This is a genomic window from Bacillus sp. F19 (assembly GCA_023823795.1).
Classification (GTDB): domain Bacteria; phylum Bacillota; class Bacilli; order Bacillales; family Bacillaceae; genus Bacillus_P.
The window spans coordinates 3747685-3805355 of the sequence record CP085710.1; the positions used below are offsets into that span (position 1 = coordinate 3747685).

Sequence of the window (57671 nt, forward strand, 5' to 3'; positions counted from 1 at the left end):
ATACCTGAATTTTGCTGTGCAGACAACTTCTCCTTCTGGCAGTTTGTCTGAAACCCAGCTGATGTTTGTAGCTGTAATCGAATCCGAATAGAGCAGCTCATTGTCAAAGCCCTGATCCACGTATAACACATTCTTTTCAAGGTCCTTCCCTACCACAAACCAAGGATCGCCGCTTCCGCCAATGCCCAGTCCATGACGCTGTCCGATGGTGTAATACATCAGGCCATCGTGCTTGCCTTTTACTTCTCCTGATAGAGTCTGCATTAAACCAGGCTGTGCAGGTAGGTAGCCGCTTAAAAATTCTTTAAAATTCCGCTCTCCGATAAAGCATATGCCCGTACTGTCTTTTTTCGCTGCGGTCGAAAGATTTGCTTCTTTTGCAAGCTCGCGTACTTTTGACTTCGGAATATTTCCAATTGGGAACATGACTTTTGATAATTGCTCTTGGGTCAGCTGATTGAGGAAATAAGTTTGATCTTTATTTTCATCAGCGCCTCTGAGCATTTTGTATTCCCCGTCGCGGTACTCAACTTGTGCATAGTGCCCTGTAGCGAGGTAATCTGCGCCAAGAGATATTGCATGCTCTAAAAATGCTTTAAACTTAATTTCTTTATTGCACATCACATCAGGATTCGGGGTTCTCCCTGCTTTATATTCATCTAAAAAATAAGTGAACACTTTGTCCCAATATTGTTTTTCAAAGTTTACTGCATAATAGGGGATTCCGATTTGATTGCAGACCTGAATCACATCATCATAGTCTTCAGTAGCCGTACAGACTCCGTTCTCATCCGTATCATCCCAGTTTTTCATAAAGATGCCGATCACATCATAGCCCTGCTGTTTTAAAAGAAGTGCCGCAACAGAAGAATCTACCCCTCCTGACATTCCAACAACAACGCGTGTGTCTTTAGGTGCTTTTTTTTGCATCTTTTTCACCTCCAGTGTCCATCATTCTAAGCTGTTAAACGTTTTACAATTCGTGCGGTTTCCAAAGCCGCCTTCTCAACTTGCTCCATTGTATTTCCAAGACCAAAACTAAAGCGGATAGAAGCTTTTGTACGTTCAGCATCCTTCCCGTACATGGCAGTCAGAACATGTGAAGGCTCAATTGAACCTGCCGTGCATGCTGATCCGCTCGATACAGCAATCCCTGCTATATCCATGTTCACAAGGATCGACTCCACATTTGTACCGGGAAAATAAAGATTCAGAACATGCGGAAGGCTGCTTTCCACCTCTCCATTAATTTCAAATGGAACATCTTCAGTCTTTAAAATATCAATTATTTTATCTTTAAACTCTTTGTAAAGTACAGTTTTTTGTTCTCTTGTTTCAAGCGCAAGCTGAACCGCGGATTTCAGCCCGGCAATGCCGGGTACATTTTCCGTTCCTGCACGCCGTTTCAGCTCTTGTTCTCCGCCGTGAGAATGCTGTTTAAGTGAGATTCCTTCTTTAACATATAGAAAACCTGTCCCTTTTGGTCCATTAATCTTATGGCCAGAAGCAGAGAGCAAATCTATATAGCTCTCTTTAACATTCAAATCAAGTATTCCGAATGCCTGTACAGCATCTGTATGGAAAAAAGCCTGATGATCCTTCAGAGCCTTGCTGATCTCCTCAATCGGCTGAATCGAACCAGTTTCATTGTTCCCATACATGATCGTGACCAATATTGTTTCAGACGTCAATTCTCTTTTCAGATCTTCAATTGAAACAGCTCCATTTTGATCAACCGGTAAATAGGTGACCTGAAATCCCTGTTTCTCCAAATGCTTGCATGTATTTAAAACAGCATGATGCTCAATCTGCGACGTAATGATATGCCTGCCTTTATGCTGATTTGCAAGAGCAGAGCCGATTATGGCTAAATTATCAGCCTCTGTTCCTCCGCTCGTAAAAATAATTTCCTTCGGTTTTGCATGAAGACTTCGGGAAATAACCGCTCTCGCCTCATCCAGCAGTCTTCTGCTTTCTCTTCCGAATGAATGAATGCTTGAGGGATTTCCGAATACATCCTGCATATGAGGAAGCATTTGGTTAATCACTTCCGGATGCATGGGGGATGTAGCGGCATGGTCCAAATAAATTCGCTCCATTTTACTCCCTCCTTTTTAAATATAAAACATATAAGATTCCTGCTCGCCATCTGTGTAGTTTGCTAAATCTTCAAGAGTTGTATTATCCAGTACATCTTTCACTGCATCGCGTATGCGAATCCATAAATGGCGCTTAGCAGGCTCTTCATCTTCCAGTACTTCTACAGGGCTGATCGGTCCTTCAAGAACTCTGATAATATCACCTGCAGTAATGGCATCAGGTTCATTTCCGAGAACATATCCTCCGTATGCTCCGCGAATACTCTTGACTAAACCGGCATTACGGAGCGGTGCAATTAATTGCTCTAAATAGTGTTCAGATAAATCATGCGTCTGAGCGATGCTTTTTAAGGAGGTTGGCCCTTCCCCGTGTTTCTTTGCAAGCTCTATCATAATTGTAAGACCATAACGGCCTTTAGTTGAAATTTTCATAAATACACCCCTATAATTCTAGCTAACTTGGTGAACACGCGGTTCTTTTCTAACTGTCTTTTCAAGCAGTGCATTCGTTGTCTTCTGACATTGCGGAAGGGTAAATCCAATGACGTACCCAATAGATAGTGTGCAGACGATTGTTCCGATAAAGACCGGTCCGCCAAGGATCCAGCCGAAAAAAAGAACAATCAATTCAATGGCTCCGCGTATCCTTGACACCTTTATGCCGGTCTTTTCAACCAAAGCAAGCATTAAAGTATCACGAGGACCAGCACCGCATCCTGCAGAAATATACAAGCCAATTCCATATCCCATCACAATAATTCCAAGCAAAAGCATCAGTGCTTTACCGGCATAGCCGGATGGGGTCTGTATAAAAGGCAAAAGCAAGTATAAATCTATAAACAAACCTACAGTCAGCATATTGACAAACGCACCTGCCTGAGCCAGCTTTCTTGTGAAGATTGATGACAATAGAAGAATGGTTCCTCCTACAATAATTGCCCAAGATCCAATCGTTAAACCAAGCTGGTAATATAAACCTATATGAAGCACATCCCACGGAGATGTGCCAAGTTCTGCTTTTATTGTAAGGACAATGCCTAAAGACATGATGAGCAGGCCTATGAAATAAATGCTCCACCTAATACTCAGCTCTTGATTCTTTTTACTGCGGAAAGCGCCCATCATTCTTCACTCCGCCTTTCGTCGGAAATCTGAAACAATCTATTTTTCCGCTGTTAATAATTGCTATTTCATAAATGAACCTATGCCATTATAGCATATTATCATTCATCAGAGCATTCAAATTGACTTATCGTTTTACTATAAGGTATATATATCAATTCTTATGACTAAGCGGGAAAGTCATGATAAGCTTAGTTAAAATAAGATTAGTGCTTCGCCCTAGGGAGGGATAACATGAAACCTCTGGCATTTCGAATGAGACCAGAAAACATTGATGAAATCATCGGGCAGGAACATTTAGTCGGCAAAGGAAAAATGATTGAGCGGATGGTAAAAGCAAAACATTTGAGCTCAATGATTTTGTACGGCCCTCCCGGAATTGGAAAAACATCCATCGCAACAGCAATTGCAGGAAGCACAAATACAGCTTTCCGAAAGCTTAATGCGGTTGTGAATAATAAAAAAGATATGGAGATTGTTGCAGAAGAAGCGAAAATGTCCGGCAAGGTCATTTTAATTCTTGATGAGGTCCATCGTCTTGATAAAGCAAAACAGGATTTTCTTCTTCCTTATTTGGAGGACGGAAAAATTATTTTAATTGGAGCAACAACAAGCAACCCCTATCATGCGATCAATCCTGCTATCAGAAGCAGATGCCAGATTTTTGAATTAAAGCCACTTGAAGCTGCTGATATAAAAACAGCACTTGAAAGAGCTTTAAAGGATGAAAAGAAAGGACTTGGCAAATACCGAGCCGTTATTTCCGAGGAAGCTCTCATGCATTTTGCTTCAAGCTGTGCAGGTGACGTCAGGTCTGCTCTGAATGCCCTGGAGCTTGCGGTCATCTCAACAGATCCCGATGAAAATGGCAAAATACACGTATCACTTGATACAGCAGAAGAATGTCTGCAAAAAAAGAGCTTTGTCCATGATAAAGACGGGGATGCTCACTATGACGTCCTTTCTGCGTTTCAAAAATCAATCCGCGGTTCTGACGTGAATGCAGCTCTTCATTATCTTGGCAGACTGATAGAAGCTGGGGATCTAATAAGCATCAACCGCAGGCTGTTAGTCATCGCATATGAAGACATTGGTCTTGCAAGTCCCCAGGCTGGAGCAAGAACATTGGCCGCCATTGAAGCGACCGAAAGACTCGGATTGCCGGAAGCGCGAATCCCGCTTGCAAATGCAGTCATTGAGCTTTGCTTATCACCAAAATCCAATAGCGCGTACAAAGCACTGGATGCCGCGATAGCAGATATTCGTTCCGGGAAAAGCGGTGAAATTCCGGCTCACCTGAAAGATGCCCATTACAAGGGAGCAGAAAAGCTTGGGAGAGGCATTGACTATCAATATCCCCATGACTTCGAGAATGGCTGGGTAAAGCAGCAATATTTACCGAATTCACTTAAAAAGAAAAAGTACTATGACCCTAAACAAACAGGGAAATTCGAACTTTCCCTTTCACAAATTTATGAAAAGCTGATGAAGCAGCAATAAAGAAAAGCGGAATCACCCGTTTAGCTCCGACAGACAGATAAGGCTCAGACTGGAAAGTCCGGGTTTGACTTTTCAGGCTGAGACGTTCTGGCCGAGGAGTTGGGTGATGGAGCTGGACAATCGAAAAGCGGAATCACCCTGTTTAGCTCCGACAGACAGATAAGGCTCAGACTGGAAAGTCCGGGTTTGACTTTTCAGGCTGAGACGTTCTGGCCGAGGAGTTGGGTGATGGAGCTGGACAATGTGTTAAGCAGAAATACCTGGTTAGCTCCGACAGACAGTTAAGAATTCCCTCAGGAAAGTCCGGGTTTGACTTTCCTGAGGGAATTTGTTCTGGCAGAGTTACTAGGAGTTTGAGCTGGACAATAAGAAAAGCGGCATGATTTCACATCATGCCGCTTTTTTTATTGTTCAGTCGTTTACACGTGTAATTTTAATATCTTTTAAAAGCTCCATAATAGCATGTCCGCCCATGATTAAACCTGCTACAGAAGGTACCCACGCATTAGATGATGGCGGCATTTTCGCTTTGCGGATCTGCGCTGCATCATTGCCTACCTTCAGACGTACATCTTCGCGAATGACAATCGGGCTTTCATCAGAGAAAACAACCTGAATACCTTTTCTGATTCCTTCTTTGCGAAGTCGGGTTCTGACCACTTTGGCAATCGGATCTGTATGTGTTTTGGAAATATCTGCAATTTGAAATCTTGTCGGATCTGTCTTATTCGCTGCACCCATGCTTGAAATAATCGGAATGCCCCTATTTAAGCATTCTTTCATTAGATGAATTTTATATGAGATCGTATCAGATGCGTCAATAACATAATCAAGGCCATAGCTGAAAAATTCCTCATATGTTTCTTCCGTGTAAAACATTTTCAGTGCAATACAATCGCATTCCGGGTTAATTTCTTTAATGCGGTCTCTCATCAAATCAGCTTTTGGCTTGCCTACTGTTGATACGAGTGCATGAATTTGGCGGTTTACATTTGTGATATCCACATCATCTTTATCTACAAGCAAAATCCGTCCTACACCAGAACGAGCAAGCGCTTCCGCAGAGAAAGAACCTACTCCTCCAATTCCAAGGACTGCGACTGTGCTGTTTTTCAAAATTTCAATGCCTTCTTTGCCTATCGCAAGTTCATTGCGGGAAAATTGATTCAGCAAAACTCTCAACTCCATTTATTTAATTCATGACTGTATTTTTCCTGAAAATGAATATATCATACTTTTCATGAAAAAGTGCTGCTCCCTATTTAATCAGAATTTCCTTCAAATAAAAACCTGCATAAGCAGAAAGCTTATGCAGGCTGAATTCTCGTTCGTCAAGTAGTCCCAATTGTGCCGTCGCTGCTATCTTGGTTTTGAACCCGCTCACAGCAGGTGGGTGTCCTGTTTCATGTATGACAAGTCCTCTGATCGAATGATGAGGCATTTACATAACGATGAAAACGTGAACTCCCGGATCAAGTAATGTTGGATCAAAACTAAGTGTACGACGTACACATCAGGACTTCTTTTTATCTTGTAAAAAGATTACCACAACAAGGTGCGGTTTTCAAGTAAATCATACTGGGCATTATTCACTCTTTTTCAGGTTTAATGCAAGATGAAGATCCGTTAATTGTGCTGTGCTGACCTCACTTGGAGCATGTGTTAGAAGGTCGCTTGCACTTGCTGTTTTAGGGAATGCAATCGTATCGCGCAAGTTTGTTCTGCCTGCCAAAAGCATGACTAAACGGTCAAGTCCAAGGGCAATTCCGCCATGAGGAGGGGTGCCGTATTCGAAAGCTTCTAACAGGAAGCCAAACTGTTCCACCGCTTCTTCCTCAGAGAAACCAAGCAGCTTAAACATTTTTTGCTGTATCTCTTTTTCGAAAATACGAATGGATCCCCCGCCTAGCTCGTATCCATTTAAAACAAGGTCATAGGCCTGAGCTTTCATGCCGCCAGGGTTCGTTTCAAACAGCTCAAGATCCTCGCGTGCAGGCATTGTAAATGGATGATGCGCTGCAAAGTAGCGTCCCGCTTCTTCGTCATATTCAACTAGAGGCCAGTCAATTACCCAAAGGAAATTGAATTTGCTTTCGTCGATTAACCCTAATTCTTTTCCAAGTTTTAGACGTAAAGCACCAAGTGCATCTGCCACTACTTGCTTTTTGTCTGCAACAAACAGTAATAAGTCGCCTGGTTCTGCTTCACTCAATGTTTTTAAGCTTGCCTGTTCTTCAGAAGGGAAGAATTTAGATATAGGGCCTTTTAGCTCCTGTTCCTCTACTTTCAGCCAAGCAAGACCTTTTGCACCATATTGAGAAACAAACTCGGTTAATGCATCAATATCTTTTCTTGAATAAGAAGCAGCTGCTCCTTTAACATTAATCACTTTTACTTCTCCGCCATTTTGCACAGCACCGCTGAACACTTTAAAGCCGCTGTCTTTCACAAGTTCGGAAACATTGACGAGCTCTAGTCCGAATCGTGTATCAGGCTTATCAGAACCATAGCGGCTCATTGCTTCGTCAAACGTCATGCGTGGAAGAGGAAGAGTTAAATCCACACCTTTTGTTTCTTTCATAATACGCGTCATCATTTCTTCCATTAATGACATGATCTCATCTTGGCTCATAAATGACATTTCAATATCCACCTGGGTAAATTCAGGTTGACGGTCAGCCCGCAGATCCTCGTCTCTAAAGCAGCGTGCAATTTGGTAATAACGGTCAAAGCCCGATACCATAAGCAGCTGTTTGAAAATTTGCGGAGATTGAGGAAGCGCATAGAATTCGCCTTCATGCACACGGCTCGGCACTAAATAGTCACGCGCTCCCTCCGGAGTGCTTTTCGTTAAAATAGGGGTTTCTACATCTAAAAATCCTTTTTCATCAAGGAAATTGCGGATGGATTTTGAAACGTTGTGGCGCATTTTGAATGTATCAAGTAAAATAGGTCTTCTTAAGTCTAAATAACGGTATTTTAAACGCACATCTTCTGAAACTTCTTCAGATCGATCTTCAATCAGGAAAGGCGGATTCTTGGCAGCATTGATAATTGTTACATTCTCTGCCTTCACTTCGATTTTCCCAGTCGCAAGAATTGGGTTTACGGTTCCCTCTGTACGTCCGACAACTGTGCCTTCAATATCCAATACATATTCACTGCGGATTTTTTCTGCAGTTTTCAGCGCATCCTCAGAAACCTCGGGATTGATCACAACTTGAACAATTCCTGTTCTGTCTCTTAGATCGATGAAAATGAGCCCGCCAAGGTCGCGGCGTTTTTGCACCCACCCTTTTAATACTACTTTTTCTCCAATTGCTGCTTCTGTTACTTCACCGCAATAATATGTTCGTCCAAACATGTGTATCTCTCTCCTTTTGTCTATGCTTTTATATAGGCTGTAAGCTCATCTAATGCCACTTCTACTTGGCTTCCTGTATCCATGTTTTTTACAGATATAATGTTCTTTTCAATCTCATCGTCACCCAATACAGCGACAAATTTAGCCTTAAAGCGATCAGCTGCCTTAAATTGAGCTTTCATTTTTTTGTCCTCGTAATCTTTTTCTGCAGTCAAGCCTGCTTTTCTGAGTTCATATACGAGTGATACAGAACGGTCTTTCGCTTTATCCCCAAGTGCTACGACGAAGCAATCGATTGATTGTTCAATTGGAAGCTCCACGTTTTCCGCATCGAGTGCAGCAAGAAATCTTTCGATGCTGAGACCAAATCCGATCCCTGGTGTTTCAGGGCCGCCAACGTCTTCCACAAGGCCATTGTATCTTCCGCCGCCGCAAAGTGTTGTGATCGCCCCGAATCCTTCTGCGTCGCTCATGATCTCAAATGCCGTGTGATTATAGTAATCTAATCCTCGCACTAGGTTAGGATCTACTGTAAACTCAATATTTAAATCCGTTAAGTATTGCTGAACTTTATTGAAATAAACTCTTGACTCGTCGTTTAGGTAATCCATGATCGAAGGAGCTGTTGCCATAAGCTCATGATTCCGGTCTACTTTGCAATCAAGGATCCGAAGCGGATTTTGCTGTAATCGTTTCTGGCAATCCGAGCAAAATTCACCGATTCTTGGTTCAAAATGAGCAATTAATGCTTCCCGGTGAGCTTTTCTGCTGTCTGCATCGCCAAGACTATTGATAATCAGCTTCAGCTTCTTTAATCCAACAGTGCTATAAAGCTCCATTGCAAGAGATATGACTTCTGCATCTATTGCAGGATTGTTGCTTCCAAGCGCCTCAACCCCAAACTGAACGAATTGGCGAAAGCGTCCTGTCTGCGGGCGCTCATAACGGAACATTGGTCCGATATAGTAAAGCTTTGTCGGCTGTGCCGGTTGAGCGTACAATTTCTTTTCCACAAATGCACGAACTGTTGAAGCCGTTCCTTCAGGTCGAAGGGTCAAGCTTCTTCCTTTGCGGTCCTGGAAGGTATACATTTCTTTTTGAACGATATCTGTTGATTCACCTACTCCTCTTTGAAAAAGCTCAGTGTGTTCAAAGATTGGTGTGCGGATTTCTTTATATTGATATAATCTGCAAATTTCACGTGCTGTGTTTTCGATATATTGCCAGCGTTCAACATCTCCAGGAAGGATATCCTGTGTGCCTCTCGGAATTTGAAATGACATGTTTTACTCCTCCAATTTACATAAACCTTCATAATTTTTGAAAATAAAAAAACTCCCGTCCCTACATAAAAATGTAGGGACGAGAGTTAGATCCCGTGGTGCCACCCTAGTTGAAGCAAAAAATGCTCCCACTCAGACAGTTAACGCCTGTCACGTCCTCCTCCTATTAAATACAGCCAGCATCGTTCAGAGGGAAACCTAAGGAGTGTTCTCTTCATCAAGTCATCATGTGAAAAGCTTTCAGCCACGGCTTTTCCTCTCTTATCATGTGTCATCTTGACTACTCTTCTCCATCAATGGTTCAAAATTATGTAGTTCTTGCTAAGATTTATATACTATCATACGAATGTTTCTGGCATTGTGTCAAGAGCGATTTAATCGTTTTTTTAATTTCTTCACTTCTCTCAGACTTAAACCATATTCACTTGCAAGCTCAAACAAATTAGAATGCTGTTCTTTTTCCGCAAATTCAAGAAAATTAACTCCAAATACATCATTATTGTTATAATGGGTTGTCTCGCCTTTATCACTGTGCCTCATGCTCATTGCTCCTTTTTAACTGTCTATCCTGTAGCATTTCCTTTTTCCTGAAAAAATATATCAAATGTCACAAGGGATAGCCGATATAAAAAGCGAATGTACTAAAAGTTATCTATGAAAAAGGAGGATCGGTCATTGTTTCGTAAACTACTCTTTTCCATCATTTGCATACTGCTTATTATAAGCCAGCTTCAAATGATGCCAATGCCTGCATCAGCTGAATCAAAAAAAGCAGTCATCGCAGTTGATGGATTAAACATCAGAAACGGCCCTGGATTAAGCTATTCTGTCATCGCCAGTGTAAAAAAAGGGGCTGTGTACAGCATCACAGACCAGAAAAAAGATTGGTATCAAATTCAATTATCGGGTAATAACAAGGGCTGGGTAGCCTCATGGCTTGTAACCCTTCAGCACTCTTCTCAAGCTCCAAAAACAAGCTCAGGCACTTCAGACACGGTCAAATCAAATGCAGAAGACTTGAGAATGCGCAGCGGTCCTGGAACAAGCTTTCAGGTAACAGGCACATTTGACAAGGGACAAACGGCATCATTTGTCCAGCAAAACTCAAATTGGGTTGAGATCTCTTATAATGGAAAAAGAGGCTGGGTTTCCAGCCAGTTTGTTTTCTTTCTAAAGAAAGAACAAGCCAAAGCACCTGCTTCCTCAGGCTCAAAGAGCGGCAAGGTCATTGCCACTTCACTGAATGTGCGCAACAAGCCTTCAACATCTGCCGACACCATTGGAAGCTTGAAAAAGAATGCTTCTGTTTCGATCACAAAGACACAGGATAAATGGCACAAAATTCAATTTAACGGCCAAAAGGGCTGGGTACATAGTGATTTTATTTCCACTGGTTCCGTTCAATCGCCTGTGAGTGGCGGCAAAAAAGGAAAAGTAACAGCAAGCTCACTTAATGTACGCAGCAGCGGCAGCTTAAACGGCTCTGTAGTCGGTTCCATCTCAAAAAATGCGGAAGTGACTATTCTTGAAACTAAAAACAGCTGGAATCATATTCAATACTCGGGAAATAAAAAAGGCTGGGTTTCCAGTTCCTATATTTCAATTTTCAACGGGCAAGGAACTACTGGCAAGGAAAAACCAAGTCAATCTAAAGTCAGTATTTTGCAAGATGGTACCAATATTCGAATAGGACCATCTACAAATCAAAGTATTCTGAGACGAGCTAATGCAGGTGAGCAATTTTCTGTTATCAGCAAAGAAGGAGATTGGTTTAAAATCCAGCTCTCCGGCAATATCTCAGGGTATGTGGCAGGATGGGTGGTATCACAATCAGGTGAAGGAAGTTCTGTTACAAGGCCTGGCGGAGATGTTACCTCATACTTAAAAAATAAAACCGTTGTTTTAGATCCTGGCCATGGCGGAAGTGATAGCGGGGCAATCGGCACCAGAGGAACCCTTGAGAAGAACCTGACGATGTCTACTGCCAAGCTCGTCTTCGATAAACTGAAAGCTTCTGGGGCAGACGTGCATCTGACGCGCAGCTCTGACAGCTACATCAGCTTAAGCTCACGGGTAAGCACGTCCCACTACAGAAATGCAGATGCTTTTATAAGTCTCCATTTTGACAGCATTGATAATAGAAGCGTCAATGGAATGACGACTTATTATTACAGCGGATCTAAAGATAAGCCGCTGGCATCACCTGTACATTCTGAATTAATGAAACAAACGAAGTTAAAAGACCGCGGAACGAAATTTGGAGATTATCATGTTATCCGTGAAAATAATCAGCCTGCCATTCTCCTGGAACTAGGGTATGTCAGCAACAGCACCGAAGAATTGACAGTCCGTTCAAGTGCGTATCAGGAAAGAGTTGCACAAGGGGTTTATTATGGACTGGCACAGTATTTTAAATAAGCATTCAAAAACACTCAGGCTCTGGCCTGAGTGTTTTTTACATGCGGTTTGGTTGTGAACTTGCCCGGTAAGGATGTTGAAGCACTTTTTTCTGGGTGGAGACGATTTTTCCATACACTCGCTTTGACTCACTTTTTTCAGGCTGGTGACGATTTTTCTGTTCCATACACTCGCTTTGACTCACTTTTTTCAGGCTGGAGACGTTTTTTCTGTTCCATACACCCGCTTTGACTCACTTTTTTCAGGCTAGAGACGATTTTTCTGTTCCATACACCCGCTTTGACTCACTTTTTTCTGGATGGTGACGATTTTTCTGTTCCATACACCCGCTTTGACTCACTTTTTTCTGGATGGTGACGATTTTTCTGTTCCATACACCCGCTTTGACTCACTTTTTTCTGGATGGAGACGATTTTTCTGTTCCATACACCCGCTTTGGCGCACTTTATCCTTGGCATAGCGATTGAAATCATATCAACTTAACAAAAAAAACACACCCCAATATCCATCGAAATGGTCTTTAGGCATTTTTATTAAAAATACCGCTTTTTGACATCATGCAATATCGTTCCTCATTTTTCCACAATACAATATTTTCATAAACAAAAGGAAAAACCGCAGGGAACTGTGCCCGGCGGTCTTCTTAATTCGCTTGCGATTCGAGAATCAATGTAACAGGACCGACATTTGTGAACGATACATCCATCATTGCGCCAAACTCTCCTGTTTGTACTGTAATCCCTTTTTCACGAAGCTTTGCATTGAAATAATCATATAAAGGCTGTGCTTGATCAGGTTTAGCAGCTGCCATGAAATTTGGTCTTCTTCCTTTTCTGCAATCTCCGTAGAGAGTAAATTGCGAAATGGATAAGGCTTGTCCCCCCACATCAATCAGGGAAAGATTCATTTTTTGCTCTTCGTCTTCAAAAACTCTCAGATTGGCAATTTTATCTGCAAGATAATCAGCATCTTGTTCAGAATCCTCATGGGTGACCCCCACTAAAAGCATAAATCCTTCAGAAATTTTGCCGACCGTTTCGTTATTTACTTTTACTTCTGCATGTTTGGCACGCTGTACAACTATTTTCAAGACAGAAAAACCCTTTCTAATTCATAATTCTTCTTACAGAATAAATATCAGAAATTTGCTTAATTCGCTCCACTACTTTGTGAAGATGACTTATGTTGGAAATGGCAATCGCCATGTTTATCGTAGCTACTTTGTTGCGGTCAGATTTGCCTGCAACAGACGAAATGTTTGTCTTTGTTTCGTTGACAGCCTGAAGAACCTCATTAAGAAGGCCTCTGCGGTCATAGCCGAGAATCTCGATTTCAACGTTGTACTCTTTGCGGCCATCAAGCTGTGTTTCCCATTCAACAGGAATAAGACGGGCCTGTGCTTCATCCGTATGCACATTAGGGCAATCGTCCCGATGAACAGAAACTCCGCGTCCTTTTGTGATAAAACCGACAATTTCATCACCTGGTACAGGATTGCAGCATTTTGATAAACGGATCAGCAGATTGTCAATCCCTTTAACACGGACCCCGCTGTCACGTTTTTTAGATGAATAAGGACGCACTTCAGAAATTACTTCTGAAATATCTTTCTCTTGTTCCATATCACGTTTTTTGCGCCATTTTTCAGTTAACCGATTTGCAACCTGGGCTGCCGTGATGCCGTTATAGCCTACAGCAGCATACATGTCCTCATCGTTTGAGAAATTGAATTTTTCAGCTACACGCTTTAAATTATCATTCGTTAAGACTTCTTTTAATTCAAAGTCAAGATTTTTAATTTCTTTCTCAACCATTTCTTTGCCTTTGTCTACATTTTCCTCACGGCGCTGCTTTTTGAAGAATTGGCGGATTTTATTTTTCGCCTGAGACGTTTGGGCAAGCTTTAGCCAATCCTGACTAGGTCCATAGGAATGTTTGGAAGTCATGATTTCAATAATGTCGCCTGTTTTTAATTTATAGTCCAGAGTGACGATTTTGCCGTTTACTTTTGCACCGATCGTCTTGTTGCCGATCTCTGAATGGATGCGGTAGGCAAAGTCAATCGGAACAGAGCCTGATGGCATTTCAATCACATCGCCTTTAGGCGTAAAAATAAATACCATATCTGAAAACAGGTCGATTTTTAATGATTCCATAAACTCTTCAGCATTGGTTGTTTCATTCTGGAACTCCAGAATTTCACGGAACCATGTTAATTTTTGTTCAAGAGTTGATTGCTCTTCGGCCTCTTTGCCTTCTTTGTATGCCCAGTGAGCAGCAATCCCGTATTCTGCAATCGTGTGCATATCCTTTGTGCGGATCTGAACTTCAAGAGGATCGCCTTTTGGGCCGATCACTGTTGTATGCAGGGATTGATACATATTAGGTTTTGGCATGGCTATATAATCTTTGAATCTGCCCGGCATCGGCTTCCAGCATGTGTGAATAATGCCGAGAACGGCATAGCAGTCTTTAATGCTGTTTACGATAATCCGAACGGCCAACAAATCATAAATTTCATTAAACTGCTTGTTCTGAAGTGCCATTTTCCGGTAGATGCTGTAAATATGTTTTGGACGGCCTGAGAAATCGGCTTTTATATTTACTTCATGAACACGGTTTTTCACTTCATCAATGACTTCTTCTAAATAAAGCTCGCGTTCTGCACGCTTTTTCTTCATTAAATTTACGATGCGGTAATACTGCTGCGGATTCAAATAGCGCAGAGCTGTATCCTCAAGCTCCCACTTTATTTTTGAAATCCCCAACCGGTGTGCAAGCGGCGCGAAAATTTCAAGGGTTTCATTAGAGATTCTCCGCTGCTTTTCTTGCGGCAAATGCTTAAGTGTGCGCATATTGTGAAGACGGTCAGCAAGTTTAATTAAGATCACACGAATGTCCTGTGCCATTGCGACAAACATTTTACGATGATTTTCAGCCTGTTGTTCTTCGTGAGATTTATATTTAATTTTTCCTAGCTTTGTAACTCCGTCCACTAGCATGGCGACTTCATCATTAAATGTTTGTTTCAAGTCATCAAGTGTCACGTCCGTATCTTCTACGACGTCATGTAAAAATCCACCCGCGATAGTCGACGGATCCATGTCCAAATCAACTAAAATCCCTGCGACCTGTATAGGATGAATAATATATGGTTCACCCGATTTTCGGTATTGTTCACGATGCGCCTCTTCTGAAAAATCATAGGCTTTCTGAATGAAAAGCAAGTCTTCATCCGTTAAATATTGTTTTGCCTTCTCTATGACCTGCTCAGCAGTCAGTACTTGTTCATTAGCCATGGAATCACCTTTACAATGAAAACTTTATTGTACCTATTATCATTAAAAACACAGAAGATGTAAAGAGATATACAGTCTTTTCTATGCCCAATTAATGGCTGGTACCTGCCTTAATATAGAAAAAGCACCCATTCCCGAGTGCTTTTCACTATGCGATTAAAACTTCATCAGTGTCAAAATATCGTAATCATCCAATTTGCTGCGTCCGTCAAGGTAGCTTAATTCGATTAAGAAAGCGATGCCGGCTACGACTCCGCCAAGCTCTTCTACCAATTTGATTGTTGCTTCAATCGTTCCGCCTGTAGCAAGCAAATCATCTGTGATTAACACGCGCTGACCTGGTTTGATGGCATCTTTATGCATTGTAAGCACATCTTTGCCATACTCAAGTCCATACTCTACGCGTACAACCTCGCGAGGAAGCTTGCCTTCTTTGCGGACTGGCGCAAAGCCTACTCCTAGTGAATAAGCTACAGGACAGCCGATGATAAATCCGCGGGCTTCCGGTCCTACAATTATATCAACGTTTTGTTTGCGCGCATATTCAACAATTTGATCTGTTGCATAGCGGTAAGCTTCACCGTTGTCCATTAGAGTTGTAATATCTTTAAACTGAATACCAGGCTTCGGATAATCCGGAACCACTGTTACATATTTCTTTAAATCCATATTAAGTTTGTCCTCCTCATGCATTGACAAGCGTTGACGATATTTTCATTCTATCATCAAACCATGTTTTTAAATCCTGGTATGACGAATATAGTAGCGTATTTTCTAGCTCTAATTGCTGAAGCTTAGAAGCATACGCAATAGATTCGGCTAGATCTCTTTTTGGCGGATGATGATTGACAGAAATAATGCCATTCTCTATTGTAGCAAATTCCAGGTCAAAAAACACCTGTGACATGAAATCTATTGTTTCTTTTGACCAGCCTTTATGCCGGGCTAGCGCTTCTGCATGTTTTTTTAAGTCAAATGACCCTTTTTGTTTCAAAAATCCATAATACCATTTGAAGTGTTCTCTTGTCGGTATTGTGGCAAAAAAATGTTCCGTATGCTGATGGAAAATAGCATAGATCCGGTCCGGGCGCGCTCCTTCAAAAAGAGCATTCAGATGTTCGATAGAAGATGGCGTGTCAATGAATGTGACATATTTATCTTTTAAATCCAAGTCGCCCGCATCTTGGCCGCTTTCCAAAAATAGAATATTGAGATCCGAGCCTTCAAGCAAAGAGAGGGTTTCTTTTTGGAAAACTATATGGACATTTTTTTCATCATTTATTTTTTCAATTGCTTTTTGAAGATTGCGGGTTCCTCTTGCATCAAAAAGCTGCCACTCATTGACAGCGAGATCCTGGATCATGAATTGCGGCTTTCGGAAGTTATTCCATTCATTAATAGATAATTCACCAACCATTGACACTTTTGCAAGTGGAGCCATATGATCATGAAGATGCCCGAATCCAAATCCAATACAATCGAGCTGCTGATGATTTTGTTCAACCGCCAATTTCAAATGTGTTTGATCTGACCCTATCTTCCTCATCGATCCTAATTGAACGGAGTCAAGCAGGAAGAGAGGCTTTGGGTTGCTCATGCCAAACGGAGCGAGCAGCCCAATTTCTTCGATAGAGTCCGTAGTGATTTCGGAAAGAGTACATTCCGCATCAATTGTTTTGATGGGTATGAAATCTTTGTCAGTCAGCTTCTCAGCCGCAAGAGCATTCAAGCGCTGTCTCAATTGATCAACATCATCAATATCAAGTGTCATTCCAGCTGCCATTGGATGACCTCCGAAATGCGGCAGAATGTCCCGGCACGTTGACAAATTAGCAAATAAATCAAAACCCGCAATGCTTCTTGCAGATCCTTTAGCCATTCCCTTGCCGTGGTCAATACTTAAAATAATCGTAGGTCTATAATATTTCTCTACCATTCTCGAAGCTACAATTCCGACAACGCCTGGGTTCCAACCTTCCTTTGCCAGAACAAGAACCGGATTTTCTTCAATTGGATACAATGATTCTACTTGTTCGATTGCTTCTTCCGTAATTTGAGAGACGATTTTCTGTCTTTCTTTATTGAGGAGGTCAATGTCTTTTGCAAGACTTTGAGCCTCATCATCATCTTCTGACATAAGGAGATGAACAGCCGGATCAGCCGATTCCAGCCTCCCTACGGCATTTATCCGCGGCCCGATGGCAAATCCGATCGTCTCTTCATTTACATCTTTTCCGTCAGCTCCTGCTGCTTTAAGGAGCGCTTTTAACCCTTTTCGTTTTGTTCGTTTTAATTGCTGTATGCCAAGGCGTGCAATCAGGCGATTCTCGCCTTGAAGCGGAACAAGGTCCGCGATGGTTCCTATTGCGGCAATTTCAAGCAAATTCTCCGGTGCTTTGCCAAGCAGTGCATGGGCAAGCTTAAAAGCTACGCCAACACCTGCTAACTCTTTGAAAGGATATTGGCAATCAGGCTGCTTTGGATGGATAATCGCAAAAGCATCTGGAAGAACCGGTCCTGGTTCATGATGATCGGTTATAATCAGATCAACGCCCAGCTCTTTTGCAAGAGCCGCTTCATTCACAGCCGAGATCCCTGTATCAACCGTAATGATTAAAGAAAAACCTTCATCATGAGCATGGCGGAAAGCCATCTCATTTGGACCATAGCCTTCAGTAAAGCGATTAGGTATATAAAAATCAGCATTAGCTCCGAGTGAGTTAAGCGTTTCTAGCAGAACCGTCGTAGAACTCACTCCATCTGCATCATAATCTCCAAAAATCAATATCTTTTCTTGATTCGCCATGGCATCGTTTATACGCTTAACAGCTTGTTCCATTCCAAGGAGCATGAATGGATCAAAAAAACCGTGCTTTTCAATATTCAGGAATTGGTCTGCCTGCTCAGCAGTCTCAATTCCGCGGTTTAATAACAAGGAAGCAATCAGAGGAGTAACATTCATCGTATTTATCAATTCATCAGCTTTATCTGAATGGTGTTTAGAAACATTCCATCTAGTCTTCGCTTTCAGCAAAAAAATCACCCCTTAACCTCACTATTATACTAGAGTGGGTAAGGGGTGACAAACTGGAAATCTGGAAATTATAATTCCTCTGATGTCTGGCCGATTTGCTTTGCTCCGTGCGCACTGCTTGTTGTTTTATGAACAAGCGGATCTTTTTTAAGTGCTTCGTTTTCATTTATAAGCTCTGCCTTTTCCTTTTCCAGAACTTTCACTTTGCGCTGAAGAGCGTAAATTCTTGTCAGTCCTGCAGAAGCAATCATAAGTCCTCCAAGCAGAACAGAACCCAGAACAATCAGAATAAGCGGCCATTGGGCTTTACCGAATAAATAATCAACTTCAACCGGATCCACATTTATGACAGCAAAAACCGCAACAATAAGTGCAAAAAGAATCGCAAAAATAAAACTCCATTGTCTCTTCATATTCTTTCCCCCTTCTGAAAACCTCTCTCCTTTATACCCTTTTTTAAAATTCATTCAAACAAATATAAGTAAAGGGATGTTCCTTGGCCTAATATTATCTTATCCAGTTACGGCCAAAATTAAAAGACCGCGATTGCTCGCGGTTTCTCTTTTTATACGACTGGTTCGTCATTTTCCTGAACTTTTTTCATCGTGCTTTTCTTCTTAATCTCTTTCCATTTCCAGATCATCCATAGCTGTGCTGCTATAAATAATGAGGAGTAAGTGCCGGAAATTAATCCGATAAGCAGTGCTATTGAGAAATTCCGAATCGACTCGCTTCCTAAAATCAGCAAAGCAATAACACAGAATACGACTGTCAATACAGTATTTACTGATCGCGTGAATGTCTGCTGCAAGCTTCTGTTTACAATGTTTTTTAAGTCATCATACGTTTTGACTTTTGTCTTTTTATATAATTCACGAATTCTGTCAAAAGTTACGATCGTATCATTGATTGAATATCCCACAATTGTCAGAACCGCCGCTATGAACGTAACATCTACTTCAAGGCGTGTAATACTGAAAACGGCTATAATAAAGAATGCGTCATAGAGCAAGGCAATCACTGAAGCTATAGCCATTTTATATTCAAACCTCAAGGATACATAGATAATAATTCCAAGTGAAGCAATTAGAACACCATACATCGCGTTTCTTGCCAATTCTTTCCCGACTGTAGGCGAAACCGTGCTGACACTTGGTTCTTTTCCATATTTTTCACTGAAATACTCTTTGACTTCAGCAATCTCATCTTTATCAAGTACTCCGATAAATCTGGCTACTGCGGTTTGATTTTGGTTGCCGGATAAAACGATATCCTTTGGCTCAAGATCAAGATTCGCAAGTTCTGATTCTACTTCTTCAGCTGTAAGAGTCTTTTCCGCTCCAATTTCGATGCGGGTTCCGCTTGAAAAATCAATGCCAAGATTCAATCGGAACACAAGAAGGAGAATCACCCCGGCAAAAAGCAATATTCCTGAAGCAGCAAAGAATTTTTTCCGGTGCTTAACAAAGTCAACTTTATCAAATTTTGTAGGTGCATCAACATCTTCTGTTGATTTGCTTAAATCAATGATGTCTTTCTTGTTAACTCCAAAATATCCTGGCTTTTTATCAAGCCATCTGCTTTCCACCAATAATCCAAGCAGGATTCTGCTTAAAAAAACAGATGTTAAAAAGCTCACAAGGATGCTTAATACAAGACTGGTTGCAAATCCTTTGACCGCACTTGTTCCGAAGAAAAAGAGCACTCCGCCGGCAAGCATCGTTGTGATATTCGCATCGAAAATAGTAGCAAAAGAACGGCGGTTTCCAGCTCTGTACGCTGATCTTATGGACTTGCCAAGCTTGATTTCCTCTTTAATTCTCTCATATGTAATAATATTAGCATCAACAGCCATCCCGACTCCCAAAATCAGGGCTGCAATCCCCGGGAGTGTTAAAACAGCATTCATCCAATCAAAAACTTGAAGGACAAGATAAAGGTATGCACTTAAAGTTACGATTGCAATGAACCCCGGCAATCGATAGAAGTAGAGCATAAATAAGAAAATAAAGCTGATCCCGATAACTCCCGCAAGAACCGTTTTCTGCAGCGCTTCTTCACCAAACTGCGCTCCTACCGAAGTAGAATAGGTTTCATCGAGTTTAACAGGAAGTGATCCAGCATTTAGAAGATTGGCAAGATCTTTTGCTTCTTCAACTGTAAACTGGCCTGTAATCGTTACATCGGTTGTATTAAAAACTTCTCCGACGTTTGGATTTGATAAAAATTTTGGTGATTCTTTTGTAACTTCTTCTTTATATGAGTCACCTTTTTCGTAATCAAGCCAAATAACAAGCTGATTTTCGGGTTGCATCGCCACGATTTGCTCTGTTACGTTTTTAAACTTTGCAGCATCCTTAAGTTTAACTGCCACGATAGGTTCTTGTGTATCTGGATCAAAGGTCTGTTTTGATGCGCCTTCCACAAGATCCGAGCCATTCATCATGACTTTATCATTTACATCCCGAAATGTGAGCTCTGCCTGAGTGGAGAGGATTTCCCTTGCCTGGCTTTGGTCCTTGACTCCTGCAAGCTGAACTCTGATTCTGTTTTCTCCTTCGATTTGGATGTTTGGTTCACTGACACCAAGCACATTCGCTCTCTTTTGAAGAGCATTCACTGTACTTACCATTGCATTGCGGTCGATCTTATCGCCTTCATTTGCAGGCTTTACATCATATAGGATTTCAAAGCCGCCCTGAAGATCAAGTCCAAGCAAAATATTATCTGCAGTTTTGCTTCCAAATGCTCCAATCAAACTGCCTACGCAAAGGACGAGTAAGAAAAAAACGATAATGCGTCCTTTTTTCACCATATTGTTTCCTCCTTAGAAAAAAACCATTCAATATGTATTAACTTTCATTGATTCCGAGTTTTTTGCCTTCTTCACTTTCAAACCAGCTGCCCGCCTTATAAGATTCAATCGTTGCGAATGTCATGAATTCATTAGGTTTGATGGCCATAATATCAGCAACCATTTCATACACCATCAGCTCATTTTTTTTCTTCCATTTTTTATTTCTTAGGAAATTCCAAAGCTCTGCTTCTGTGACCTCGCCATAATCGAGGATTTTAAATTCCTCTGCTTTGCTGACTAGCGCCGGCTTTACGTGATGGCGATATTTTTCAATTTCGTCTTTCTCCAACATGACACGCTCCTTCACCTGATCATTTGCGGGATAATTTATCTTGAATAAGCCTTTGATTGAACATACTTGTCATGCTTGGCCAATCATAGCGCATATAGTAATTGTATATGATTACAAGCTATTTGAGAAGGCAGGGAAAGCCATGTCCAAGCAAACATTTTTACAGGGAACATTAATATTGATAGCTGCCGGTCTGATTACCAGGGTTCTGGGGTTTATAAACCGAATCGTTGTGGCGCGCTTTATAGGGGAAGAAGGCGTTGGATTATACATGATGGCGATGCCTACACTGGTCCTTATTATTACGATTACCCAGTTCGGGCTGCCTGTTGCAATATCAAAATTAGTTGCGGAAGCCGAAGCCGAAGGAAATCAGCGGAAGATCAAAAAAATCCTGATCGTCTCTCTTGCGATTACAGGGTCACTTAGTCTTTTATTCACTCCGGCAATCATTCTCCTTGCTCCCTACTTGTCAAACTCATTGCTGACAGACCCAAGAACCCTGTATCCGCTGCTTGCGATTACTCCAGTCGTTCCCATTATCGCGATTTCATCTGTTCTCAGAGGCTATTTTCAAGGCAAGCAAAACATGAGGCCCGCTGCGATATCCCAGGTGCTTGAACAAATTGTCCGGATATCTTTAATTGCTGTTTTTACAAAAACGTTCCTTCCGTATGGGATTGAATACGCTGCAGCAGGGGCCATGGCATCAGCCGTCATCGGAGAACTGATTTCCCTGCTTTACTTATTCTCGATGTTTAAGATGAAAAAGAAATTCAAAATCAGAAGAAAGTTCTTCAAATCATTGCATGACGGAAAAGATACGTTTCAAAACTTAATGAGCATTGCACTCCCAACAACAGGAAGCCGCATGATCGGTTCCATTGCCTGGTTTTTTGAACCGATTGTTGTCGCACAAAGCTTGGCCATTGCAGGATTTACAGCAGCGATGGCTACAAAACAGTACGGTGAATTAACAGGGTACGCCCTTCCGCTGCTTATGCTGCCGTCATTTATTACATACTCCTTATCTACCGCACTTGTCCCGGCAATCAGCGAAGCCATGGCTCAAAAAAAGCTGCACCTTGTTCAGCACAGACTTCAGCAGGCATTCAGACTGTCTTTAGTGACAGGCGGTTTCGCCGTAGTTATTTTATATATCTATGCCAATCCGATGATGACGGTCATGTACGGCAGCAGCCACGCTGCGATCTTTGTCCAGGTCATGGCCCCATTTTTCATCTTTTACTATTTCCAGGGTCCCCTTCAGGCAGTTTTGCAGGCACTTAACCTTGCAAAAGCAGCAATGATCAATAGTTTTGTCGGCTCAGCCATTAAAACAGCCCTGATTTTCCTATTAGCAACCCGCCCTTCACTCGGTATTATGGGAGCTGCCCTTGCCATTGTAGCAGGAATTATGCTTGTCACGCTGCTTCATTTAGCAACCGTTATGAAGGTGGTCTCCCTGACCATTCGGATTGGAGAATATGCCAAGTGCTTTTTGACAATGATTCTTTCAGGAATAGCGGGTTATTATTTCTATCAAATGCTCTCTCTAAGCATGGGTATTAATTTAATTATTTCTGTCACCTTTACTTTCACGATTTATTGCATCCTTCTGGTCGTCTTCCGCTTAGTTTTTAAGGAAGAATTGAAAAGAATTCCTTATATAGGAAACACACTTTCTAAGCTGGCACCGCGGCGTTAATGTTTATTTTTCATCTATCAGGTCGATAAAAAATGCCCCCTTATTATGTGTGCACAAGGAAATATTCTTTAAATCTATGTAGCCAAGTTCTCTAAGCTGCTGCCTTAGCCACAAGTTTGTCTTGCCGATTCTGAATAAATTTTCCTCTTGAATCAATCCGTCGATTATTAATGGCAGCTGCAGTTCCTGACTTTCATTGTCATGTTCTTTTTTTATAACAGATAACTTCCCTGATGGTTCAAGGATGGCAAAATCCACTTCGCTGATATCGTTAATATCCTTTTCCCTCAGCTGGATGAGAAGATCATCAAAATTATAGCGCTGAGTTTTCATGGCATGTTCATTAATTTTGCCTCTATCTATGATGATTGTCGGCTTTCCGTCCAACAGTTTTCTTACTTTATGATTTTTTAGCGACAGATAGGCAAGGCCAATCTGGATGACAAGCAGCAGAAACATGGGAATGACTGTATGTATCAATGGGTCCTCCGTATTTTCAATGGCCATAACTCCCATTTCTGCGATCATTAAAAAGACAACAAGATCCAGAATACTTAATTCGCCAATTTCCCGTTTTCCCATCAGTCTGAAGATAATAACGATCATTGTATATAAAAAAATCGTCCGTGCCATTATGATTATAGCCTCTTCCACCATATTGCCCCCCTTGCTTACCAGTTACGTTTATTTTGAACGGATAAATCATTTTCATGTAGTGTAAATAGATTCTATTTTCATTTGATGTGAATAGGATGGTAATAAGACGAGCAAAAACAAGCTGACTGGAATAAGGGGGAGATTGCAATCGAAACGCGAAGATGGAGTAAAGCCATTCTTTACGGATTATCCAGTATTTTAATGGCAGCACTTGTAACAAGCTTACTTTTTTCATTGCTGCTCAAATTTACTGGGTTAACGGAAGATTCTATTAAATGGTTTATACTGGGACTCTCATTTTTAGCCGTTTTCATTGGCGGATTTATTGCCGGAGGAAAAGGAAAAGAGCGCGGATGGCTGATCGGAGGCACAACAGCAATCCTCTATACATTAATTATTTTTTTATTTCAATTTTTAGGCTACGGGAAAACATTTACAATGGAGCAGACCATGTATCATGGGGGCTTCCTTGCCATAGCTATGCTAGGCGGGGTAATGGGAGTGAACTTGTCCGGCTCGTCCAAATAGCATCTTGAGACGTTCGTTCTATTAAATAAAAACTAAAAAGAAGCGCAATAATAGCGCTTCTTTTTGTTTGTGCCTTATGTAATTAGGCCTTCTCCATCGTGATGCCTTTTTGCTCAACAACGTCGCGAACAGCGCGGCGGTCAAATGTCAGGCGTGAGCCATCACCAGCTTTGATGATTACTTTTTCTTCATCGATTGAATCAACGATGCCATGCATACCGCCAATCGTTACGACTTTGTCGCCTTTTGACAGACTTTCCTGCATAACACGCACTTTCTTCTGCTGTTTCTGCTGAGGACGGATCAATAAAAAGTAAAAGATCGCAAACATTAAGATTAACGGTCCAACCGTAGTCAATAATTCCATATTTTTCACCCCTTTCAAATCTTAAAAGTTTTTAGCATTCGGCTTGTTAAAACCATATTGTTCAAAGAATTCATCTCTGAAGTCGCCTAATCGGTCTTCACGGATTGCCTGTCTGACCTGCTCCATTAATTTTAACAGAAAATGAAGGTTATGGTAAGAAGTTAATCGAATGCCGAATGTCTCGTCACACTTCATTAAATGACGGATATAAGCGCGGCTGTAATTGCGGCAAGTGTAGCAGTCGCAATTCTCATCAATCGGACCGAAGTCACGGGCATATTTAGCATTTTTCACAACTAAACGGCCGCTGCTTGTCATTAATGTTCCATTTCGCGCAATTCTCGTTGGAAGCACGCAGTCAAACATATCTATCCCTCTAACTGCTCCGTCAATCAATGAATCTGGAGAGCCAACACCCATCAGGTAACGCGGTTTATTGGACGGAAGCAAAGGCGTTGTCGATTCAAGCACACGGTTCATTATGTCTTTTGGTTCTCCAACGGAAAGGCCCCCGACAGCATAGCCCGGGAAATCCAATGAAACTAAATCTCTTGCACTTTGCTTTCTTAATTCCTCATATTCTCCGCCCTGTACAATCCCGAATAATCCCTGATCGTGAGGACGCTCATGCGCATTCAAGCAGCGCTCTGCCCATCTGCTTGTCCGTTCTACAGACTTTTTCATATAGTCATATTCAGCCGGAAACGGAGGGCATTCATCAAAGGCCATCATAATATCAGAACCGAGCGCATTTTGAATCTGCATCGCCTTTTCCGGCGAAAGAAACAGCTTGTCGCCGTTCAGATGATTTCTGAAATGAACGCCTTCTTCTTCTATTTTCCGGAATTCACTTAAACTGAAGACCTGGAAGCCGCCGGAATCTGTTAAAATGGCACGGTCCCAGTTCATAAATTTATGAAGCCCGCCAGCTTCCTTTACAATCTCATGGCCAGGTCGCAGCCATAAATGATACGTATTGCTCAAGATGATGCCAGCGCCCATCTGCACGAGCTCTTCCGGCGACATTGTCTTTACAGTAGCCAATGTTCCAACCGGCATAAACACTGGCGTTTCAAATGACCCATGAGGGGTATGAACACGGCCGAGTCTTGCACCGGTTTGTTTACATGTTTTAATTAATTCATAACGTATTGGTGATGATGACACCTTTTTTCCTCCTTCAAGGCTGTTTTTCTTCAGATGATAAGCATGGCATCTCCAAAGCTGAAAAATCGGTATTTTTCCTTGACTGCCGTTTCATAGGCATTCATTATATGTTCTCTTGTTGCTAACGCACTGACCAGCATAATCAAAGATGATTTTGGCAAGTGGAAGTTTGTGACCATACCGTCAATCGCACGGAATTCATAGCCAGGATAGATAAAAATATTTGTCCATCCGCTGTCTTCAATGAATTTCCCTTCATTTTTCGAAGCTATTGTCTCAAGAGTGCGTGTTGAAGTTGTCCCAACCGATATAATCCTCCCGCCTTCAGCGCGCACTTGATTTAGCAGCTGAGCTGTTCCTGTACTCATTTGATAAAATTCAGCATGCATTTCATGTTCTTCTACTACATCAGCGTTTACAGGCCGGAATGTTCCCAAACCAACGTGAAGAGTGATAAACGCAATATGAACCCCTTTTTCTTTCAATTGATCTAAGATCTGCTCCGTAAAATGAAGTCCTGCCGTTGGGGCTGCAGCTGATCCTCTCTCTCTTGAGAAGACCGTCTGGTACCGCTCCTGATCATCCAGCTGCTCTTTGATATACGGAGGCAGCGGCATTTTACCCAAAGCATCTAAAGCCTCATAAAAAATCCCTTCATATTTGAACTCAAGCAATCTCCCGCCGTGTTCAGACTCGCCAGTGCACACAGCATGCAGAACGCCGTCTCCAAATACTAGTTCAGTGCCAATTTTCACACGTTTTGCCGGTTTCGCCAGAACTTCCCAGACATCGCCTTGCTCTTGCTTCAGCAAAAGCAGTTCAATTTTTGCCCCCGTGTCTTTTTTCTCCCCAATTAAACGGGCAGGCAGCACACGGGTATTATTAAGAACAAGACAGTCTCCCTTATGGAAATAATCAATGATTGTTCTGAATTGTTCATGGTGAATGGAGCCTGTTTCTTTATCAAGGACCATCAGCTTAGAAGCATCGCGTTCTATAAGCGGCACTTGTGCAATTAGTTCCTCTGGCAAGTTAAAATCAAATAAATCTACTTTCATTGTTTTTCACCTTTTCTATTATTTGAACCGTCCGAAAACATTAAACAAGATAGTCAGTAAGATACTGATCACAATGGATGTAACAATCGGAAAATAAAAAGTCGTACTTCCTTTTTTGAATACAAAATCCCCAGGCAGCCTTCCAATGAGCTGCATAAATAATCCCGCGAAAAAAAGAACGGCACCCATCATCATCAGCATTTTGGGAAATTGGGTCATTTTTCAGGAGCCTCCATTTGAAAGTGATGGTAAACTGCTTCCGTTACCATTCTACCCCTTGGAGTGCGTTGTATAAAACCGATTTGTAAAAGATATGGTTCATATACGTCTTCAATCGTATGGGATTCTTCTCCGATTGTAGCTGAAATCGTATCAATTCCAACTGGTCCGCCCTTATACTTTTCAATTATTCCCATTAAAAGCTTGTGATCAATATGATCGAGGCCCAGTCTGTCGACCTGAAGTTTTTCCAATGCATCCTTAGCAAGCTTTCCCGATACAATTGACTCGCCGCGCACCTGGGAAAAGTCCCTTACCCGTCTTAGTAATCTGTTGGCAATTCGCGGAGTTCCCCTCGATCTTCTTGCAAGCTCGAGCGAAGCTTCTTTTTCCATGCCAATTCCTAAAATGTCTCCGGTCCGTTCAACAATAAGAGACAGCTGCTGTTCATTATAATATTCAAGTCTGCTGAGAACTCCAAACCGATCTCTAAGCGGAGCCGTGAGCAAGCCGACACGAGTTGTGGCTCCGATAAGTGTAAACGGAGGCAAATCCAGACGGACAGACCGTGCCGAAGGGCCCTTTCCAATCACAATATCGAGACAGAAATCTTCCATCGCCGGATACAGTACTTCTTCAATAGAGCGCTGAAGACGATGTATTTCATCGATAAATAACACATCCCCAGGCTCAAGAGCTGTTAAAATCGCAGCGAGGTCACCTGGCCTTTCAATAGCTGGTCCTGATGTTGTGCGGATATTTACGCCCATTTCGTTTGCAATAATTGTTGCAAGCGTTGTTTTCCCAAGGCCCGGAGGACCATATAAAAGGACGTGATCCAGTGTTTCGCTTCTAAGTTTAGCCGCTTCAATAAAGACTTCCAGGTTTTCTTTTACTTTATCCTGGCCGATATATTGAGATAAAGTCTGAGGTCTTAAGCTTAGCTCGATTGCACCCTCATCTAAGTCCGCTTTACTTGATACAAGACGTTCATCCATGTCTTTTCACCTTACTTTAATAGCTTTTGCAAAGCTTTTTTCACATACTGATCTGTCGTTAAATCTTCTTCCATCAGTGATGGAACGACCTTATTTATTTCTCTTTCAGCATATCCGAGCACCTTCAGAGCTTCAAGCGCTTCGTTCAGCGCTTTTGAGGCAGTTTCTTTTTGTTCGTGCTCTTCATGGGTAAACAAGTCCGGAGCAAGCTCCCCTGCTACATCGGCAAGTTTCCCTTTTAGATCAAGAATTATCTGTCTGGCAGTCTTCTTTCCTACACCGGGAAACTTAATAAGGAACTTCTCGTCCTCATTTTCAATCGCACCGACTACTTGCGAAGGGTTTCCTGAAGCAAGTATGGCGAGAGCTCCTTTTGGCCCGATTCCTGTCACGTTCAGGAGCTTCATAAATAAAGCTTTTTCTTCTCTCGTATGAAAACCATATAAAGCGAGGATATCTTCTCTGACTAGCTGATATGTAAAAATCGTCACTTCTGAAGAGCGATTGCGCTGATAGCTGAATGGATTTGGAGTGTGCACCTGATAACCGATTCCGCCATGGTCAATGACAATATATTCCGGAGTAATAAAATCAATATATCCTTTAATAAATTCAATCAAAACGTTATTCACCTCTTTACAACTGTACCTCATTGTATCATAATTTTTTCTTTTGCCTGTAGTAATAATCATTTAAAAACAGAAAAAGCCAGCGCTTTTGCACTAGCTTTCTTTATTTCACATCTGCGGGTGAAGAATATGCTTTATATGACTGAATAACCTCTAAGTATTGATCCTTTGATTGTATGCGGATTCCCTGCCTTAATTCATCATGCTTTCGTGTTTCAAGTTTTCTGACATCAATCTGAAAGAATGACTGAATAATTTCCGAAGCATCGTCCGGCCTTCCATTAAAAATAGAAAAGACACCTTCCGATGAAATGCCGAAATACCCGTTTGCTTTTAGTAAAGGGGAGATATCATCCATTTCCTTTTGAAAAATAATCTGATTATCGTCTTGATCAATTAATTGCCAACCTTCATATTTTGCCCAGAAATCTTCCATTGCCAAGATGGTTTCTGTTCTCACTTCTTCACTGATTTCCCCATCCAAATAGATTCGTTCGAGCACCACTGTAACGGTCAGCGGACCGCTTACCTCATAGACTTCATTTTTCTTTTCCGCCACATTCTCTGATGCACTGGATTCATCCTGATGGAAAGAAGGAATGATGAAAAACAATGTGACTATGACGCAGGCAAAGGCACCAATCAGTAAACGATGAGACGACATCATCACATACACCCCATATCATGAGCTATTTACCATATAGGTAATTATTCGTCATTTCTAGTTTGACCAAAAATAGAAATTTTAACCTTTGATGATTTTTTTCTTTTGATTATGCAGTAATTGGGAAAAACATAAAAAAGGGGCATCTTTACAGATAACCCCCTTCATTATTTATCTGGCCTGTTGAAATGGTTCTCTCATCACATTGCCCATATCATCGAAAAGGTCTCTGATATCGGTATCAATTGTTTTTTTCGGCTGGCCGTTCTCAATATTGTCATTAATTGTTCTGACGCGAGTAAAGGTTCCTTCATCTGTGACAACCTGAACTTCTTTTCCCTTTGCAGCTGAACGCACAGCATTTAAAACGGCATTTTTAACATTTTTGTCGTTTTTATCATCTGTGTCAATCGCCACAAGCACCTGATCTCCATTTACAACAGTGCGGACATCATCCACTTCTTTTACATCTGCAGCTTTTTCAGAAACATTTTTAGCAATTTCTTCTTCTTTGTCGCTGTAATAATTTACTTGTTTCACTTGGCCATGATAGTCCTCATCTGTTCTGCTGAAACGGTTATCTTTTTCAAGCATGCCGTCTTCATTAGAAAGCGGGACGGTTGGATTATCCATTCTTCCATTATGAAAAGCATCATCGCGATCATTTACTTTTGTGAAGTAATTATCATTCATGTCGCCTTCCATCATTTCTGTCATTGGTCCATCGTTATCCGCGTTATCCACGCCATCGTTATCGTTGCGGTGCTCATCTGAATAATAACCAATTGGTCTTGTGGAATCATCATATCTTGTGTCAAGTGCGCCTTCATTATTGTTGCACCCTGCAAGTCCAGTTGCAGCTATAGCAATTGCAGCAAATGCAGTAACTTTATGCCTCAATATTAAAACCCCCCTGATTTTTCTAACGCGAGCAAATCCCGCTCTTGTATAGGTTGCTCGTTCAAACAAGCATTAATCTGTTAGTTAACGGTAAGTTCTTAAAAAAATGGAGGGGATTTTGCATTTGAGCTGAACTCGTTTTAATCGTTCATTTTATTACTTGTATATTGGGGCAAAATAAGATTGTAGCGAATAAAAGCATTTTATTTGAAAGTGTTCAATTTATTAGCGATTATTTCAGTTTTTATAGCGGTTTAATGATATGTATTAGCGAATCGATTTTATTTATCCGTTATTCTTATTAATAAGCTGAAATGGACTTTTTTAGCGGAAATCAGTACTTGCTAGCCGTCATACTGCACATTCAATTTTTGGGGGCATCCCTTGCATCAAAGGGGGAAATTTATTCCTAACTAAAAAAAGAGACGAACTATATTTCTCGTCTCTTACATTTATATTAATCGTCGTCTTCATCATCAAATCTCGGCATCCCAAATTGGCTGTCCTGACCGAACTGGCCGCCCTGGCCAAACTGTCTAGGCATTCCTCCGAACTGGCTGCCCTGGCCAAACTGTCCAGGCATTCCGCCAAACTGGCCACCCCGGCCAAACTGTTCAGGCATTCCGCCATATTGGCCGCCCTGACCAAACTGCCCCGGCATTCCGCCATATTGGCCTTGACCAAACTGCCCCGGCATTCCGCCATAGCCTTGGTGTCCGCCAAACCCTTGGCCCGGACCTCCGCATCCGCAATCTTCTTTATCCATAGCAGGGCTGACTGCCGGCGGCTGATTGTTCATTCCCTGATCCCATGCACCAGCTACACCATGCGGCATGTTTGGACCTCCGCTGAATGCTCCCTGTACTTGCGGCTGAAAGCCATAACCCGGCATCGGCGGAAAGCCATAACCCGGCATCGGCGGAAAGCCGTAACCAGGCATCGGCGGAAAGCCGTAACCAGGCATCGGCGGTGACACTGGGTAACAGCCCGGCGGATATCCTCCTGGACCGCCATATCCTGGACCTCCAAATCCAGGGCCCCCATATCCTGGACCTCCAAATCCTTGCTGCCCATATGGCATATGCATTTGCTGCTGTGGCATATATGCTCCCATTACGTCGTCATCGTCATAGTCATCATCATCATCAAAAGGCTGATAAGGCTGCTGCGGCATTCCTCCAAATGGAGCCTGCTGATAAGGCATGCCATATGGCTGCATTTGCGGGCCTCCGAATCCTGGGCCCCCAAATCCTGGACCTCCGAACCCTGGGCCGAATCCAGTGCCTGGCATGACTGGTGAAACAGGGTAACAATCATCTGCGCCCTGACCTGGACCTTCAGGTGCCTGATCCTGCGCACCGGCTACAGCACCCTGGTACTGATTCGGAGCCCAGCTCTGGCCACCGGGAAATCCTTGTGGTCCTTGACCGCCTTCATAAGCCCCCATCACTCCTTGCTGCGGCATGCTCGGCTTGTATTCCATATCTTTTGTAGCCTCCTCTTTCTTAGCAGGTGAAACTGATTTTGGCTTTTCAGCCGGTTTTTGAGCTGGCTTTTCAGCCGGCTTCATCATCTCCGGCAGAACATTAGATGGCTTTGGCGGAAGCTGCGGCTGTGGAGCCTGCGGCATCATCGCCATATTCAGCATATAGTAGTTATTAATATCAAGCTCTGGATATGCTGGCTGTTTAATTTCCGGCACAGGCGGAACATATGGCACCGATGGCTTTTCTTTCGGCATTTCCTTCGGTTTTGTTTCTGTGACTTCCATCACTTGTTTAGGTTTTTCTTTTGCAAAAGGATGCTCAGATTTCGGCATTTCCTTTTTCCCTGAAAAGCTACCCTTTGTTTCATTTTTAACAGGAACTCCGCTGCTTGGAACTTTTATTTTCATACCAGGCATGATTAAGTCAGGGTTGCTTAGCTGAGAGTTCATTTTTTTCAATTCTTCAAAATCTACCCCATATTTTTTGGCAATTTTCCAAAGCGTATCGCCTTTTTGAACAATGTGGATTTTCAACCTTTCCCCCTCCTATGCTTGAAACTTTATCGCATATGATCAGCAGGCAATTATGCCATTCTTCTTCATCACAACTTATGCTTAAGAAGACAAATATATGTTTCACGTACAATAAAAAAACTGACAAACTTAAGATGATGGCAGCTTGTGACTGCACTTATTTCATCTTATTTTGCCAGTTCCAATTTATACGTGTGCAAGCATGCGCTCTAAAGCGAGGACTGCATGCTCTGTTGTTTTTGGATCAACTTTTATTTGATTGATAATCTTTCCTTCTTCAAGTCCTTCGAGCGACCATAATAAATGCGGAAGATCAATTCTGTTCATCGTTAAACATGGACACATGAATGGATTTAGCGATACAATTTCTTTGTCCGGATGCTGATCTATGATCCGTTTTACAAGGTTCATTTCCGTTCCGATTGCCCATTTGCTTCCTGCAGGAGCTGCTTCAATCGTGTCGATTATATATTTTGTAGATCCTGCCAGATCACTTGCAGCTGCAACTTCTCTGCTGCATTCCGGATGGACGATGATTTTCATATCAGGCTTGGAATGGCGTAAATCATCTATATTTTTCACTGTGAATTTTTCATGAACGGAACAATGGCCTTTCCATAAGATCACGATAACATCCTCTGGATTTCCATCATATTCAAGCTCGTTTGTCATTGGATTCCAAATCGCCATTTTATCAAGAGGAACACCTAAATTAAAAGCCGTATTTCTGCCTAAATGCTGATCAGGCAAAAATAAGATTCGCTGTTTCTGTTCAAAGGACCAGCGCAGCATCTTTTCTGCATTTGAGGAAGTGACGGTTGCACCGCCATTTTTTCCGACAAATGCTTTAATGGCCGCTGTAGAATTTACATAAGTCAAAGGCAGAATTGTATCCCCATACATTGCCTGAAGCTTTGTCCATGCCCGCTCAGTCTGCTCTATATCCGCCATGTCAGCCATTGAGCAGCCTGCTCTCATATCCGGCAGCAGCACATTTTGACCTTCACTCGTGAGCATGTCTGCTGTTTCGGCCATAAAATGCACTCCGCAAAAAACAATGTATTCTGCCTCTTTATTTTCTGCCGCTGCCTGTGCAAGCTGCAGGGAATCCCCGGTTATATCAGCAAACTGAATAACCTCATCTTTTTGATAATGATGGCCAGGTATCAGCAAACGGCGGCCAAGCTTTTCTTTTATCTGTTTTACCCTTCCAATCATTTCCTCTTCTGAAAGTTCTTTATAATGATGCGGCATTTTTTCATTTGTCTCAAATTGAAGCATATCCAATACGTTCACTGTAACTTCCTCCTTATTCTGCATTCATGCTGAGATCAAGAGATTTGGCGGAATGAGTAAGCATTCCAAGTGAAATAAAATTCACTCCGGTGTCACCGTATTCAGCCAGATTTTGAAGCGTAATTCCTCCCGAAGCTTCTGTAATAATTGACGGCGGTGTAAGACTTGCATAGGCTTTAACTTCTTCTGGTGTCCTGTTATCAAACATGATAATGTCCGCCTTTGCTTCTATTGCCTCAAGCAGCTGCTCTTCAGATTCAATTTCAACTTCCACTTTTATCATGTGCCCTGCATGAGCCCTGACCTTTTTCACAGCTTCAAAAATAGACCCGCTGCTTGCAATATGGTTATCTTTAAGCATGATTCCATCATACAAGCCAAATCTATGATTGTATCCGCCGCCGCACCGTACGGCATATTTTTCGATCATTCTCAAGCCAGGTGTCGTTTTCCTTGTATCACAAATCTTCGTATGAACAGAATTCAGGCTTTTTACTGCCTGATTCGTCAGTGTAGCTATTCCGCTCATTCTCTGAAGCAAGTTTAAAATGACTCTTTCTCCAGTAAGCAGGGAAGCGATTGGACCTTCAATGACAGCTGCATGTTCGCCCTTTTTTATCTGTTCACCATCACGTTTCAGCAATCTGACTGCAACGCTTTGATCCAGAATTTCATACCCGGTTTTAATTACATCGGCACCCGCAAAAATTCCATCTTCCTTAGCTGTAATAGTGGCTTTTCCCTGCTGAGATTTTGTAAAAATATACGAGCTCGTAGCGTCATGATCACCAATATCTTCAATAAAGAAAGCTTCTAATTGGTTTTTCAGTTTAAGTAAATTCAATTTCCATCACCTCTGAATCATTCTTTAATCCTGTATTGTATTTAGAAAGAAGAATTTGTTTTTTTAGCCATAATCGATCATCTTTATAGGGATGATCTGTTCTAAAGTGACCTCCCCTGCTTTCTGTTCTCTGCAGTGCGGAAGTCACTATAAGCCAGCCGGCTGTCAGCATATTCATTTTTTCATATTCTATATTTGTGAATTTATTCACATTGATATCCTCAAAAGAGATTGGCCATAAGAATTTTTCAAACCAGCATTTCGCAATTAAAAGTCCTTCTTCAGAACGCTCAATGGCAGCATAGTTTGTCATCATCCATTTTATCTCCTCTTCGGAAGGGAAAATAACATCCTGTTTTCTGCTGGTTCTGATTTTTACTATTTCAGTTTTTTCAATTGCATTTTGAGAAAATTTTAAGATATGCACACCTAGACGGCTGCCAAACACAAGACCCTCAAGCAGCGAATTGCTTGCCAGCCTGTTTGCACCGTGAACTCCTGTACAAGCAGCCTCTCCTACAGCATATAACTGGCTGACCGAGGTTTTTCCATCCACATCTGTTTTAATGCCGCCCATTAGAAAATGCATTCCCGGGGCTACAGGGATTAAGCCTTCATCTATACTGACACCATATTTTTTACACATAGCTGAAATAGTTGGAAAGCGGCTTTCAAAGTCTGGAATGGACGAGATATTAAGGAAAATGCGATGTCCTTTTTTCATCTGTGAAAAAATAGTTCTTGCAACGATATCCCTTGGAGCAAGATCTCCAAATGCATGAACACCTTCCATGAACCGGATTCCATTCTCATTTTGAAGAAAAGCTCCTTCTCCTCTTACAGCTTCAGATATAAGCCCTACACATTGGCCATTAATCAGAAGCATTGTCGGGTGAAATTGAGTAAATTCCATATCGGTGAGGACAGCACCTGCTCGAAATGCCATTGCAAGTCCGTCACCTGTTATGACGCTTGAATTGGAAGTATGTTTGTAGAGACTGCCGCAGCCGCCGGTAGCGAGAATGGTATGTCCGGCAAAATGCTGCTGAATGTCACCTTTTGCATTCCGAGTAAACACTCCTTTGCAAACTCCGCCGCTGATGATGAGATCAAGCGCCATTTCATCTTCAATAATTTCTATGTTTTTACTTAGCTGCGATAATAAAAAATGTACAACTGCTTTTCCTGTGGCATCTCCGCCTGCATGAAGGATTCTGCTGAATCTGTGTGCACCCTCCTGGCCAAGCAATAATTTCCCGTTTGAATCTTTGTCAAATTGAAAGCCGCCCTTTATAAGGGTGAGTACTTCCTTTGTCCCTTGTCTTACAAGAAGTTCAGAAGCAAAAAGATCATTATGATGTGATCCCGCCGTCATCGTATCTTCGTAATGACCCTGCCAGCTGTCATATTTATCCACAGCTGCTGCAATTCCCCCTTGGGCAAGCATTGAATTGCTCTCGTATTTACTTGATTTTGTCAGAATGGTTACTTTTTTAGAAGATTGAAGCTGAAAGGCTGCAGACAGCGCTGCAATTCCGCTTCCAATAATTAATACATCCGTTCGAGGCACAAAATAACCCCCTATTCTTTACAAGTGTCTTGACACTTATATTTACACAAATCTAAAATAATGACAAGAGATTTTTTAACCCAGAGAGGAGATTAAATTTTGATTTATCTAGATTATGCAGCTACAGCACCAATAAGCGATGAAGCACTTCTTGTATTTGCCGAGGCATCAAAAAAAGCGTTCGCAAACAGCAATAGCCTGCATGATGAAGGAGATGCCGCCAGAACGATCTTAGAAGCTTGCCGCAGGAAGATTGCAATGCTGATTGGCGGTGCTGCTTCCGGGATTTGCTTTACGGGTGGAGGCAGTGAATCCAATGTGCTTGCCATTGAAACACTCCTTAAAAATGCAGGAAAACATAAAAATCATATTATTGCCTCTGCCCTAGAGCATTCTTCTATCTATAATTATTTAAAAATCCTTGAGCAAACAGGATTTGAGGTAACATTTTTATTGCCGGACAAACATGGTAAACTACATGTAGAAGCAATAAGAGATGCCGTTAGAGAAAAAACCGCGCTTGTTTCAATTCAACACGCAAATTCTGAAATAGGCTGCATTCAAAATTTAGAAGAAATCGGTCATTTTTTACATGATAAGCCGGTTTATTTTCACAGTGACTGTGTTCAATCGTTTGGAAAGATCCCCATCAAAGCGGATGAATGGAAAGCGGATGCCATTTCACTTTCCAGCCATAAGGTGTATGGACCAAAAGGTGTCGGCTGTCTCTATTTAAATCCGCGCGAACATTTTAATCCTGTTATACCCGGAGGCACACATGAAAACGGCTTTAGAGCAGGCACAGTGAATGTGCCGGGAATTGCCGCATTTACATCTGCTGCCGCAACCGCTTGTTCTGTCATGCACACAGAATTCAGAAGACTGGAATCATTGAAGGAAAGTTTTTTTGCCATGCTCAGCCACTATAGTGAACACGTTCACATTATTAATAAAGATTTAGATGATCAGCTGCCGTCTATTATCGGCCTGATTATTCGGGGCATCGAGGGGCAATATATGCTGCTGGAGAGTAATCGCAGAGGTGTAGCCATTTCCACAGGTACAGCCTGTCAAATTGGCATGCAGATTCCTTCTAAGGCACTGACGGCTGTCGGGCTGACTAATGATGAAGCCCTGCAGTACATTCGCATTTCAACCGGAAAACATACAAAAGGCGAAGATCTTGATAAAATGGCTGGCATCATTGGAAAAGCAATCAGCGAGAAATATATGGACATGACGGAGGGTCATTATGAACGAAGGTAAAATCCCTGGAATGAAAAGAAGAGAATTAATCCTGAATTGGCTGAAAGAAACGAACGTGCCTATGAAAGGGAGCGAAATGGCCAAAAAAACAAATGTCAGCAGGCAAGTTATTGTTCAGGATATTTCTTTGTTAAAAGCACAAAATGAACCGATTCTTGCAACAAGCCAGGGCTATGTGTATATGAGACAGGAAAATGATGACCTGCCTGCATTTAAGCGCATCATCGCCAGCAGCCATAAACCGGAAGCAACGGCTGAAGAACTGAATATCATTGTTGATTACGGTGTAACGGTCAAAGATGTCATTATTGAACATCCTGTCTACGGGGAATTGACAGCATCCATCATGGTGAGCAATCGCAAGGAAGTGCGGGACTTTATCGAAAAAATTGAGGATACAAAGGCAGCCTATTTATCACAGCTGACAGAAGGATTGCACTTGCATACATTAGTAGCGGACCGTGAGGAAAAATTAGAAGAAGTGTGTACTGCTTTGAAGGCAGCAGGATTTCTTGTTAGTGAAGAAGATTGAAAAAACTAAGACCGGCTGGCATATGCGAGCCGGTTATTTTTTTATATTATATAAGCGCTGTAAGTTCCGAGAGTCCGAACACCGCAGCCCAAGGCTTCAAGCTCTGCCATTGCCCCGGGAATAAGGACTTCATCCATTTTCATATCAATGTCAATGATAAAAAAGTAGTTTCCAAGACCCGTTTTCATTGGTCTAGATTCAATTTTTGATAGATTCAGCTTTCTCCACGAAAAAGCAGATAGAACCTGGTGAAGAGCCCCCGACTGATCTGAAGGCAATGTAATCATTAGAGTTGTCCGGTCTGTTATCTTATTTGTTTTAGTCTTGATATATGTATGCTGGTTCGGATGCAGCACCGCAAACCGAGTATGATTATGGGTATAATCATGGATATTTTTGCGGACAATTTTGAGATTATATTCTTTTGCTGCTAATTCATTTGCGACAACCGCCATATTTTCCTCTGGATGCTCCTGAATGTATTTTGCAGCTGCACCTGTAGATGTCGCGTACTCATACTTCGCTTTAGGCAGCTGATGATGAAGAAATTTATGACATTGTGCAATCGCATGGGAATGAGAATAGACTCTCTCTGCATCTTCCCACGATTCTTCCCTGGATGGGTGGACCATCAAGTGCTGCTGAATAGGCGCCACAATTTCCCCAATGATGGAAAGCGGCTGTTCATGAACGAGGTAATCAATGGTTAAATTAACAGAACCCTCTAACGCATTTTCGAGCGGGACAACAGCTGCGTCAATTTTCCCCTCAGCTACTGCATCCATGCACTGCGGAATGGTCAGATATGGAACATGCTCTGCATGATCTTCGAAAAATTTTGTAACAGCAAGATGTGTAAATGTTGCCGCCGGACCTAAATAACCAATTTTATATGTCATTAGAAATCCTCTCCCCTATGCTCCAGATCCTAATATCTCTACTTTCTCTACAAATTCAAGCCGTTTCAGCTTTGCCATGACGCTGTTAATATCTTCTTTCATTCCATTAGTATTTAATGACAGCGTTACATTTGCCCGCCCCTGCAGCGGAATCGTTTGATGAATGGTCAGTACATTGCACCCAGCTGTTGCAACAACAGCAAGCAGCTGTGATAATGTGCCTGATCTGTCTTCAAGGTGAAAAAAAAGCGTGATAATGCGCTCGTTTACCATTGTGTGAAACGGGAAAACGGCATCACGGTATTTATAATAAGCGCTTCTGCTCATATCTACACGCTGAACAGCTTCAGCAACAGAATCCGCTTTTTTCCGTTCAATCAGTTTTTTAACCTCAAGCGTTTTTCTCATCGCCTCAGGCAGAACGTCTTCCCGCACTAAAAAAAAGGTTTCTTCCTTCATGACATTCTCCTTTTCTCAAATCTGCCTGTGAAAAAAGAAGAGCGGATTAAGGCTCTTCTTCTTTAGGCTATTCAATAAATTCAAATTCGAACTCAAGCAATCGTACAATATCGCCGTCTTTTGCCCCTCTTTGACGAAGCGCTTCGTCGACACCCATTCCGCGCAGCTGTCTTGAGAAGCGTCTGATTGACTCTTCGCGCAGGAAGTTTGTCATCTTGAAGAGATACTCCACTTTCTCTCCTGATACGACAAATGTTCCGTCACTGTCACGGGTAATTTCAAATTCTGCTGCTTCTTTATCGAATTTATAAAGAACACGGTGATCGGAAAGATCCTCTTCCTCATAAAGCGGGAATTCAGGTGTCTTTTCAATTGTGTTCATGATTTCAAATAAAAGTTCGCGAACGCCCTCACGGGTAATAGCAGAGACAGGGAAGATTGGAAGATCATCCTCAAGCTTTTCTTTAAAAGCTGCAAGGTTTTCTTCTGATTCCGGCATGTCCATTTTATTTGCAACAATGATTTGCGGTCTTTCTGTGAGACGCAGATTGTATTCTTTAAGCTCAGCATTGATAGTCAGATAATCTTCATATGGATCACGGCCCTCGCCGCTTGACATATCAATCACATGAACGATGACGCGTGTTCTTTCGATATGGCGCAGGAATTGATGACCAAGTCCCACTCCTTCATGTGCACCTTCAATTAACCCAGGCAGATCCGCCATAACGAAGCTGCGGCCATCTCCGGTTTCAACAACACCAAGGTTCGGTACAAGCGTTGTAAAATGGTATTCGGCAATTTTCGGTTTTGCCGAGCTTACTACAGACAGCAGCGTTGATTTTCCAACACTGGGGAAACCGACTAAGCCAACATCTGCAAGAAGCTTAAGCTCCATGATAATGTTTCGTTCCTGTCCTGGTTCTCCATTCTCAGAAAGCTCAGGAGCAGGATTTGAAGGTGTGGCAAAACGGCTGTTCCCGCGTCCTCCGCGTCCGCCTTTTGCAATAACAGCCTGCTGTCCATGCTCAGTCAGGTCAGCAATAACCGTTCTTGTTTCTTCTTCCATAACCACTGTACCCGGCGGAACTTTAACAATCATCGGCGTTGCATTTCTGCCATGCTGATTTTTCGACATGCCGTGCTGTCCTCGGTCTGCTTTGAAATGACGCTGATAGCGGAAATCCATCAATGTGCGCAGGCCTTCTTCAACTTCAAAAATAACGTCAGCGCCTTTACCGCCATCGCCGCCTGCAGGACCGCCCTTTGGTACATATTTCTCGCGGCGGAACGCAACAAGCCCGTTTCCTCCGTCGCCGCCTTTTACATATATTTTCACCTGATCTATAAACATGGTAATCCTCCGCTCCAAGCCAATTATGCGACACCGACCGCAACGGTCAGTTCATCCAGGGAAAGTTCATAATGCATTACTGACACTTGATTTTTTTCATTTGATTTTAACCAATTTAATAACAAAGCTTTCTCTGTTATTATGCCATTAAAATCAAAAAAGAATCGAACTTGTCCCTGATTGGCTTCTGTTTCTATTGTGATGCTCAAATGATTCTCTGTACACCTGTCAACGGAATCGTCAAGTATCCGAAAGAACTGCTTACACCACTCGGTAACCTTCAGATCGTATTCCGACAAGTCATAAATGGCCCCAAGGACTTCATACTCCAGAGAATAGTGATGCCTTTTCCAGTTGAACGTCATTAAGAGGCTTGCAAATGACAGCATTTTTAAATTGCAAAGCTTTGATTCGCTTTGTGCTTCAATGACGATTTCTTCAATAATCTGCTGTACGCGATCGTGTCTATTTAATGATAAGTTTCCTTTGATTAATTGCAGTTTATTCATCCAATCGTGACGTGAATGACTTAACACATCGACAATATTCCACTCTTCATTTGTTTTTTTCATGTCGGCACTCCTACTCCCTTTTTCTCTATTCTTTTCTTTAGGAGCTTCAAGACTTGGAAACTGAATGTCGTACTAAATTATAACAAACTATCCGGGGGAAAATAAGTGCAATTTGAAAAAAGCAAGAGGAAATCAATGATATGGGGAGGTTTTCCTGAGAATAATGACTGTTTTCACCAAGATTGCTGCTTTGCGTATTTGAATCAGTCCGCGTTATTTCGTTAACATCCCCGCTCTAAATAATTGGTGATTTAACATTTGGGGCTAAAAACAGCGCTTAAAAATAAAGAAAAACTCTAACCAGAGGCTAGAGTTTTCCTAAAAGAAATTATGCTTCTTGTGCTACAGGATATACGCTAACTTTTTTACGGTCACGTCCGAAACGCTCGAAACGTACAACTCCGTCCACTTTCGCGAAAAGAGTGTCGTCACCGCCGCGGCCAACGTTTTCACCTGGGTAAATTTTCGTTCCGCGTTGACGGAAAAGGATAGAACCACCGCTTACGAATTCGCCATCCGCACTTTTAGCACCAAGGCGCTTTGAGATTGAATCACGACCGTTCTTAGTAGAACCTACTCCTTTTTTAGAAGCGAAGAACTGAAGATCTAAACTTAAAAACATTCTAGTCCACCTCCTGCTGATTGTTATTTATCGTTATTTTTATGAAATGTCCATAGTTCAATTCTATTGACTGCAGCGATATGAGCATCCCTTCAAGCAGCAGCTGAGCCTGTTCGCCCGCTTTTTGCCCGAGTTCATGGGGCAGCTGAAACGAAAGAAATCCTCCGTCTCCTCCCTGCTCGACAATCGGCGTTATTCCTGTTAACTTATGTATCGCATTAACAGCGCCAAATGTGACAGCAGATGCTCCGGCACAGACAATATCCTTTCCATGTACATCGAAATCGGCATGTCCAGATAATGTAAAGGATTCAATTAAACCGCTGCTATTGCGGTTAATGACTGCTTTTATCATCTTAAAAGGCCTTAAGCGTTGATTGCGTCAATAACAAGTTTCGTGTATGGTTGACGATGACCTTGTTTTTTGCGGTAGTTTTTCTTAGCTTTGTATTTGAATACAGTGATTTTTTTAGCGCGGCCTTGTTTTTCAACTTTCGCTGTAACAGTCGCACCATCAACGATCGGGCTACCAACTTTCACGTCATCTCCGCCAATGAATAAAACTCTGTCAAAAGTAACAGTGTCGCCTTGTTCACCAGCAAGCTTTTCAACGTAGATCGCTTGACCAGCTTCTACTTTGATTTGTTTTCCACCAGTTTCAATAATTGCGTACATTCCTATGCACCTCCTAATTAGACTCAGACTCGCCAGCAAACAGGTGATCCGGAGCAATCCGAAAAACTTTATACCTGCATCTGTGCGGTTGTAGCACGGGTGCTACAATCAATAACATAACAATACTATCAAAATAGGCTTATGAATGTCAATTATATTTTATCTTTATTTTTCATAAGCCGTTGAATCATTTCACGGTCTCCAAGCTGCACCATTTTATATTGATCGCTCCATTCTGCCTTCTCTGTCAAAAAGATCTCAAAGTGCAGGGCCTTTTCTAACCGTTTAATATGCTCATCATTTTTGCCTCTGAATGCTTCTGCAGCATGAGAAGGAAGTTCTATTAAAGCAGCCTCTTGCTCCATGTACTGCAGTTCCCATAACTCTCGTTCAATTTTAAAAGCAATTGTTTCAGGCGACAGCACTTGGCCTGTCCCGCTGCAGAACGGGCAAGGACACGTTATAAGCGATGCCAAATCGGGACGCACACGTTTTCGGGTCATTTGAAAAATGTTCATTTGGGAAAAACCAAGCATTCTAGTTTGAACTCTGTCACTCTTCGATTCCCTGAGCATTTCACGCAAAATGGCCTGCCTGTCCTCCTGCCGGGGCATATCAATGAAATCAATGATAATCATTCCGCTCAAATTGCGCAGTCTGATCTGTCTTGCAGCTTCTCTTGCTGCTTCTAAATTCGTCTTCATCACCGTATCCTGCAGGGAGGACTTTCCTGAAAATTTTCCTGTATTAACATCAATAGCTGTTAATGCTTCTGTCTGATCAATAACCAAGTAGGCACCATTTTTCAGCCAGACAATGCGTTTCATCGCTTTTTCTATTTCCTGTTCAATTTTGTACGCATCAAAAACAGGCTGTTTTGAATGATGAAACATCACTTCCAGGGACTCATACCGGCTTTTCAAATCCCGCGCGAGATCGCTGTCATCACAAACGATCTGATGAAGCGTATCAGGATCTATTTCCCGGATTATCCGGTCAAAGAATGGCGTGCCTTCTGTTAAAAGAGCAGGAGCCTTCGTATTTGTATGAAGCAAAGCTCCGTATTTTTTCTTCAAATAACAAAATTCTTTATGCAGGGTTTTTTCTGCCTGTCCGCTTGCAGCAGTCCTGAAAACAAGTCCTTCATTTTCTTCGCAAAAATGAGATCCAATGGATTGAAGCCGCTCCCTTTCAGATGGATCCTCTATTTTTTTTGAAACAGCGGTATAGCCGGAAGTCGGCATATATACAAGATATTGTCCGCCAAATTCGAGGTTTGCTGTCAGTTTTGGCCCCTTATGTTCAGTTGCTTCTTTTGCAACCTGTACCAAAAGCTGCTGTCCTTCTCTAAGCTTGGCTGACTTCAATACAGGAGGGAGATCATTTACTGAAAGATATCCGTTCTTTTCCTCCCCGATATCGATGAAAGCAGCCTGCATTCCCTGAAGAACATTCAAAACACGGCCCGCATAAATGCTGCCGGCCGTTTCATTTATATGATGGATGTGAATTTCTTGAACAAGATTTCCTTCAAGCAGCACGCAGCGATTTTGACTGCCTTTTGCATTTAAAACTAACGTACGCAATGATCATCCTCTTTTCTATAGATGTGCTTTCTCATATTTACTCATTTTATCAGGCCCGCGTCAATAATCATAATTCAGCTCGCCGACAGTCGATTGTGTACGCTTATCAGCAAAAAAGGCATGAAGAAGCTCATTTTCATCCAGCTCAAACAGCTTTTTTCCATTCCGTTCAACAATAATGGGGTGCTTGCACCCTCTTCTGAATTTCAGCAGCGTTTGATAGATGGACTCCCCTTCATCTACAATAATCGGCTTTAAGGTCCGTGGATCCTGCTGGTTTCCATAATACCTCTCGAGCAAAAACCTCATGCTCACAAAACTGCGGTGTTTATATTCCATATATATTGAATAAATAAGAAAACCCGTGATTACCCACACGTTAAGCTGCTGCGGGTTAAAAACAAGAAAAATGAGAAGATACAGACCTAAGCACAAAGCAGAAACCAAAAGCATAATCTGATGTGCATCCTGATAAGACCGTTTCATGGACACAAGCAAAAACAGCAATTTTCCTCCATCCAGCGGCCAGATAGGCAACAGATTGAACAGGAGAATCATAACATTATAAAAGGTGAAGAGCTGATACGTCTCATAACTAAATAATCCTGCAGCCTGTAAAAGATAAGCTGCTCCCTGAAGAGGAATATGCTGCAGGGGCCCGGCAGCAATCGTCAGCAGCTCTTCCTTCAATGGTCTATTGCCGTGCTCCTCCACTTCAGCCACACCTCCAAAAGGCAGGAGAACAATGGATTTCAGGCGCCAGTTGAAATGCCTGGCTGTCATGGCATGGCCCAGTTCATGAATGAGAATAATGGACAGCAGGATCAGCAGTGACTGAAAATGAGCCGTCATAATCGAAATCCCCATGATTAACCATAGAATAGGGTGAATATGAATGTGCAGTAAAACAGAGAAATATTTAGTCAAAGGATATCACCTGAATTGGGTCGATAAATTGATCACCCTTTTTAATAGCGAAATAATACGTTCCTTTTTGATCTTCTGCCGCTTTGATTTTGCCGATTTCTTTTCCGCTTTCTACAAAATCATAAAGTGACACCTTCACTTCTTCAAGGTTGCCGTACCAGCTCTCAGTTGAATCATCATGCTGTACAACCACCGTCAAGCCTGAGCCCTCTTTCTTTCCAATCTCAACTACAATTCCTTCATTCATTGCTTCAACAAGATTGCTGCTCGTCTCAACCATTACACCCTGGCCATTATCTTCAAACGTCTCAAGCACTTTTCCTGAAGCCGGAGCCGTAAATTCGGTATCTTCAGGCTTAGGAGCCTGATCGGAAGTTTTTAGCAGGGCCAGCGGGTCGCCAAACTGCTCTCCGTACCACTTTGAAATCATCGCAAACTGAAAATCCTCTTCAAATGTCCTAGTAACCACACTTTGAACCTTTTCAAAAGGCGGCGAATCATTCTTAAAAACAATCGCAGCCACGAGAACTAAACATGCCCCAATCAGCAGCTTAAACATAAACACATCCGGTTTAAATAATGGATGGGAGCCGCCTCCGTCTCCTCCCGGATCATATGTGTGATAAGCGGAGCCTCCATATTTTTCTTCATCATCTGTGAATGACAGATTGGGCAGCTGTTTTTTAGGTTTCATCCTCTCAGCCCCTAAACTGCGGTCCCGTTTTCTTTTTGCCATTCTCCTGCGCAAATCATCCGCTCGATTCCCCATTGCCACACCCATCCCCTCGGATCACATTTACTCAATTTTATGCCTTGTCCTCACGGAATATGACAGGCCTCAAAGAACAGGATCACTGTGTTTAAATGAGCAGCAGGAAAATCTCCATACAAAAAAACAACCTCTGAACATTCAAAGGCTGCTTTTTAATACCTATACTCTAACGCCGAAAAAGCGTTTGATTTTTGTAATGACACCTGGATTTGCATCTTCTAATGATTGCAGGGGAATCGATTCGCCCAGGATGCGGCGGGCAATGTTCCGGTATGCAATGGATGCGCGGTTGTTTGAATCCATGGCGATCGGCTCACCATTATTTGAAGCTTTAATGACATCATCATCATCTGCTACGATTCCGATTAAATCGATCGAAAGGTGCGTAACAATTTCATCCACATCCAGCATATCCCCATTTTTCACTAAATGATTGCGGATTCGGTTGATTACTAGCATCGGAGGCTCAATGGCCTCTTCTTTTTCAAGCAGGCCGATAATGCGGTCTGCATCGCGCACGGCTGATATTTCAGGAGTCGTCACGACGATGGCCTTGTCAGCTCCTGCAATAGCGTTTTTAAAGCCTTGCTCGATGCCAGCCGGACAATCAATTACAATATAGTCATAGTCCTGTTTCAGCTCATCCACAAGCTTTTTCATCTGCTCAGGATTAACAGCTGATTTATCGCTCGTCTGCGCAGCAGGGAGCAAATAGAGCCTGTCTTCAAAGCGTTTATCTTTTACAAGCGCCTGATGAATTTTACAGCGGCCTTCAACAACATCCACCAAATCGTAAATGATGCGGTTTTCAAGCCCCATTACAACATCGAGGTTGCGCAGGCCGATGTCTGTATCAATGAGACATACCCGTTTTCCTAAAATCGCTAAAGATGTTCCTAAATTAGCAGAAGTCGTTGTCTTTCCAACTCCGCCTTTGCCAGAGGTAATAACGATAGCCTCACCCACGGTCAAATTCCCCCTTCAAACCTTGTCAAGTTAGGTCGTAAATGAGTCAACTGCTGCAGTCGATCAATGATGATAGATTCACTTTCATCTATGTAAGCACATTCCATCTCGTGCTTTTCAGTCTGAATATAATCAGGGGCACGGTTTACGATGTCACAAATTCTGATTTGCGACGGCTTCATCACCGATGCGGCGATGACCGCAGATTTGTTCCCGTTATATCCAGCATGCGCAATTCCTCTAAGCGTCCCCATAACGAAGATGTTTCCGCGAGCAATAACAGTGCCTCCCGGGTTAACATCTCCGATCAGGAGCAAATCGCCTTCAACTTTAAGAACCTGTCCGGAGCGAATCATTTTAGCAACAGAGACCACTTCTGCTTCTTTTTTCATTTGCAGGGCATGATCCTTTGTAACAACATTGCTTTCAAATGTTTCAACAACCAGATTTCGTTTTTTTTGTATAACAGCTTCAATTTGATCCTGCTGTTTTTTATGAAGCAGACGGTTACCCGCTTTGACGTTAACGGTGATATATGGCCCATCTTCATGAATGTATTGCTTTAAGGACAACATTTGCTCAAGTTCATTCAGCAGCTCTTCAAAAGAACATGAATCATCGAGATGCAGCGTTAATCCATCTTTTGTACCTTTTATTGTGACAAATTGCTGTTTCTGAGCCTTCATGACGTTCACCTCAACGACTATACTATTTCGACAGATAGATGCAATCTCCCTCTTTTTTTATAAGAGAATTTTGATAGAAACCGGCTGATGATCCAACATGTCTGCCGCAACGATAGTAGTCTGCCAGAATTTGATTCATCAATAAACGCTAATCATCCAGATAATCACTTTTGACTTTCGATATAAAGCGGCTCATTGGGTAGATCAGTACGATCGCCGCGACAGAATTAGCAGCCAGTGTAGGCAAAAGTCTCAAATTAGTAAAATCATAGAATGACAAATTGGAGTAGCCGATCAGCCATTGAATGCCATACGAGTAGAATTCCAAAAGTGTAACAGCAAGCAAAGACAAGAAAAGCACAACGAGCATATTTCCCTGCAGTGCCTTTAAAGCTTTCGAAATTAAATAAGCGAACAATGGATAGGCAAATAAATAAATGCCCAGTATTTCTGTGTATACAATGTCATGCAGCAGTCCAAAAACGATACCGTAGATCAGCCCAGCTTTTTGACTGTAATAGGCCGTAATATAAACAATCGAAAGCATGACAAATCGCGGGATGATGACTTGGCTATCATTTGTGAATGGAAGCTCAATCAAATCAACAAAGGTGCTTTCGGAAATAAAAATAAATAAGATCAAAAGAGGAAGGAGAATACGATTCATTATTCTTCCTCCTCCTCTGGATCCATATTATCGATATCAATCGGTTCTTTCACGCGTTCTGTTACAAAAACACGGTCAATATTATAAAGATCAGCTTCAGGTTTGATATAGGCCATTTGCGAAAGTCCGTAGGAATCAGGCTCTACCTCCATTACTTCACCAATAACAAGACCTTCAGGGAATATTCCGCTGCTCCCTGACGTGACTACCTTCTGCCCTTTTTCGATTTTAACATCCGTTTCAATTTTTTTGAGCAGCAGCGCTTTTTTCTTCTCATCATATCCTTCGATCAATCCGAAAATATTTGGCTGCCCGTCCTTGCCCTGTATTTCAGCTGCAATCCGGTTTTTGCGGTCCGGAGAGCTTATTAGCTGAACCGTAGAATTGAATTTTGATGTACTTTTTACTTTTCCGATTAATCCTTTATCCGTGATCACGGCCATATCCTTTTGAATGCCGTGCTGTGATCCCTTATCAATGGTAATCAGGTCAAACCAGCGGCCCGGATCTGGATTTCGTGCAATTAAAGTGGCTGGAATTGGATTGTATTCTCTAAGTGATTCTTCGGCACCGAGTTCGGCCCGCAGCTGTTCGTTGTCACGTTTCAGCTCCTGAAGCTCGGTCTCGATTTTCATATGCTCGTCAATTTTGCTTTTAAGCAATTTATTTTCTTCATATGTATTTTTCAAATCGCCGACATTCTCAAAGAAGCCCGCTACATATTGTGCGGGCTTATGAAATACAGTTTGGAATAATCCTGTTGAATCTTTAACAAATTGTTCTGGCCATGTTAGCTGTCTGTCTTCTTTTAAAGAATACCCAATCAATGCCACTAAAAAGATGATACTAACCAGCAACAATATAAGACGTTTATTTAAGAAAAACTGTGGCATGTGACTTTTACACCCTCTTAATGTTTATTTCACAATTAGCGGCTGTCTCTTGCTTTTGTTTTGAACAAATGAATATGCTCAAGAGCTTTCCCTGTACCGATTGCAACACAATCAAGCGGGTTTTCTGCAATTAAAACAGGCATGTTTGTTTCTTCGCCGATCACTTTATCAATGTTGCGAAGCAAAGCTCCGCCTCCAGTAAGAACGATGCCGCGGTCCATAATATCTGCCGCAAGCTCAGGCGGTGTTTTTTCAAGTGTGTTTTTAACAGAATCAACAATTGAGTTGACCGTATCGCGCAAAGCTTCTGCAATTTCCTTAGCCGTAATTTCAATTGTCTTTGGAAGGCCTGTCAGTAAATCACGGCCGCGAATGTCCATATTATCGACACCCTCAGCTGATCCGGCAGAACCAATTTCCATTTTAATAGATTCTGAAGTACGGTCGCCAATCATTAAGTTATATGTCTTGCGGATATAATTGACAATCGCATCGTCCATTTCGTCACCTGCAACGCGAATAGATTGGGACGTAACAATTCCGCCAAGAGAAATAATGGCTACTTCTGTAGTACCTCCGCCGATATCAACAACCATGCTTCCAGTCGGTTCCCAGACAGGAAGATTCGCACCGATTGCAGCTGCAAACGGCTCTTCAATCGTATAAGCATCGCGTGCGCCAGCCTGTCTTGTCGCATCAATGACTGCACGCTCTTCTACTGCTGTAATGCCGGAAGGAACACAGACCATAACATAAGGCTTACTGGAGAAAAGACCTTTACCTTTTGTTGCTTGTTTTATGTAATACTTCATCATTGATGCAGTTGTTTCATAATCGGCAATTACGCCATCTTTCATCGGACGGAGCGCCACAACATTTCCAGGGGTGCGTCCAATCATATTCTTTGCGTCATTTCCTACTGCTACGATAGACTTAGTGTCTGTCTGCATCGCTACAACAGAAGGCTCACGAACCACAATTCCTTTTCCTTTAACGAAAACAAGGGTATTTGCTGTACCCAAATCTATACCAAGGTCTCTTGTCCCAATTCCAAACATCAGATGTATCTCCCTTTCTAAAAACCGAATTACTTTCTACTATTTATTTTCAAATGTCATATGAGAACTAAAAAAACTCACAAACATTATTATAGCGTAATTACGCAAAAATAAAAGTGTTACAAATATCCTTTTTCTTTTAAACTCACAAATTTTTGCTCGCCGATAATAAGATGGTCCAAAAGCTCTATCCCTAACATTTTACCACACTCTGTTAATCTTTTTGTGACTTCAATGTCTTCTCGGCTTGGAGTCGGATCTCCCGAGGGGTGATTATGGATGCAAATAATGGAAGCGGCCGATCGTTTCAGAGCTTCTTTGTACACTTCGCGGGGATGGACGATCGAGGCATTGAGGCTGCCGATAAAAACAGTTTGTTTATGAAGCACTTGGTTTTTCGTATTTAAATAGAGGCAAACGAAATGCTCCTGCGATAAAAAGCGCATTTCTTCCATTACATAATTCGCACCGTCTTGAGGAGACTTGATGACATATCTGTCTTCGTATGTGAGGCGGTTAATTCTTCTGCCCAGCTCAAGTGCAGCGAGGATCTGCACGGCCTTCGCTTCCCCGATTCCAGAGATGCTTGTCAGTTCCGCAACAGATGCTTCTTTAAGAAACCTTAGTCCCTCAAAGTGATTGAGCAGCCTGTTTGAAAGCTGGAGAACAGATTCCTTTTTTGAACCTGTTCTAAGCAATATAGCAAGCAGCTCGTGATTTGCAAGACTTCCAGGACCGTCGTGAATTAACCTTTCACGCGGCCTGTCTTCTTCAGGAAAATCATGGACTTTCAAGACTTCCAATCGCCGTCTCCTCCTATTTTCCCTCTCTGCTTCTGCTCTTTTATTTAAGTGAAAACCCTGCCTTCTTCAGCTCTCTGACGGTACGTGCGACAGGCAATCCGACAACGGAAAAGTAGTCGCCTTTTATTTCTTTTACAAATAACGAACCGAGCTCTTGAATTCCATATGATCCTGCTTTATCCATCGGCTCCTCTGTAGCAATGTAATCTTCAATCTCTTCATCTGAAATTGGCCAGAAGGTTACATCTGTCTGTTCATAAAACACAAATTTCTTTTCTTGAAATAAAATGGCAACCCCCGTTAAGACCTGGTGGGTATTGCCTGATAATTTAGTAAGCATCTGCTTTGCTTCTTCTGTATTGGACGGCTTGCCTAAAATTTCATCATTATAGACAACAACTGTGTCTGCTCCAAGAACAAACGATTCCTTGAAACGCTCTGCAACTGCTGCAGCTTTTTGCTCTGCAAGCGACATCACAATGTCAGAAGGCGTGAGCTTTGGATCCACAACTTCTTCCACATCACTGATTACAACTTTAAAAGGCACATGTACATTCTCAAGCAGTTCTTTTCTGCGCGGAGAACCTGATGCCAAAATAAGGTGCTGCTGCATCCTTCAACATCCTTTCATTCGGTTTAAAAGGGAGATACATTCGTATCGTAGCAAACCCTGCAAGGATACACAAATAGGAAAAATCAAATTTTCGGGTTGATCCGTTTCTAAAAAAAAAAAAAATTGCCCTCATGAGGACAAACTTCATTTCAATGAAACTAAGAGATCCATAAGCTTTTGCTGTGCAGCCCACCCTGTTTTTTCACTAACATCTTCTTTAAGAAGTATGGATATATCTGTTAAATCTTTTTTTAAGGCAACAAGATTCTCATCTTTCAGTTTTAGTTTGTTCAGGTCTGTCAGGATTGCATCAGATTTCGTGTCAATATCATCTGCCTGGCCTGTGACTGCTGATGAAGATAATGCTACCAACGATTTAAAATGATTGATAAGGGCACTTGCGTCTTCATTCGTTTTCATTGAAAATACAGCACTTTTCCCGCTCCACGGTTCGATGGCACTGGTTTGGTAAACATTGCTCAAACCATCTGTTTCCTGTTTTGCATTTCCGACTCCGCCATACACAAAGTACGAACCGTCTTCCTCAACTGCTATAGCGGGAAACCCCTTGCTTTTCATGTCAGCCGCTGTTGTGTCTGCACCTTCCTTAGATGAAAATTTTCCAATTTGCGCGAAGTACAGCTGAATGTCAGCGGAAGATTCACCAGAACCTGCCGCTTCGTCTTTTGAATCGGCTGGAGCAGCCGCTTGGTCTGACTCAGCGCCTGCGCCGGCCTGCTGAAGTGCTGCCGGCAAATCCTCATTTGAAATAAAATTCAATGCAACGAATCCAAAGCTCACACCAAGCACAATCGCCAGTATGATAGTAACCGCATATTGCTTAAATGGATAGGAGCTTAATGGATTCTTTTTTCCAGAGCCGAAGTAAGGTGAGCCCTTCCCTTTAGTTGATGCTTTTTTAGGAGCGACTACTTTTGGATCATCCTGAAACACCTCACCGTCATCCTCAGGCAAAACCCAGGAAAAATCATCCTCTTTCTTGGCATTGGAAGCCGCTACTTCTTTTTCAGCCATTACTTTCTCATCCCAGCTCAGAACAGGAAAATCCAAAGAGACCCCTTCTTGGTCTTTTTCGTCTGTCTTCTTTTTCGGCTGTTTCACACTTTTCAGTTTGCGTTCTTCCCCATTGATCTTGATCTTAATAGCATTTGCCCGCTGTTTGTCCAATTTAACACCGCCCATCTGAAACGATTCTCATATCTGAATTCCATGCTAGCACACGAAAATAAAAAAAGAACAAGACATTTGTCGTCTTGTTCAGAAAGGTTTTCGTCAAATAATCACCCTATTCGTCATCCTCGCTTACAAGTGACTGAGTAAGAGGGTTAAATTTATTGCTTGGCTGTGGAGCAGCAACCTTAGGGGTTTCTTCATTTAGATCCTGCAAGCCATCTGCATAAAAAGCTGAAACCTGCAGCGTATACGTGAGCGGCTCTGCTTTCTGATCAAGAGAAGTAAGCTCAGGAAGCCCTTCAAACGTTAAGCTATCAACTTTGGTTATCCGCGGCTGCTTTTCAAGCGATTCAATAAATGCTTCCATATCAAAGTAATGACTTGATGTAACTTCAAGGGAAAGAATCACTCTTTTTAGCCCTCCGGATGCATCAGGCAGCGGTGCAAGTGATTCCGCAGCGACAGCTGGAGCCGTGTCCTGATACTCTGCAGAGTCAGATGAGTCTTGTGCCTGGTCCGTTTTTGAGGCTTCCGGCTGGTTTTCCGAAGCCTGTTCTGCAGCAGGTTCGGCGGAAGCAGCAGGCGGAAGCAAAGTGTCTTCACTTTCGTCAAATGTCACATTCTATATCCTGCTGTTTGACACGGTTTCTGCTTTTTCCAAGTCAAGAACAAGCTGCTCCACCATAGAGGATACCGGGACCTTTCGCTGTATTTCTACAGAATTTACAGCAAGCTTGCTTTCTGTCGAAGTCTCGCCGCTCTTTAACAACTTAAACTTCTCTTGCTGCATGTTTTTCGTTACGGCTAGACTCTTAATCTCCGAATTTACTGGTTTGATAAATAAATAATAGGCACCTGCATATATCGAGCCAATAACCAATGCGGCTGCAAGAAGCAAAATTCCATGTTTTTTATGAAGATGGATTGTCATTGTTTTCATCCTCACTGGATTGATTCACATAGTCTGGGTTGATTTTCAAGCAATATTGAGCTTCTGATCTGGGCAGTGCCTCTTCTTCCTCTTCACTTGGAGAATTATTTTCTTGCAGAGAAATCTCTGGACTGGCTTCCTCTGTGACAGCCGATAAACTATTTAAATCTGCATCTGTGAGATAAATAGAGTCCTTCAATCTGGCTAAATAGCAGGCTGCTGGATCACTACAAAGGAGTCAGGAACCGTAAAACTGACTTTTCTCCCTTTAATGCCCCAATCCTGTACACACTCATCCACTATCATCGACAAAGTATCAAAATCCCGAATGACGCCGCCGCGAATCAAACCTTCCGGGAGCCAGCGTTCAACACAAGTCTGCAGGACAACAGGTGTGAAATTCCCTATTTTCTTATTAAGCGCAATTCCAGATAAATTCACTCTTTTCTCCCCCCTAGCCTAAAAACCAATCATTCTGAAATACCACATTAATAGTTCTTCGCCGTAAAAGTAAGCAAGTAATGTTCCAGCCATTATAGACGGGCCAAACGGCATCGGCTGCTTACGTTTCACTTTACCTGTTAAAATGGCAGCTATTCCGATAACCGAACCAACAAGGCAGGAAAAAAAGAAAGACAGCATAACAAGCTTCCAGCCAAGGGCAAGACCAAGCACAGTAAACAATTTAATATCTCCGCCGCCCATCCCTCTGCCTTTACTCAAGAAAGCAATGGCCAGCAGCAAAAAGAAACCGGCTGCAGCTCCTATTAGCGAATCCCACCAGGGAGACAGCGGAATAAAAATTCTTTCTATTAAAAACAAACCTGCAAAAAAGAGCAGTACTTTATCTGGAATAATCATATATTTTATATCTGAGACAAAGATAATCATAAATAACGAGATGAGAGTAAGCGCAATAACCAATTCTTTTGACCATCCCACCAAAAGCGGTGATATCGTAAAAAGAATTGCCGTCATCATCTCAACAAACGGGTAAAGCGGAGAAATCCTCGCCTTGCACTTTCTGCACTTCCCGCCCTGCAGCAAATAGGAAACAACAGGAATAAGCTCTCCTGCCGTTAACGTATGATGACACCCCGGACATGCAGACCGGGGCGCCACTATGGATTCTTTATTTGGTATACGGAAGCCGACTACGTTGAAAAAGGATCCTAGTAGGAGGCCGTAAAGAGCTAGTAATATCATTAAATAATCTCCATTAAATTATTGAGAGGTATCTTTATCACGTAACTTTTTTTCTGTAGTATACGTTTTGGTTATTGAGTTTTTAGTTACACTAATATTCGTATAAGTATATTTGCCATTTACATAATTAACAGTAATTGAATACTCTCCTACTCCATCTAAATAGTCACTCAATGCAGTATTAGGATTAGTACCAGCGTTTGATAAGGCAGTTGTAGCATCAATTGGATTTTTAGTAGATACATATCATTTTGCTGTATCTAGAACTTGAACAGCTTCAGCATGGGTTGCAACATGTCTTCCTCCCCTTAACCAGCAAATTGGCAATATAGTACTTTGTATGCAGATTATGGTCATTATAGCACATGAATTGGATTATGTTGTTAATATTTTGTCAAAATTTAATTTATTTTGTTAAAAATATCAAACATAGGAACTAGGATAGAAGTCACTGCCACGCCGACAATTCCTGCCAGGAAAACTATCATTAAAGGTTCTATTAATGATTTGAGACGATCTGTAGACTATTCTACTTCTTCCTCATAAAAATCAGCTACTTTTGACAGCATTTCATCCAGTGATCCTGTTTCTTCTCCAATGGCAATCATTTGAGTCACCAAAGGCGGAAATACCCTGTGATCCTTCATTGGCTCTGTCTTTAAATTTTCCTTTTTCCAGTGCATTTCTTGATTCCTTTAACACTCTGCTGATCACTTCGTTTTCAACGATATTCTCCACTATTGAAATAGCCTGCAGAATTGGAACGGAGCTTGAAAACAGCGAACTTAAGGTTCTCGTCATTCTTGCCAGCGCAGCTTTTTGCAGCATTTTTCCTAAAATAGGTGTTTTCAGAATGAAGAAATCCAAGTAATACTTAGTTGAAGGCTGGCTCTTCATGAATACCAGACCGATAGCGATTAATAGGATTCATAAAACGGGCAAGAATAAAAAGATCTTCACCTCCATGTTCACCACATGGTAAAGGCCGGTGAAGCTGCAGGGAACATGGATGAAACACTTGACCGATTAGCCATACATTACGAAAAACAGTATAAAACCAGGCAGAAAATCATTTCGGCATTAGCCTATCCTGCAGTTGTCGGCATTGTGGCTATCGCGGCAGTGATTTTCTTATTGGCAGAAGTCTTTTCGTTTTTCATCATCCTCCTCCTCGAATCTAATTTATCTACACATCGTAATGATACCTTCATTTAAAACGCAATCCAAAAAAAGCGCTCACTATTTTAATTATGTAAGCCTGTATTTTTTAGGTTCCATTACATCTTTTAAAAAAGATAAGGGTTTTCCCCCGGAAGGATGGGGGAATTCCCTGATGTTGAAAAGACCTCCTAATTCTTACACTAAGAACAAGAGGTTTTTTTATTGTTTATTCAGTTTAAGAGGAGGATTCATATGCACGGAAAGTTAGAGTTCAAAGTGCACGGCAAACAAACAATTACTAACGCGTTTGCTTCTAAATTCGCTAAATCCATGTTTATTTCTGTCATCTTTTTAACAGTCTTAGCTTTTGTTGGTTCAAGAATGTTCACTCATATTGATTTGAACCTTTACGGCTATATGGTAGGCACGATTGTTTTTATCGGTGGTTTTTTCTACCGCTTTATTGCGTGGGGAGAGAGACCTCCAACCAAGTTATTTATAAAAAAAGGAATCAAGCTGCTGTTTCGAAAATCAACACCAAAAACGTCCGTTGAACATCTCGGTACATACAATTTTATCTGGAATCGCGGGATCTATCGCTGGACACAGCATATCCTGATCGGCTGGGGCTGCATCCTATCCTGTTTTGTAACGTTTCCATTAGTATTCGGCTGGATGTACTTCACGATGGAGGATAACGGGTATTACACCGTCGTTGGAATGGGAGTAAACCTAATGAAAGTAGAAGCAGATGGAATTATCGCTTTTTTCTTTTACAATGCCCTTAACTTCACAGCACTTATGGTAATTACTGGTGTATGTATGGCGTTATATCGCCGTTTGAAAAATATGCAGGCCCGGGCTGAACAAAAGTTTATCTACGACTTCCTGCCGCTTTATCTTTTGTTGTTAATAAGCATTACCGGACTTTTATTAACTTTTTCTAATGTGTTTTTGCACGGATGGGGACACCCAGTTATGTCCTTGATCCATCAATACTCTGTAATCATTACCCTTATTTACTTGCCATTTGGAAAACTGGCGCATATTCCTTTCCGCCCGCTGAGCGTATTTGCCAGAAATTATCGTGAGCATTACGCCGAGGTGGAAACAAAGAAATGCCGCGTTTGTGGTGATGGATTTGTTTCAACAGAACAATCAAACGATGTAATAGACGTACTTAGCGTGAACGATATCCGCTACGAAATGAAAGAGGGCTTCCATCTCGCAGAATTGTGTCTTCCTTGCCGAAGAAAATATCGAATCGCCCAATTTTCAGGTTTTCCTACTCATCAAGTAAAGGTCAAGGAGGCCAATCAAAATGCAAAGGGATAAATTCTTTAAAGAAATCGAGAATCTTGAACATCCGAATGAAAAACTTATAAAAACACATTGCAGCTATTGTGGAATGCAATGCGGAATGAACTTAAGAGTAAATACTCTTACAAACAAAATCATCGGAGTAGAGCCGCGCTACGACTGGCCTGTTACTGTCGGTAAAATGTGTCCGAAAGGGGTAACGGCTTATCAGCAGACAAACCACAAAGATCGTCTTCTTCGGCCGCTGATCCGGGATGATGCATCATTAAAAGGAACAAAAGAAGGTTTTCGGAAAGCCAGCTGGGATGAAGCGTATGATCTGATCGCAGAAAAATTTCTCGATATGCAGAAACACTATGGAATAGACACACTTTCTGTCTTCAGCGGTGTTTCTATGACGAACGAAAAATGCTATCTAACTGGAAAATTTGCAAGGGTTGCCCTGGGTACCCGCTACATTGATTACAATGGCCGTTTTTGTATGTCCAGTGCTGCAGGCGGATTTTTACGATCATTTGGGGTGGATAGAGGATCTACCCTTCCCTGGACGGATATTCATGAAACAGATTGTCTTTTTATAACAGGAAGCAATACAGCTGAATGCCATCCGACATCG

General features: G+C 42.0%; 58 protein-coding genes, 1 other RNA gene, 3 pseudogenes and 2 other annotated features (2 of these 64 only partly in view). Of the genes and pseudogenes, 9 read left to right on the plus strand and 53 right to left on the minus strand.

Features of this window, described 5'->3' with window-relative positions; translation table 11 throughout:
• The 4 genes in view from mnmA to LIT25_19345 are tightly spaced (at most 26 nt apart) and all read right to left on the minus strand, a layout consistent with a single transcriptional unit that may run on beyond the window.
• Positions 1-930, minus strand: the 5' portion of a protein-coding gene (gene mnmA / locus LIT25_19330; GenBank protein USK32726.1) for a tRNA 2-thiouridine(34) synthase MnmA. It extends 189 nt beyond the left edge of the window; 930 of the gene's 1119 nt are visible here — the first part of the coding sequence; the start codon lies at positions 928-930; its stop codon lies beyond the left edge, outside the window.
• A gap of 26 nt (positions 931-956) precedes the next feature.
• Positions 957-2099, minus strand: a complete 1143-nt coding sequence (locus LIT25_19335) for a cysteine desulfurase (GenBank protein USK32727.1) — start codon at positions 2097-2099, stop codon at positions 957-959.
• 15 nt (positions 2100-2114) lie between these two features.
• Positions 2115-2531 carry an Rrf2 family transcriptional regulator gene (locus LIT25_19340; protein ID USK32728.1) on the minus strand — a complete coding sequence of 139 codons (417 nt, stop codon included), beginning with the start codon at positions 2529-2531 and terminating at the stop codon, positions 2115-2117.
• An 18-nt stretch (positions 2532-2549) separates the two neighbouring features.
• Positions 2550-3224 carry a YitT family protein gene (locus tag LIT25_19345; protein USK32729.1) on the minus strand — a complete coding sequence of 225 codons (675 nt, stop codon included), beginning with the start codon at positions 3222-3224 and terminating at the stop codon, positions 2550-2552.
• A gap of 231 nt (positions 3225-3455) precedes the next feature.
• On the opposite strand from LIT25_19345, the gene LIT25_19350 reads away from it, so the two are divergent.
• The gene (locus tag LIT25_19350) at positions 3456-4721 is read left to right on the plus strand and encodes a replication-associated recombination protein A (GenBank protein ID USK32730.1); all 1266 of its coding nucleotides are present in this window, start codon (positions 3456-3458) and stop codon (positions 4719-4721) included.
• A gap of 411 nt (positions 4722-5132) precedes the next feature.
• Here LIT25_19350 and LIT25_19355 read toward each other — a convergent pair whose 3' ends face one another.
• From LIT25_19355 to LIT25_19375, 5 genes are all read right to left on the minus strand, one after another.
• Positions 5133-5894: a tRNA threonylcarbamoyladenosine dehydratase gene (locus LIT25_19355; GenBank protein ID USK32731.1), complete on the minus strand. Its 762-nt coding sequence runs from the start codon at positions 5892-5894 to the stop codon at positions 5133-5135.
• Positions 5895-6055: 161 nt separating this feature from the next.
• Positions 6056-6244, minus strand: a non-coding RNA gene (gene ssrS, locus LIT25_19360) — 6S RNA.
• A gap of 62 nt (positions 6245-6306) precedes the next feature.
• The gene (gene aspS / locus LIT25_19365; protein USK32732.1) at positions 6307-8085 is read right to left on the minus strand and encodes an aspartate--tRNA ligase; all 1779 of its coding nucleotides are present in this window, start codon (positions 8083-8085) and stop codon (positions 6307-6309) included.
• Positions 8086-8105: 20 nt separating this feature from the next.
• On the minus strand, positions 8106-9368 hold the full coding sequence (hisS, locus tag LIT25_19370) for a histidine--tRNA ligase (GenBank protein USK32733.1): 1263 nt from the start codon (positions 9366-9368) through the stop codon (positions 8106-8108).
• 72 nt (positions 9369-9440) lie between these two features.
• Positions 9441-9674 (minus strand) — a binding site (T-box leader).
• Positions 9675-9731: 57 nt separating this feature from the next.
• The gene (locus LIT25_19375; protein ID USK32734.1) at positions 9732-9908 is read right to left on the minus strand and encodes a hypothetical protein; all 177 of its coding nucleotides are present in this window, start codon (positions 9906-9908) and stop codon (positions 9732-9734) included.
• 135 nt (positions 9909-10043) lie between these two features.
• Here LIT25_19375 and LIT25_19380 point away from each other — a divergent pair, with 135 nt between their 5' ends.
• Positions 10044-11786, plus strand: a complete 1743-nt coding sequence (locus LIT25_19380; protein ID USK32735.1) for an SH3 domain-containing protein — start codon at positions 10044-10046, stop codon at positions 11784-11786.
• Between the two features lie 643 nt (positions 11787-12429).
• Here LIT25_19380 and dtd read toward each other — a convergent pair.
• From dtd to LIT25_19415, 7 genes are all read right to left on the minus strand, one after another.
• Positions 12430-12876 (minus strand): D-tyrosyl-tRNA(Tyr) deacylase, encoded by a 447-nt coding sequence (dtd, locus tag LIT25_19385; protein ID USK32736.1) that lies wholly within the window; start codon positions 12874-12876, stop codon positions 12430-12432.
• Between the two features lie 16 nt (positions 12877-12892).
• Positions 12893-15085 carry a bifunctional (p)ppGpp synthetase/guanosine-3',5'-bis(diphosphate) 3'-pyrophosphohydrolase gene (locus tag LIT25_19390; GenBank protein USK32737.1) on the minus strand — a complete coding sequence of 731 codons (2193 nt, stop codon included), beginning with the start codon at positions 15083-15085 and terminating at the stop codon, positions 12893-12895.
• A 156-nt stretch (positions 15086-15241) separates the two neighbouring features.
• Positions 15242-15754: an adenine phosphoribosyltransferase gene (locus tag LIT25_19395; protein ID USK32738.1), complete on the minus strand. Its 513-nt coding sequence runs from the start codon at positions 15752-15754 to the stop codon at positions 15242-15244.
• A gap of 16 nt (positions 15755-15770) precedes the next feature.
• Entirely contained in the window at positions 15771-18119 is a 2349-nt protein-coding gene (gene recJ, locus LIT25_19400) for a single-stranded-DNA-specific exonuclease RecJ (GenBank protein ID USK32739.1), read from the minus strand.
• Between the two features lie 68 nt (positions 18120-18187).
• Positions 18188-18532 (minus strand): lipopolysaccharide assembly protein LapA domain-containing protein, encoded by a 345-nt coding sequence (locus LIT25_19405; GenBank protein ID USK32740.1) that lies wholly within the window; start codon positions 18530-18532, stop codon positions 18188-18190.
• Between the two features lie 152 nt (positions 18533-18684).
• Positions 18685-20931: a protein translocase subunit SecDF gene (secDF, locus tag LIT25_19410; GenBank protein ID USK36339.1), complete on the minus strand. Its 2247-nt coding sequence runs from the start codon at positions 20929-20931 to the stop codon at positions 18685-18687.
• 40 nt (positions 20932-20971) lie between these two features.
• Positions 20972-21265 (minus strand): post-transcriptional regulator, encoded by a 294-nt coding sequence (locus tag LIT25_19415; protein USK36340.1) that lies wholly within the window; start codon positions 21263-21265, stop codon positions 20972-20974.
• A gap of 145 nt (positions 21266-21410) precedes the next feature.
• On the opposite strand from LIT25_19415, the gene spoVB reads away from it, so the two are divergent.
• Positions 21411-22976, plus strand: coding sequence for a stage V sporulation protein B (gene spoVB, locus LIT25_19420; GenBank protein ID USK36341.1), 1566 nt, complete (start codon positions 21411-21413; stop codon positions 22974-22976).
• Positions 22977-22979: 3 nt separating this feature from the next.
• Here the strand turns inward: spoVB and LIT25_19425 are convergent, their stop codons facing one another.
• Complete coding sequence (locus tag LIT25_19425) at positions 22980-23630, minus strand: DUF421 domain-containing protein (protein USK32741.1); 651 nt, start codon at positions 23628-23630, stop codon at positions 22980-22982.
• Between the two features lie 150 nt (positions 23631-23780).
• Between LIT25_19425 and LIT25_19430 the strand changes: the two genes are divergently transcribed.
• A complete protein-coding gene (locus LIT25_19430) occupies positions 23781-24161 on the plus strand; it encodes a TIGR04086 family membrane protein (GenBank protein ID USK36342.1) in 381 nt (126 codons plus the stop codon).
• 82 nt (positions 24162-24243) lie between these two features.
• On the opposite strand, the gene yajC is transcribed toward LIT25_19430, so the two are convergent.
• The 12 genes and pseudogenes from yajC to nadB all read right to left on the minus strand — a co-directional run bounded on the left by yajC (position 24244) and on the right by nadB (position 35893).
• Positions 24244-24528 (minus strand): preprotein translocase subunit YajC, encoded by a 285-nt coding sequence (yajC, locus tag LIT25_19435; protein USK32742.1) that lies wholly within the window; start codon positions 24526-24528, stop codon positions 24244-24246.
• A gap of 21 nt (positions 24529-24549) precedes the next feature.
• Positions 24550-25695, minus strand: coding sequence for a tRNA guanosine(34) transglycosylase Tgt (gene tgt / locus LIT25_19440; protein ID USK32743.1), 1146 nt, complete (start codon positions 25693-25695; stop codon positions 24550-24552).
• A 29-nt stretch (positions 25696-25724) separates the two neighbouring features.
• Positions 25725-26753, minus strand: coding sequence for a tRNA preQ1(34) S-adenosylmethionine ribosyltransferase-isomerase QueA (gene queA / locus LIT25_19445; protein USK32744.1), 1029 nt, complete (start codon positions 26751-26753; stop codon positions 25725-25727).
• A gap of 18 nt (positions 26754-26771) precedes the next feature.
• Positions 26772-26972 carry a DUF2905 domain-containing protein gene (locus LIT25_19450; protein USK32745.1) on the minus strand — a complete coding sequence of 67 codons (201 nt, stop codon included), beginning with the start codon at positions 26970-26972 and terminating at the stop codon, positions 26772-26774.
• Complete coding sequence (gene ruvB / locus LIT25_19455; protein ID USK32746.1) at positions 26969-27970, minus strand: Holliday junction branch migration DNA helicase RuvB; 1002 nt, start codon at positions 27968-27970, stop codon at positions 26969-26971. The genes LIT25_19450 and ruvB overlap by 4 nt, the downstream gene beginning before the upstream one ends.
• 11 nt (positions 27971-27981) lie before the next feature.
• Positions 27982-28590, minus strand: a complete 609-nt coding sequence (gene ruvA, locus LIT25_19460; protein USK32747.1) for a Holliday junction branch migration protein RuvA — start codon at positions 28588-28590, stop codon at positions 27982-27984.
• A gap of 112 nt (positions 28591-28702) precedes the next feature.
• On the minus strand, positions 28703-29266 hold the full coding sequence (locus LIT25_19465) for an intercompartmental signaling factor BofC (GenBank protein USK32748.1): 564 nt from the start codon (positions 29264-29266) through the stop codon (positions 28703-28705).
• Positions 29267-29434: 168 nt separating this feature from the next.
• Positions 29435-30163, minus strand: a complete 729-nt coding sequence (locus LIT25_19470; GenBank protein ID USK32749.1) for a YhcN/YlaJ family sporulation lipoprotein — start codon at positions 30161-30163, stop codon at positions 29435-29437.
• Between the two features lie 1648 nt (positions 30164-31811).
• A pseudogene (gene safA, locus LIT25_19475) lies at positions 31812-32183 on the minus strand (SafA/ExsA family spore coat assembly protein).
• Between the two features lie 186 nt (positions 32184-32369).
• A complete protein-coding gene (gene nadA, locus LIT25_19480; protein USK32750.1) occupies positions 32370-33479 on the minus strand; it encodes a quinolinate synthase NadA in 1110 nt (369 codons plus the stop codon).
• Between the two features lie 13 nt (positions 33480-33492).
• Complete coding sequence (gene nadC, locus LIT25_19485; GenBank protein ID USK32751.1) at positions 33493-34323, minus strand: carboxylating nicotinate-nucleotide diphosphorylase; 831 nt, start codon at positions 34321-34323, stop codon at positions 33493-33495.
• A complete protein-coding gene (gene nadB, locus LIT25_19490; protein ID USK32752.1) occupies positions 34310-35893 on the minus strand; it encodes an L-aspartate oxidase in 1584 nt (527 codons plus the stop codon). The genes nadC and nadB overlap by 14 nt, the downstream gene beginning before the upstream one ends.
• Before the next feature lie 99 nt (positions 35894-35992).
• On the opposite strand from nadB, the gene LIT25_19495 reads away from it, so the two are divergent.
• A complete protein-coding gene (locus tag LIT25_19495) occupies positions 35993-37159 on the plus strand; it encodes an IscS subfamily cysteine desulfurase (protein ID USK32753.1) in 1167 nt (388 codons plus the stop codon).
• Complete coding sequence (locus LIT25_19500) at positions 37146-37691, plus strand: transcription repressor NadR (GenBank protein USK32754.1); 546 nt, start codon at positions 37146-37148, stop codon at positions 37689-37691. The genes LIT25_19495 and LIT25_19500 overlap by 14 nt, the downstream gene beginning before the upstream one ends.
• A gap of 41 nt (positions 37692-37732) precedes the next feature.
• Here the strand turns inward: LIT25_19500 and pheA are convergent, their stop codons facing one another.
• From pheA to LIT25_19620, 24 genes and pseudogenes are all read right to left on the minus strand, one after another.
• Positions 37733-38590 carry a prephenate dehydratase gene (gene pheA / locus LIT25_19505; protein USK32755.1) on the minus strand — a complete coding sequence of 286 codons (858 nt, stop codon included), beginning with the start codon at positions 38588-38590 and terminating at the stop codon, positions 37733-37735.
• Between the two features lie 15 nt (positions 38591-38605).
• Positions 38606-39049, minus strand: coding sequence for an ACT domain-containing protein (locus LIT25_19510; GenBank protein USK32756.1), 444 nt, complete (start codon positions 39047-39049; stop codon positions 38606-38608).
• Between the two features lie 67 nt (positions 39050-39116).
• A complete protein-coding gene (gene obgE, locus LIT25_19515; protein ID USK32757.1) occupies positions 39117-40403 on the minus strand; it encodes a GTPase ObgE in 1287 nt (428 codons plus the stop codon).
• A 23-nt stretch (positions 40404-40426) separates the two neighbouring features.
• Positions 40427-40975 carry a sporulation initiation phosphotransferase B gene (locus LIT25_19520; GenBank protein ID USK32758.1) on the minus strand — a complete coding sequence of 183 codons (549 nt, stop codon included), beginning with the start codon at positions 40973-40975 and terminating at the stop codon, positions 40427-40429.
• A gap of 328 nt (positions 40976-41303) precedes the next feature.
• Complete coding sequence (gene rpmA / locus LIT25_19525) at positions 41304-41597, minus strand: 50S ribosomal protein L27 (protein USK32759.1); 294 nt, start codon at positions 41595-41597, stop codon at positions 41304-41306.
• Between the two features lies 1 nt (position 41598).
• On the minus strand, positions 41599-41952 hold the full coding sequence (locus LIT25_19530; GenBank protein USK32760.1) for a ribosomal-processing cysteine protease Prp: 354 nt from the start codon (positions 41950-41952) through the stop codon (positions 41599-41601).
• Between the two features lie 11 nt (positions 41953-41963).
• The gene (rplU, locus tag LIT25_19535; protein USK32761.1) at positions 41964-42272 is read right to left on the minus strand and encodes a 50S ribosomal protein L21; all 309 of its coding nucleotides are present in this window, start codon (positions 42270-42272) and stop codon (positions 41964-41966) included.
• A 15-nt stretch (positions 42273-42287) separates the two neighbouring features.
• Positions 42288-42372, minus strand: a sequence feature (ribosomal protein L21 leader region).
• Positions 42373-42424: 52 nt separating this feature from the next.
• Positions 42425-43858, minus strand: a complete 1434-nt coding sequence (locus tag LIT25_19540; GenBank protein ID USK32762.1) for an Rne/Rng family ribonuclease — start codon at positions 43856-43858, stop codon at positions 42425-42427.
• Between the two features lie 60 nt (positions 43859-43918).
• Complete coding sequence (locus tag LIT25_19545; GenBank protein ID USK32763.1) at positions 43919-44785, minus strand: M50 family metallopeptidase; 867 nt, start codon at positions 44783-44785, stop codon at positions 43919-43921.
• Positions 44778-45554, minus strand: coding sequence for a M23 family metallopeptidase (locus LIT25_19550; protein ID USK32764.1), 777 nt, complete (start codon positions 45552-45554; stop codon positions 44778-44780). Before LIT25_19550 ends, LIT25_19545 begins: the two co-directional genes overlap by 8 nt.
• A gap of 162 nt (positions 45555-45716) precedes the next feature.
• The gene (minD, locus tag LIT25_19555) at positions 45717-46523 is read right to left on the minus strand and encodes a septum site-determining protein MinD (GenBank protein USK32765.1); all 807 of its coding nucleotides are present in this window, start codon (positions 46521-46523) and stop codon (positions 45717-45719) included.
• A gap of 2 nt (positions 46524-46525) precedes the next feature.
• A complete protein-coding gene (gene minC, locus LIT25_19560) occupies positions 46526-47209 on the minus strand; it encodes a septum site-determining protein MinC (GenBank protein ID USK32766.1) in 684 nt (227 codons plus the stop codon).
• 148 nt (positions 47210-47357) lie between these two features.
• Positions 47358-47876 carry a rod shape-determining protein MreD gene (gene mreD / locus LIT25_19565; protein ID USK32767.1) on the minus strand — a complete coding sequence of 173 codons (519 nt, stop codon included), beginning with the start codon at positions 47874-47876 and terminating at the stop codon, positions 47358-47360.
• Positions 47876-48769, minus strand: coding sequence for a rod shape-determining protein MreC (mreC, locus tag LIT25_19570; protein USK32768.1), 894 nt, complete (start codon positions 48767-48769; stop codon positions 47876-47878). Before mreC ends, mreD begins: the two co-directional genes overlap by 1 nt.
• A gap of 35 nt (positions 48770-48804) precedes the next feature.
• On the minus strand, positions 48805-49827 hold the full coding sequence (locus LIT25_19575) for a rod shape-determining protein (protein ID USK32769.1): 1023 nt from the start codon (positions 49825-49827) through the stop codon (positions 48805-48807).
• A gap of 119 nt (positions 49828-49946) precedes the next feature.
• A complete protein-coding gene (radC, locus tag LIT25_19580; protein ID USK32770.1) occupies positions 49947-50630 on the minus strand; it encodes a DNA repair protein RadC in 684 nt (227 codons plus the stop codon).
• 40 nt (positions 50631-50670) lie between these two features.
• Positions 50671-51243, minus strand: coding sequence for a Maf family protein (locus LIT25_19585; protein USK32771.1), 573 nt, complete (start codon positions 51241-51243; stop codon positions 50671-50673).
• A 144-nt stretch (positions 51244-51387) separates the two neighbouring features.
• Positions 51388-52446: a hypothetical protein gene (locus LIT25_19590; GenBank protein ID USK32772.1), complete on the minus strand. Its 1059-nt coding sequence runs from the start codon at positions 52444-52446 to the stop codon at positions 51388-51390.
• Between the two features lie 103 nt (positions 52447-52549).
• Complete coding sequence (locus LIT25_19595) at positions 52550-53056, minus strand: hypothetical protein (protein USK32773.1); 507 nt, start codon at positions 53054-53056, stop codon at positions 52550-52552.
• Between the two features lie 3 nt (positions 53057-53059).
• Positions 53060-53368 (minus strand): hypothetical protein, encoded by a 309-nt coding sequence (locus LIT25_19600; protein USK32774.1) that lies wholly within the window; start codon positions 53366-53368, stop codon positions 53060-53062.
• Positions 53349-53567 (minus strand): hypothetical protein, encoded by a 219-nt coding sequence (locus LIT25_19605; GenBank protein ID USK32775.1) that lies wholly within the window; start codon positions 53565-53567, stop codon positions 53349-53351. The genes LIT25_19600 and LIT25_19605 overlap by 20 nt, the downstream gene beginning before the upstream one ends.
• A 5-nt stretch (positions 53568-53572) precedes the next feature.
• Positions 53573-53809: a hypothetical protein gene (locus tag LIT25_19610; GenBank protein USK32776.1), complete on the minus strand. Its 237-nt coding sequence runs from the start codon at positions 53807-53809 to the stop codon at positions 53573-53575.
• 18 nt (positions 53810-53827) lie between these two features.
• Positions 53828-54574 (minus strand): A24 family peptidase, encoded by a 747-nt coding sequence (locus LIT25_19615; protein ID USK32777.1) that lies wholly within the window; start codon positions 54572-54574, stop codon positions 53828-53830.
• A gap of 401 nt (positions 54575-54975) precedes the next feature.
• Positions 54976-55510: pseudogene (locus tag LIT25_19620) on the minus strand (type II secretion system F family protein).
• A 4-nt stretch (positions 55511-55514) separates the two neighbouring features.
• Between LIT25_19620 and LIT25_19625 the strand changes: the two are divergent.
• The 3 genes and pseudogenes from LIT25_19625 to LIT25_19635 form a co-directional block, all read left to right on the plus strand.
• A pseudogene (locus tag LIT25_19625) lies at positions 55515-55711 on the plus strand (type II secretion system F family protein).
• 318 nt (positions 55712-56029) lie between these two features.
• On the plus strand, positions 56030-57070 hold the full coding sequence (locus LIT25_19630) for a hypothetical protein (GenBank protein ID USK36343.1): 1041 nt from the start codon (positions 56030-56032) through the stop codon (positions 57068-57070).
• On the plus strand, positions 57057-57671 hold the 5' portion of the coding sequence (locus tag LIT25_19635) for a molybdopterin oxidoreductase family protein (protein USK32778.1). 1554 nt of this gene lie beyond the right edge of the window; only the first 615 of its 2169 coding nucleotides appear in the window; it begins with the start codon at positions 57057-57059; its stop codon lies beyond the right edge, outside the window. Before LIT25_19630 ends, LIT25_19635 begins: the two co-directional genes overlap by 14 nt.

Excerpts from the sequence above, each read along its gene's own strand:
- LIT25_19335 (USK32727.1), bottom strand. The coding sequence starts at position 2,099 with ATGGAGCGAATTTATTTGGACCATGCCGCTACATCCCCCATGCATCCG.
- LIT25_19340 (USK32728.1), bottom strand. The coding sequence starts at position 2,531 with ATGAAAATTTCAACTAAAGGCCGTTATGGTCTTACAATTATGATAGAG.
- LIT25_19345 (USK32729.1), bottom strand. The coding sequence starts at position 3,224 with ATGATGGGCGCTTTCCGCAGTAAAAAGAATCAAGAGCTGAGTATTAGG.
- LIT25_19350 (USK32730.1), top strand. The coding sequence starts at position 3,456 with ATGAAACCTCTGGCATTTCGAATGAGACCAGAAAACATTGATGAAATC.
- aspS (USK32732.1), bottom strand. The coding sequence starts at position 8,085 with ATGTTTGGACGAACATATTATTGCGGTGAAGTAACAGAAGCAGCAATT.
- hisS (USK32733.1), bottom strand. The coding sequence starts at position 9,368 with ATGTCATTTCAAATTCCGAGAGGCACACAGGATATCCTTCCTGGAGAT.
- LIT25_19375 (USK32734.1), bottom strand. The coding sequence starts at position 9,908 with ATGAGGCACAGTGATAAAGGCGAGACAACCCATTATAACAATAATGAT.
- LIT25_19390 (USK32737.1), bottom strand. The coding sequence starts at position 15,085 with ATGGCTAATGAACAAGTACTGACTGCTGAGCAGGTCATAGAGAAGGCA.
- LIT25_19395 (USK32738.1), bottom strand. The coding sequence starts at position 15,754 with ATGGATTTAAAGAAATATGTAACAGTGGTTCCGGATTATCCGAAGCCT.
- LIT25_19405 (USK32740.1), bottom strand. The coding sequence starts at position 18,532 with ATGAAGAGACAATGGAGTTTTATTTTTGCGATTCTTTTTGCACTTATT.
- spoVB (USK36341.1), top strand. The coding sequence starts at position 21,411 with ATGTCCAAGCAAACATTTTTACAGGGAACATTAATATTGATAGCTGCC.
- yajC (USK32742.1), bottom strand. The coding sequence starts at position 24,528 with ATGGAATTATTGACTACGGTTGGACCGTTAATCTTAATGTTTGCGATC.
- queA (USK32744.1), bottom strand. The coding sequence starts at position 26,753 with ATGAAAGTAGATTTATTTGATTTTAACTTGCCAGAGGAACTAATTGCA.
- LIT25_19450 (USK32745.1), bottom strand. The coding sequence starts at position 26,972 with ATGACCCAATTTCCCAAAATGCTGATGATGATGGGTGCCGTTCTTTTT.
- ruvB (USK32746.1), bottom strand. The coding sequence starts at position 27,970 with ATGGATGAACGTCTTGTATCAAGTAAAGCGGACTTAGATGAGGGTGCA.
- LIT25_19465 (USK32748.1), bottom strand. The coding sequence starts at position 29,266 with ATGATGTCGTCTCATCGTTTACTGATTGGTGCCTTTGCCTGCGTCATA.
- LIT25_19500 (USK32754.1), top strand. The coding sequence starts at position 37,146 with ATGAACGAAGGTAAAATCCCTGGAATGAAAAGAAGAGAATTAATCCTG.
- pheA (USK32755.1), bottom strand. The coding sequence starts at position 38,590 with ATGACATATAAAATTGGTTATTTAGGTCCGGCGGCAACATTTACACAT.
- LIT25_19510 (USK32756.1), bottom strand. The coding sequence starts at position 39,049 with ATGAAGGAAGAAACCTTTTTTTTAGTGCGGGAAGACGTTCTGCCTGAG.
- obgE (USK32757.1), bottom strand. The coding sequence starts at position 40,403 with ATGTTTATAGATCAGGTGAAAATATATGTAAAAGGCGGCGACGGAGGA.
- LIT25_19520 (USK32758.1), bottom strand. The coding sequence starts at position 40,975 with ATGAAAAAAACAAATGAAGAGTGGAATATTGTCGATGTGTTAAGTCAT.
- rpmA (USK32759.1), bottom strand. The coding sequence starts at position 41,597 with ATGTTTTTAAGTTTAGATCTTCAGTTCTTCGCTTCTAAAAAAGGAGTA.
- LIT25_19530 (USK32760.1), bottom strand. The coding sequence starts at position 41,952 with ATGATAAAAGCAGTCATTAACCGCAATAGCAGCGGTTTAATTGAATCC.
- rplU (USK32761.1), bottom strand. The coding sequence starts at position 42,272 with ATGTACGCAATTATTGAAACTGGTGGAAAACAAATCAAAGTAGAAGCT.
- LIT25_19550 (USK32764.1), bottom strand. The coding sequence starts at position 45,554 with ATGGGGAATCGAGCGGATGATTTGCGCAGGAGAATGGCAAAAAGAAAA.
- minC (USK32766.1), bottom strand. The coding sequence starts at position 47,209 with ATGAAGGCTCAGAAACAGCAATTTGTCACAATAAAAGGTACAAAAGAT.
- mreD (USK32767.1), bottom strand. The coding sequence starts at position 47,876 with ATGAATCGTATTCTCCTTCCTCTTTTGATCTTATTTATTTTTATTTCC.
- mreC (USK32768.1), bottom strand. The coding sequence starts at position 48,769 with ATGCCACAGTTTTTCTTAAATAAACGTCTTATATTGTTGCTGGTTAGT.
- LIT25_19575 (USK32769.1), bottom strand. The coding sequence starts at position 49,827 with ATGTTTGGAATTGGGACAAGAGACCTTGGTATAGATTTGGGTACAGCA.
- LIT25_19585 (USK32771.1), bottom strand. The coding sequence starts at position 51,243 with ATGCAGCAGCACCTTATTTTGGCATCAGGTTCTCCGCGCAGAAAAGAA.
- LIT25_19590 (USK32772.1), bottom strand. The coding sequence starts at position 52,446 with ATGGGCGGTGTTAAATTGGACAAACAGCGGGCAAATGCTATTAAGATC.
- LIT25_19600 (USK32774.1), bottom strand. The coding sequence starts at position 53,368 with ATGACAATCCATCTTCATAAAAAACATGGAATTTTGCTTCTTGCAGCC.
- LIT25_19615 (USK32777.1), bottom strand. The coding sequence starts at position 54,574 with ATGATATTACTAGCTCTTTACGGCCTCCTACTAGGATCCTTTTTCAAC.